Raw genomic sequence first — 43,674 nt, 5'->3', positions numbered from 1 at the left:
AAACCCCGGCCGCTGGCCGGGGCAACCTGTAACCCATGACGCGACTCATATGTAACCCATGACGCGACTCATCACAGCGGCGGTGGCGGAGGGATTTGAACCCCCGGACGGTTTTAGCCGTCTCTCGCTTTCAAGGCGAGTGCATTAGGCCGCTCTGCCACGCCACCGTCGATAAGGGTAGCGGCCGCTGGTTGAAGCTCTACACGAACTGCGTCGCACCTATCACAGCTGCCACAAGCGCCATTGCATCGAGTCTGCGGCCATGGCGCCGAGACTGCGGTGAGCGCTTGTTCAGCCGCCGTGGAGTAGCCCTGGGCGCAGTCTCGACTGCTTGGCAATGACTTTCTCCGCCGGCACGCCGGTAGCGTGGCCACCATGCGCGCCATCGTGGCTGAATCCCCCGAGCAACTGACGTGGCAAGAAGTACCCGACGTATCCGCCGGCCCCGGCGAAGTACTGGTCAAGGTCGCAGCGGCCGGCGTCAACCGCGCCGACGTGCTGCAGGCGTCCGGAAAATACCCGCCACCGCCAGGAGCCAGCGAGACCATCGGCATGGAGGTCTCCGGCGTCGTCGCCGACGTGGCGTCCGATGTGCCCGGATGGACTGTCGGACAAGAGGTTTGCGCCTTGCTGGCTGGTGGCGGGTACGCGGAGTACGCGGCCGTTCCGGCCAGCCAGCTGATGCCGATTCCCTCCGGTGTCGATGTGGCCGACGCCGCCGGGTTGCCCGAAGTGGCCTGCACGGTGTGGTCGAACCTGGTCCTCACCGCTCACCTCAGCGACGGGCAGGTCGTCCTGCTGCACGGTGGAGCCAGCGGCGTCGGAAGCCACGGAATCCAGGTGGCTCGAGCGTTGGGCGCTCGCGTTGCCGTCACGGCCGGATCGTCGGAGAAGCTGGAATTCTGCCGCGACCTCGGCGCCCAGATCACCATCAACTATCGCTACGAGGATTTCGTAGCTCGGCTCAGAGAAGAGACCGACGGGGCCGACGTGATCCTCGACATCATGGGCGCGGCGTATCTGGACCGCAATATCGACGCACTGGCCACCGACGGGCAGCTGATCGTCATCGGTATGCAGGGCGGGGTAAAGGGCGAGCTCAACCTCGGCAAGCTGCTCGTCAAACGGGCCCGGGTGATCGGCACGACGCTGCGCGCCCGGCCGGTGTCCGGGCCGAACAGCAAGAGTGAGGTCGTCGCGGCGGTGACATCGTCGGTGTGGCCGATGATTGCCGAGGGCAAAGTCCGGCCGATTATCGGCGAGCGCATGCCCATCCAGCAGGCCGCCGAGGCACATCAATTGCTGGTCTCCGGGAAGGTGTCCGGAAAGATTGTGCTCACCATCTGACGACGCAGAAACTGTCTGCTCGCTGCCCATTTCTGGCCTACGCTCGCGAGGTTAGGTGAGGAAGGCCTGCCGATGGACGAGGTGGCGTTTGGCCGTTACCGGTTGTTGTCACTGATCGGTGCGGGCGGCATGGGCCGGGTGTATCGGGCCCACGACACGATGATCGGCCGTGACGTCGCGGTCAAGGTGCTGCCCCCCGAGTTGGGTGCCGAACCGGGTTATCGGGCGCGCTTCAAGCGTGAGGCGCACACGGCGGCCCGGCTCAACGAGCCGCACATCATTCCGATCTATGACACCGGCGAGATTGACGGGCAGCTGTATCTGGTGATGCCGATTGTCAACGGCATCGATGTGCACGAGCTGTTGCAGCGCGAGGGCGCGATGAGCCCGCAGCGGACTGTGCATGTGATCGAACAGCTGGGTGCGGCGCTGGATGCCGCGCACGCGGTGGGGTTGGTGCATCGTGATGTCAAGCCGTCCAACGCACTGGTGGCCGCTCGCGATTTCGTGTACCTGATCGACTTCGGCATCGCCCACGACGGCGCGGCCACCAAGCTGACCAGCACCGGGATGATGGTCGGCACGCTGGCCTACATGGCGCCGGAGCGTTTCAGCGCCGGTGTGGCCGATGCCCGTTCGGATGTGTATGCGTTGGCGTGTGTGTTGCACGAATGCCTGACGGCGCAGCAGCCGTTTCCCGGTGACAGCCTTGAGCAGCAGATCGCCGCCCATCTGACGTTGGATCCGCCTCGACCTACTGAGCGCCGGCCCGACCTGCCCGCAGGATTGGATGAGGTCATCGCGCAGGGTATGGCCAAAAGTCCAGAGCAGCGCTATCAGAGCGGGCATGAGCTGGCCGACGCGGCCCGCCACGCGTTGTCCGGCGGCTCCTCGCCGATCCCGCTTTCGCGGATTGCCGCCACACGGCCCGCACCGGCTGCGCCACCGCCCGTCGCGTCGACGTTGACGTCCACTCGTCGCGTGGCGACGTCCGCGCCTGAGCCTGCCGGGCGCACGGCTGCGACGGGACGTCCGGGATGGTGGATCGCGGCGGTGGTCGTCGTCATCCTGGCCGTCGTCAGCGTCGCAGTCCTGACGACGCTTCTGCTGCGCCGACCCAGCGGATCCCAAACCTCAACTGCTGCACCGTCTTCGGAGCCGGCCGCACAGTCCGCGCCCGTGCAGCCCACACCTTCGTCGACTCTTACCACCCCACCGGTCCAAGCCTCGACACCGTATGTGAAGCTGCCAGGCATTGCCGGATGCATGGTCGCTACGGAAAACGTTGTCTGTCAAGGTAATTGGCCGCAGGCCCCAGTGACGCCGTGCGCGCAATGCCGAGAACCGATGCATATGGACCAAGCTCTGGTGGACACCAACGGCACCCTCACCTGGCGCGACGCGAACATCGGCAGTCCCAACAGCCCCGGCGGTCCTGGTTGGTTTGTCCTCAACGCTGGACAGCCCTACCACGGCTACGGCTGGACAGCGGAGTCTGATGGCGGTGGCCACGTCACCTTCAAGAACGACGCGACGGGCCACGGCATGACCATCACCGCGGTGACCACCGGCGACACCAGTCGCGGCGAGATCAAAGCGTTCCAGCGCGGCACTCCCGACGAACAGACGCAAAAGCACCTATTTCGGCACGAAATTGGGTGCTTTTGCGTCTGCTCGCCGTGCTAACCGAGCGAGGCCAGCGCGCGGACCAGCTGGTCGACCTCGGCCATCGTCGAGTAGTGCGCCAGTCCGACGGTCACCGCGCCGCCGACGTCGTTGACCCCCAGCACATCCAGCGCGCGGGAATGCTCGTCGGTGATCGCGAGGATTCCGTTGTCCGCCAGACGCTGGACCACCCGCTCGGCCGGCACTCCGTGCAGAGCGAAGCTGATCACCGGTATGCGGGTCTCGGGCCGGCCGATCAGCATCACCAACGGCAACGACCGCAACGACACCATCAGATAGTCGAAGATCCGGTTCAGGTAAGAAGCCGCAGATTGCATTGACACCGCAAGGCGTTCGCGTCTGCTGCCGCGAGCGGTCTCGTCGAGCGCGGCCAGATATTCGATGCTGGCGACAACGCCGGCTAACAGACCGAACTGGTGCCCGCCGACTTCCAGGCGCGCCGGGCCGGTGGCATGCGGATCGGTCGCGAGCGAGCTGAACGAGTCCACCAGAGCCGGATCGCGAAAGACCAACGCCCCGATCGGTGGACCGCCCCACGCGTTGGCGTTCACCGCCACCACGTCGACGTCGCTCTCCCTGACGTCCAGCAACCGATAAGGCGCGGCGGCGGAATGGTCGACCACCGCCAGCCCGCCGACGTCGTGGATCAGCTTGGTCATGACGCGCAGGTCGGTGACCGTGCCCAATGTTCCCGACGCGGACGTGACGGCCACCAGCCGGGTCGACTTGCCGATCAGGCTCTCCCACTGCCACGTCGGCAGATCACCGGTCTCGATGTCGATCTCGGCCCATTGCACCTTGGCCCCGTAGCGATGGGCCGCGCGCAGCCACGGCGCGATGTTTGCCTCATGGTCCAGGCGGCTGACAATCAACTCGTATCCGAGGCCGGCCCGCGACGATGACGCTTCGGCCAGCGACGCGAGCAGGATCGCGCGATCGGCACCCAATACGACACCCGCCGGGTCGGCGTTGAAGAGGTCGGCGACGGCCGTGCGTGCCGCATCCAGCACCGCCGCACTGCGCTGCGCCGACGGGTGCGCACCAACCATGCTGGCGCCGGACCGGCGAAACGCCGTCGAGACGGTGGTCGCAACCGAGTCGGGAATCAGCATCCCGGCCGGCGCGTCCAGGTGCACCCATCCGTCACCCAGCGACGGATGCAACCCACGCACCCGGGCGACGTCGTATGCCATGACAGCCACCTTAGAGCTTCCGCAATCCCGCGAAATTGTGACGGTAGCGGGCGTCCTAGACGGCGCAATCCGGTCCAGCCGGTCGGCTGTACGAAGAGGCCTCGCGAGCCAGGTCACCCGGCCAGCCATACTAGTCGAGTGGGGCTTGCCTTCGGAACGCTGATCGCGCTGTTCTTGCTAATCGCCCCCGGAGCCATCGTCGCCCGCATCGCACAGCTAACTTGGCCGACCGCCATCGCAGTTGCTCCGGCCCTCACCTACGGGGTGGTCGCGCTGGCCATCATTCCCTACGGTGCGGTGGGAATCCCCTGGAACGGGTGGACTGCGCTGGCCGCACTGGTCGCGGTGTGCGTACTGGTGACGGGTTTGCAGGTGTGGCTTGCCCGCTACCGCGACCGGGACGCCGAGGCCCGTGCGGTGGGCGGCCGGCCGGCGCTCATCGTGGCCGCGGGTGTGCTGCTGGGCGTTCTGCTGATCGCCTTTGCGGCCTGTCGCGGTCTGGTGCACTGGCAGTCCATTCCGAGCACCTGGGACGCGGTCTGGCATGCCAACACCGTGCGCTGGATTCTCGACACCGGTCAGGCGTCCTCGACCCACATGGGCGAGCTCCGCAACGTCGAAACGCACCGCGCGCTCTACTACCCGGCGGTCTTCCACGCATTGACCGCGGTGTTCTGTCAGCTGACCGGGGCCGCACCCACGACCGGTTACACCCTCAATTCGGTAGCCGCAGCGGTCTGGCTGTTCCCGGTCAGCGCCGCCATCCTGACTTGGCATGTGCTGCGGCCGCGCACCAGCGAACTCCGCGCTGCCGCGGCCGCGGCTACCGCGGCCGGGCTGTCGGCATCGTTCACCGCGGTGCCCTATGTCGAGTTCGGCGTCGCCGCGATGCCGAATCTGGCCGCCTACGGGATCGCGGTTCCGACGATGGTGCTGATCACCTCGACGTTGCGGCACCGCGACCGCATCCCGCTGGCCGTGCTGGCCTTGGTGGGGATCTTTTCGGTCCACATCACCGGCGGGGCGGTCGTCATGCTGTTGCTGGGTGCGCGCTGGCTCTTCGAAGAGCTATGGCATCCCGTCCGGGGCCGCATCGCCGACGTTCTGACGCTTGCCGGCGTCGGGGTGGTAGCCGGGTTGATCCTGTTGCCCCAGTTCATCAGCGTCACCCAGCAAGAAGACGTCATCGCCGGACATTCGTTCCCGACGTATTTGAGCAAGCGGCGCGGACTCTTCGACGCCGTCTTCCAGCACTCGCGCCATCTGAACGACTTTCCGGTGCAATACGCGATGATCGCGCTGGCCATCGTCGGTGCGCTGGTGCTGCTGCTCAAGAAGGTGTGGTGGCCGCTGGCGGTCTACCTGTTGCTGATCGTCGTGAACGTCGATGCGGGCACACCCCTGGGTGGGCCGATCGGCGTTATGGCCGGCGGCATCGGCGAGTTCTTCTACAAAGACCCGCGGCGCATCGCGGCGGCGACGACCCTGCTGTTGACGGCCGGAGCGGGTCTAGGCTTATTCGCAGCCGTCAAGGTGTTCGCGGCGTTGGGGAGACGACTGACCGACCGTTTCAGACCGGTGCCCGCACCGGCCTGGGCCGCCTCCACAGCCGTGCTGCTGATTGTGGCCATCCTGGTAAGTGCGTGGCACTACTTCCCGCGGCACCGCTTCTTGTTCGGCGACAAGTACGACTCGGTGATGATCAACCACCAAGACCTCGACGCCATGGCTTACCTTGCGACGCTGCCCGGGGCCCGCGACACCATCATCGGCAACTCCAACGTCGACGGCACGGCCTGGATGTATGCGGTCGCCGACCTGCACCCGCTATGGACCCACTACGACTTCCCGCAGCAGACGGGCCCGGGCTACTACCGCTACATCTTCTGGGTCCACGCCCGCGAGGGCACCAGCAATCCGAAAGTGGTCGAGGCGGTGCACGCGCTCAATATCCGCTACATCCTGACCAGCGAGCCGACGGTTCGCGGGTTCGCCGAGCCCGAAGGGATAAGGTCTCTGGAGAAATCGGAGTCGTGGGCGAAGCTCTACGACAACGGTGGGGCCCAGATCTGGGAATGGCGCGGGTATACCGCAGCGAAACACCCCTGAACGGCTTGCAAGAGGACGGTGAGTGGATTGAGAACTGGTGACGACGGCCCAGATGACAACGGCATCGAGATCATCGGCGGTGTCGACCCGCGGATCATGGCGGCCCGCGGTTCAGCCGACGACGACAACGACGAACGCTCGCTGACCGACCTGGTCGAGCAGCCGGCCAAGGTGATGCGTATCGGCACGATGATCAAGCAATTGCTCGAGGAAGTTCGCGCCGCGCCGCTCGACGAGGCCAGCCGCAACCGGCTGCGGGAAATCCACGCCACCAGCATCCGGGAACTCGAGGACGGGCTGGCGCCGGAACTGCGCGAGGAGCTCGACCGCCTCACCTTGCCGTTCAACGAAAACAGCGCCCCCTCGGATGCCGAATTGCGCATCGCCCAGGCCCAGCTGGTCGGCTGGCTGGAGGGGCTGTTCCACGGCATCCAGACCGCGTTGTTCGCCCAGCAGATGGCAGCCCGCGCGCAACTCGAGCAGATGCGCCAGGGCGCGCTGCCACCGGGTATCGGTAAGCCGGGCCATCCCGGCGGTCACGGCACCGGCCAATACCTCTGACATTTCAAGAGCATCAACCCCGTGTCTCCTGGCCCGTACATCGAAACCCGCAGTGCGTGGGTGGAGTTTCCCATCTTCGATGCCAAGTCGCGTTCCTTGAAGAAGGCCGTGCTCGGCAAGGCGGGCGGCACGATCGGGCGCAACAACTCCAACGTCGTCGTCATCGAGGCATTGCGGGACATCACCATGTCGCTGAATCTGGGCGACCGGGTTGGCCTGGTGGGACACAATGGGGCCGGCAAATCGACTCTGCTGCGGCTACTTTCGGGCATCTACGAACCGACCCGCGGCTCCGCAACGGTCCTCGGCCGGGTGGCTCCGGTGTTCGACCTGGGCGTCGGCATGGACCCGGAAATCTCCGGCTTCGAAAACATCATCATCCGGGGTTTGTTCTTGGGCCAGACCCGAAAGCAGATGCTGGCCAAGGTCGACGAGATCGCGGAGTTCACCGAGCTCGGCGAATACCTGTCGATGCCGCTGCGCACCTACTCCACCGGGATGCGGGTGCGCCTGGCGATGGGGGTGGTCACCAGCATCGATCCGGAGATCCTGTTGCTCGACGAAGGCATCGGCGCCGTGGACGCCGACTTCTTGAAGAAAGCCCAGTCCCGGCTGCAGCGACTGGTGGAACGGTCCGGAATCCTGGTATTCGCCAGCCATTCCAACGAGTTCCTGGCGCGGCTGTGCAAGACGGCGATGTGGATCGACCACGGCGTCATCAAGCTCACCGGCGGCATCGAGGACGTGGTGCGCGCCTACGAGGGCGAGGACGCAGCCCGGCACGTGCGCGAAGTACTGGCGGAGACCCAGTCCGACGCTGAAAAGCCGCTGGTACAAAAAGCTTCCGGGGATGAGTGACGCCGTCTTCGCCGTGGTGGTCACCCATCGGCGCCCCGACGAGCTGGCGAAGTCACTCGATGTGGTGACCAGCCAGACCCGGCTGCCCGACCATTTGATCGTGGTCGACAATGACGCGTCTGACGAGGTGCGTGATCTGGTTGCGCGCCAACCAATTTCCACCACTTATCTGGGATCGCACCGAAACCTGGGCGGAGCAGGCGGTTTCGCGCTCGGGATGCTGCACGCGCTGGCCCAGGGCGCCGACTGGGTGTGGCTGGCAGACGACGACGGGCGCCCCCAGGACGCCCGAGTGCTGGCGACCCTGCTGGCCTCCGCCGAGAAGTACGGGTTGGCCGAGGTGTCGCCGATGGTGTGCAACATGGACGATCCGGAGCGGCTGGCGTTTCCGTTGCGTCGCGGCCTGGTATGGCGCAGGCGCGCAAGCGAATTGCGCACCGAGCCCGGCCAGGATCTGCTGCGCGGGATCGCGTCGCTGTTCAACGGCGCCCTGTTCCGCGCGTCCACCCTGGAATCGATCGGCGTCCCAGACATCCGGCTGTTCATCCGCGGCGACGAGGTGGAGATGCATCGCCGGCTGGTGCGGTCCGGCCTCCCGTTCGGCACCTGCCTGGACGCGGTTTACCTGCACCCCTGCGGATCCGACGAGTTCAAGCCGATCCTGGGCGGCCGGATGCATACCCAATACCCCGACAACCCGACCAAGCGCTTCTTCACCTACCGCAATCGCGGCTACCTGATGTCGCAGCCGGGTCTGCGTAAGCTGCTGTTTCAGGAATGGGTGCGGTTTGGCTGGTTCTTCGTAGTGACCCGCCGTGACGCCAAGGGCCTGCTGGAATGGATTCGGTTGCACCGCTTGGGACGTCGCGAGAAGTTTGCACGGCCTGGAGGTTCGGCATGACGTTCATTGACGCGGCTGCCCAGTCCAAGACGTTCGCGCGGGCCCGAACCGACTTGGTCGAGGGTTTCCGCCGCCACGAACTTTGGCTGCACCTCGGCTGGCAGGACATCAAGCAGCGCTACCGCCGCTCGGTGCTGGGGCCGTTCTGGATCACCATTGCCACAGGTACCACAGCGGTGGCGATGGGCGGTTTGTATTCCAAGCTGTTTCACCTGGAACTGGCTGTACACCTGCCTTACGTCACCCTTGGGTTGATCATCTGGAACCTGATCAACGCCGCGATTCTCGAGGGCGCCGAAGTCTTCGTCGCCAACGAGGGATTGATCAAGCAATTGCCCACACCGCTGTCCGTGCACGTGTACCGGCTGGTGTGGCGGCAGATGATCCTGTTCGCGCACAACATCGTCATCTATCTGGTCATCGCGATTGTGTTCCCCAAACCGTGGTCATGGGCCGACTTGTCGGTGGTTCCGGCGCTGGCGTTGATCTTCCTCAACGCCGTCTGGGTGTCACTGTGCTTCGGCATTCTGGCGACCCGTTACCGCGACATCGGCCCGTTGCTGTTCTCCGTCGTGCAGTTGCTGTTTTTCATGACGCCGATCATCTGGAACGACGACACGCTGCGCCAGCAGGGGGCCGGACGCTGGTCGAGCATCGTCGAGCTCAACCCGCTGCTGCACTACCTCGATATCGTTCGGGCGCCGCTGCTGGGCGCCCACCAAGAGTTGCGGCACTGGGCGGTGGTCGTGGTGCTGACCGTCGTCGGGTGGGTATTGGCGGCCGTAGCGATGCGGCAATACCGTGCGCGGGTGCCGTACTGGGTGTAGCGAGCTGCGCGATAACGCCGCGAACCGTCGGCGGGATCGTCACATCTGCCCCCTTGAGTACCAGAAAAGCGAGGCATGGTGTGGCCTGCAAAGTAGTAGCACCGGCGATAGCACTTGCAGGGCCGGCCGGGCTTTGCCTGTGAATCCTGGGCGAAAATCCGCCCACCGATGCCCGCCCTAGATTCACAGCGAACGCCGCCGGTGCTTGTTCGGCTCCAAGAATCCTTTGAGAATCCGCCAAGAATCCTTCAAGGCCTCGCGCGGATGCTGAGCCGACGCATGAACACGCTCGATCACATGCGTCTCCACAAACGATTCCGAGAGGATCTACATGCTTCGTCATGCTGACCTGTCGATGCTCGCCGGTGGCTCACTGCCTGCCGCAGACACCGATTCAGAAATCGTGCTCACCCGTCCGATTCCGTTCCACTCGTTATGCGAGCAGCATCTGCTTCCGTTCTACGGCGTCGTGCACGTCGGCTATGTTCCGGACGAAACGCAGTTAGGGACGTCCGAGTTGGCCCGCATCGTCGAGGCATGTGCCCGCGGTATTCAGATCCAGCAGCGGATGACGAGCCGGATCGGCCTGTGGCTGCACCACCAGTTGGCGCCTAGAGGGGTAGGCGTCCTGGTGGAGGCAGTCCACATCTGCATGCCCCCCAGCCGCGTGTCGGCCGTCGGCACCCAGACGCTGACCACCGCCTACTACGGATCGTTCTTCGAGAACGCGCGTGCTCGACGCGAATTCCTCACGCTGACAAGTCGAGAGCAGACATCGACACAGGAAGAAAACCGATGAGTAAGACCGCCCTCGCCGACGTCGTGCAAATTGCGACGATGCACCGAGACGATGCGCCGCTGGGCCGCACGGCGCGATTCCATCTGCGCAAGCAGTTCGACAGCCTGCCCTGCTGCCATCGCTCCTGGACCAACCAAGGAAAGCGTTTCTTTCTGCACGGCTATGAGCGGACCTTCGAAATCGAGTTCGCTTGCGCGCAAACCGAACCCGGCACCGGCTTGGTGCTGGGCCCCGATGCCCTCGAGGAGGTCCGCGTGGCGCTGCGAAAGCAGTTCGACCACACCACCCTGATCGCCGCGGACGATCCCGAACGCGATCTTTTCGAACTGCTGGCCGACCGGGGTGTGATCGATCTGCGGATCATGGACAACACCGGCATGGAGCGCTCTGCGGCCTGGGTGTTCGACACCGCCGAGAGCATCGTCGTGCGGGCAACGCAAGGCCGCGTCTGGGTTTCACAGATAAAGGCGCGCGAGAGCCACAGTCACGGCGTAACCCTGACCGCACGGGCGGCAACGATCCCGAATTGAACAAGCCGGGCAGATTCCGCCTAACAAAGACACCGAACCGCGACACCGGACCGCCCCTTTGGAGGATCATGCGATTCGTGAGCGAGGTAATCGGCTGTGTCGGACCCCTGGTCGTAGCCACTCGCGGCGAAAGCGGCGCCGGCGAGGTCATGCTCACTGTGCAGGGGTCCCGGGAAACATACCTTGCGTGGTCCGACGAACCACTACCGAAAGGCACGCGGGTGCTGGTAGTTGAGGCTCGGGGCGCGAGGACGGTGGTTGTCGAACCTTGGAGCCATTGATGGAGCCACTGACCAAGCAAATCCCCTGAAACACAACAACACCCAAGGAGTTCCCTCATGCTCGGTTATAAAGTGCCCGCTCCGGACGAGGCGATGCTGATTTCCGGCGGCCGGGCCAAAGGCAACGCGCCCTTCCGCGTGGTAACCGGCCACGGCGCCTTTGTTATCCCGTTCTTCCGCAAGGTACGGTTCCTCACGTTGTCAATGTGTGAAGCCGAGGTTGCCGACAAGTGCGTCACACAGCAGGGCATCACGCTGAACGTCCGGGCGGTAATCGCCTTCAAGGTCGGCAGCGACAACGAAAGCATCGTCGCCGCGGCACAACGATTCCTGTCCGAACAAGACCAGATGTCGGTCCTCACCGGCCGGATCTTCGCCGGGCACCTGCGCTCCATCATCGGTTCGATGACCGTCGAACAAATCATCCGGGAACGCCAGAAGCTGGCCACCGAGGTGCTCGACGGCTCAAAGGAGGAAATGGCCAGGATCGGCCTGAGTGTCGATGCACTGCAGATCCAGTCCATCGACGATGGCGGTATCGGGTACATCAACGCGATGGCGGCGCCGCACAACGCCGCCATCCAGCAGCAGGCGCAGATCGCTCAGGCGCAAGCGAACCAGAAGGCCGCCGAAGCCGAACAGGAGTCGCAGCGAAAGCAGGCCGAATTCGCCCGTGAGACCGCTATCGTCAAGGCGCAGTACAAGGCCGAGGTCGACAAGGCTCAGGCGCAGGCCGCCCAGGCCGGTCCGCTGGCGGAAGCTCAGGCCCAGCGTGAAGTGCTGCAGATGCGCACTGAGTTGGCCGAACGTGCCGCCGAACTGCGCCAGCAGGAGCTGGTCGCCGAAGTCGTCAAGCCCGCCGAGGCCGAGGCTGAGCGGGTCCGGATCCTGGCTGTCGCCGACGCGGAGAAGATGAAGATCCAGGCTGAAGCGGCGGCGTCGCACAACCGGGTGGCGCTGGACAGGATGCTCATCGACCAGTTGCCCGACATCGTAGGCAAGGCCGCTGACGGGCTCGCCGGCGCAAATCTGACCGTGCTCAACGGCGCCGAGGGGCTCAGCCAGCTGGCCACCGGCCTCGTCTCGCAAGGAAAGGCCATCTTCGACGCGCTCCGCGGCGACGTGGTCGAGTACGACGACGAGGACGACACACCGCCCAGCGAGGTAACAAAACTCTCGGTCTGAGAGTGCGTAAAGCAAAAGTGCGACGCTTGCCGGAAATCGACGACGGCCACGCCCAGTGGTGTCACACTGAAGCGCCACGAGTTGGATTTCCGACAGCTGAGCGGGGGCAAACGGGTATCCACAGGCAATACGTCAATCTGGCGCGAAAGGTCGGCCGACGTGAGTAAGAAGGTCCAATCATCGGGGCTGGCCGGCTCGGCGCGCGATCACCTCGCCGCGGAGTTGGCTCGGCTGCGACAGCGCCACGATCGCCTGGAAACCGAGGTCAAGAACGACCGTGGCATGATCGGCGACCACGGTGACGCGGCCGAGGCGATCCAGCGCGCCGACGAGCTGGTGGTGCTGGCTGACCGGATCAACGAGCTCGACCGGCGCTTGCGAGCCGGACCGCCAGAACACTCGGACGCATCCGAAGCGCTACCCGGGGGGACCGAGGTGACGTTGCGGTTCGCCGACGGCGAAGTCGTCACCATGCACGTGATCTCGATTGTCGAGGAGACGCCGGCCGGCCGCGAAGGTGAGACTCTGACGGCGGGCAGTCCGTTGGGGCAGGCGCTGGCCGGATGTAAACCGGGAGACACGGTGACCTACTCGACTCCGCAGGGCCCAAACCAGGTCGAATTGATCGCGCTCAAACTGCCCACCTGAGCGCCGCCGGGTTGAGCCTGCGGTGCCCGTTAGACTCCCCCCAATGGTTGCCCCGATACCCGAGGCTGCACCGTCGCGCCAACAGCTGAGCCTGACCACGCAGGTGTGGCGTTTCGTCGTCACCGGTGCCATGTCGGCGGTGGTCGACTTCGGTCTCTACGTCACACTTCTCAAAGTGGCGGGTCTGCCGTACGACCCGTCGAAGGCGCTCAGCTGGTTCGCCGGGACCATCACGGCGTACCTGATCAACCGCCGATGGACGTTCCAGGCGTCTCCGAGCACCGCACGCTTTGTCGCGGTCATGGTGCTCTACGGCATCACCTTCGCGGTGCAGGTCGGGCTCAACCATCTGTGCCTGGCGCTGCTGCACTATCGGGGCTGGGCGATACCCGTCGCGTTCGTGATCGCCCAGGGCACCGCCACGGTGATCAACTTCATCGTGCAGCGAGCCGTAATCTTCCGGATCCGCTGACCCGGCCCGGCAAGCGGTACCCTCTTTGACGATGTTCAGCAAGCCCGAGGTAATCACGACTGCCACCAGGCCGGCCCGCCTGACCGGGTGGGGCCGCACGGCACCATCGGTGGCAGACGTGCTCCGCACCCCCGACCCGGAGGTCATCGCCAAAGCTGTGGCTCAGCTGGCCGGCGCCCGGGGGGCCCGCGGGGTCATAGCCCGCGGGCTGGGCCGGTCCTACGGTGACAATGCGCAAAACGGCGGCGGGCTGGTGATCGACATGACCGCGCTGAACGCGATCCATTCGATCAGCGCCGACACCAAGCTGGCCGACGTCGACGCCGGGGTCAACCTCGATCAGCTCATGAAAGTGGCACTGCCGTTGGGTCTGTGGGTACCGGTGTTGCCGGGAACCCGTCAGGTCACCATCGGCGGCGCGATCGCCTGTGACATCCACGGCAAGAACCATCACAGTGCGGGCAGCTTCGGCAACCACGTCCGCAGCATGGACCTGCTGACCGCCGACGGCGAGATCCGTCGCCTCACTCCCGATGGCCCAGAATCCGAACTGTTCTGGGCCACTGTCGGCGGCAACGGCCTGACCGGCATCATCCTGCGCGCGACCATCGAGATGACGCCGACGGAGACGGCGTATTTCATCGCCGACGGAGATGTCACCGCCGACCTCGACGAGACCATCGGACTGCACAGCGACGGCAGCGAAGCCAACTACACGTATTCCAGCGCCTGGTTCGACGCGATCAGCGCTCCGCCGAAACTGGGCCGCGCAGCGGTGTCGCGCGGGTCGATGGCCACGCTCGACCAGCTGCCGGAGAAGCTGCGCCGCAATCCGTTGAAATTCGATGCGCCGCAACTACTTACGTTGCCGGACGTGTTCCCCAACGGACTGGCCAACAAATACACGTTCGGGCCGATCGGTGAGCTGTGGTACCGCAAATCCGGCACCTATCGCGGCAAGATCCAGAACCTGACGCAGTTCTACCATCCGCTGGACATGTTCGGCGAATGGAACCGCGCCTACGGGCGGGCGGGTTTCCTGCAGTACCAGTTCGTGATTCCCACCGAGGCCGTCGACGAGTTCAAGAGGATCATCCGCGACATCCAGGCCAGCGGCCACTACTCATTTTTGAACGTGTTCAAGTTGTTCGGTCCGGGCAACCAGGCGCCGCTGAGCTTCCCGATCCCGGGCTGGAACATTTGCGTCGACTTCCCGATCAAGGCCGGGCTGGGCGAGTTCGTCAGCGAACTCGACCGCCGCGTACTGGAATTCGGCGGACGGCTCTACACCGCGAAGGACTCACGCACCACCGCCGAAACCTTTCACGCCATGTATCCGCGGATCGACGAATGGATTGCGGTGCGCCGCAAGGTCGATCCGCTGCGGGTGTTCGCCTCCGACATGGCCCGACGCTTGGAGCTGCTGTAGATGGTCCTCGACGCAGTGGGAAACCCGCAAACCGTGCTGCTGCTTGGCGGCACCTCGGAGATCGGCCTGGCCATCTGTGAGCGCTACCTGCAAAACGCTCCCGCGCGAATCGTGTTGGCCGCCATGCCCGACGACCCCGGCCGAGACGCCGCCGTCGCGCAGATGAAGGCCGCCGGCGCGCGGTCGGTCGAGCTGATCGACTTCGAAGCCACCGACACCGACAGCCATCCCAAGACGATCGAACAAGCCTGGGCAAATGGCGATGTCGACGTGGCCATCGTCGCGTTCGGGTTGCTCGGAGATGCCGAAGAGCTCTGGCAGAACCAGCGCAAGGCGGTACAGATCGCCGAAATCAACTACACCGCAGCAGTTTCGGTCGGCGTGCTGCTGGGCGAGAAGATGCGCGCCCAGGGTTTCGGCCAGATCATCGCGATGAGTACGGTGGCCGGTGAGCGGGTGCGACGGTCCAACTTCGTCTACGGCTCCACCAAGGCTGGTTTGGACGGGTTCTACCTGGGCTTGTCAGAAGCGTTGCGCGAGTATGGGGTCCGCGTGCTGGTGATCCGGCCGGGCCAGGTGCGGACCCGGATGAGCGCGCACATCAAGGAAGCTCCGCTGACCGTCGACAAGGAATACGTCGCCAACCTCGCGGTGACCGCGTCGGCAAAAGGTAAGGAACTGGTTTGGGCGCCAGCAGCATTCCGGTACGTGATGATGGTGTTGCGACACATCCCGCGGAGCATCTTCCGCAAGCTGCCAATCTGACCATGCGCAACGTGCTGGCCGTGCTCGGCCAGATGGTCCTGGCGGTCCTGGTTGGCGTCGTGGTCGCAACGGTCTCGCTGTTCGCCATCTCCGGCGTCCAATGGCCGGCGTTCCCGTCGTCGAACCAGTTGCACGCGCTGACGACCGTCGGCCAGGTCGGCTGCCTGGCCGGATTGATCGCGACCGGCTGGGTATGGCGGCGCGGCCGGTTTCGGTTGCCGGCGCAGCTGAGCGGGCTGCTGTTCGTCTCCGCGTTCACCGTCGTGACCCTGGGCATGCCTTTGGGGGCCACCAAGTTGTATCTGTTCGGCATCTCCGTCGACCAGCAATTCCGCACCGAATACCTGACCCGGCTCACGGACAGCGCCGCCCTGCAGGACATGACGTATCGCGGGCTGCCGCCGTTCTATCCGCCGGGCTGGTTCTGGATCGGCGGACGCGTCGCGGCACTCACCGGAACACCGGCCTGGGAGATGTTCAAGCCGTGGGCGATCACCTCGATCACCATCGCGGTCGCGGTGGCGCTGGTGCTGTGGTGGCGAATGATCCGCTTCGAATACGCGCTGATCGTGACCACCGCCACCGCGGCGGTGACGCTGGCCTACAGCTCGCCGGAGCCGTATGCCGCGATGATCGCGGTGCTGCTGCCGCCGGTGCTGGTGCTGACCTGGTCTGGCCTGCGCGCCGGCGCCCGTCAACCCGCCGAACGCGTGCAAGGCTGGGCGGCGGTGATCGGTGCAGGGTTATTCCTGGGCTTTACCGCCACGTGGTACACGCTGCTGTTCGGCTACACCGCGTTCACCATCGCGCTGATGGCGCTGGTGCTGGCAGTATCGCGCTGGCGAAGCGGCGGGCTGAAAGCCGCCCTGGACCCGCTGCGGCGGGTGGCCGTCGCCGCCGTCGTCGCCGCGGCCATCGGGTCCACAACCTGGCTGCCGTTCTTGTTGCGCGCAACCCACAGCCCAGTCAGCGACACCGGAAGCGCACAGCACTACCTGCCGGCCGACGGCGCCGAGCTGACCTTCCCGATGCTGCAGTTCTCGCTGCTGGGCGCGATTTGCATGCTGGGCACGCTGTGGTTGGTGGTGTGCGCCCGTTCGTCGGTGCGGGCGGGTGCGCTGGCGATCGCGGTGCTGGCCGTCTACCTGTGGTCGTTGTTGTCGATGCTCACCACGCTGGCCCGCACCACGCTGCTCTCGTTCCGGCTGCAGCCGTCGTTGACGGTGCTGCTGGTCACCGCCGGAGTATTCGGCTTTGTCGAAGCGGTCCAAGCCCTAAGCCGCCGGAGCCGCGCGGTCCTCCCGGTGGCCGGCGCGATTGGGCTGGCCGGCGCAATCGCCTTCAGCCAGGACATTCCCGACGTGCTGCGCCCCGACCTCACCATCGCCTATACCGACACCGACGGCTACGGCCAGCGCGGCGACCGGCGCCCGCCGAGCTCGGAGAAGTACTACCCGGCGATTGACGCCGCCATCCGGCGCGTCACCGGCAAACCGCCCGACCAGACCGTGGTGCTGACCGCCGACTACAGCTTCCTGTCCTACTACCCGTACTGGGGCTTCCAGGGGCTGACGTCGCACTACGCCAACCCGCTGGCGCAGTTCGACGAGCGCGCCGTCCAGATCAAACACTGGGCCAAGCTCAACACCGCCGACGAGTTCATCCACGCGCTGGACACGCTGCCGTGGCCGCCGCCCACCGTATTCCTGATGCGCCGCGGCGCGGGCCACACCTATACGCTGCGGCTGGCCGAGGACGTATATCCCAACCAGCCCAACGTCCGTCGCTACATCGTCGAGGTGCCGGCCGCGCTGTTCGCCGACCCGCGGTTCGCGGTGGAAAGCATCGGCCCATTCGTGCTGGCGATTCGCAAGCCCGCGGGTGGCGGCTGATGGCCACCGAGACCTCACCTGAAACGGTCGAAGAACTACGATCTACCTCCGTGAGCGACACGGGAGTGAATCACCGGATCGCTCGCTCCATTGCCGTGGTCGCCGGGCTGCTCGGCACCCTGCTGGCGATCGTCATCCCGGTGCTGCCGGTCAACCAGACCACCGCTCAACTGAACTGGCCGCAGAACGCCACTTTCAACAGCGTCGAGGCGCCGCTGATCGGCTATGTCGCCACGGAACTGAACGTCAGCGTCCCCTGCCAGGCCGCCGCCGGACTGGCCGGACCGCAGAACACGGGTAAGACGGTGCTGTTGTCGACCGTCCCCAAACAAGCCCCGAAGGCCGTCGACCGCGGTCTGCTCATCCAGCGCGCCAACGAAGAGCTGGTGCTGGTGGTACGCAATGTCGCGGTGGTCACCGCGCCACTGAGCCAGGTGCTCAGTCCGGCATGCCAGCGTCTGACCTTCACCGCCCACGCCGACCGGGTCACCGCCGAGTTCGTCGGCCTGACCCAGGGACCCAACGCCGAGAAGCCCGGCTCGCCGCTGCGCGGCGAACGCAGCGGCTACGACTTCCGGCCCCAGATCGTCGGCATATTCACCGACCTGTCCGGCCCGACGCCGCCCGGTCTGAGCTTCTCGGCGACCGTCGACACCCGCTACAGCAGCAGCCCCACGATGCTGAAGCTGATCGCCATGGCCCTCGGCGTGCTGATGACCGTCGCGGCGCTGGTCGCGCTGCACGTCCTCGACACCGCCGATGGCACCCGGCACCGGCGCTTCCTGCCCGCCCGCTGGTGGTCGATCGGCGGCCTGGACGCCCTGGTGATCGGCGTGCTGGTGTGGTGGCATTTCGTCGGCGCCAACACGTCCGACGACGGCTACATCCTGACCATGGCGCGGGTGTCGGAGCACGCCGGATACATGTCCAACTACTACCGCTGGTTCGGCACCCCCGAGGCGCCGTTCGGCTGGTACTACGACCTGCTCGCCCTGTGGGCGCACGTCAGCACCGCCAGCGTCTGGATGCGGCTGCCGGTCCTCGCGATGGCGCTGACCTGTTGGTGGGTGATCAGCCGCGAAGTCATGCCCCGACTGGGTCAGTCCGTCAAGCGAAGCCGGGCGGCGGCGTGGACCGCGGCCGGCATGTTCCTGGCGGTCTGGCTGCCGCTCGACAACGGCCTGCGGCCTGAGCCGATCATCGCCCTGGGCATCCTGCTGACCTGGTGCTCGGTCGAACGTGCGGTGGCGACGAGCCGGCTGTTGCCGGTGGCGGTCGCCTGCATCATCGGCGCGCTGACGCTGTTCTCCGGGCCGACGGGCATCGCGTCGATCGGTGCGCTGCTGGTCGCCATCGGACCGTTGCGGACCATCCTGCACCGCAGGTCCAAACGATTCGGACTGCTGCCGCTGGTGTCGCCCATCCTGGCCGCGGTCACCGTCACCGCCATCCTGATCTTCCGCGACCAGACCCTGGCGGGAGAGATGCAGGCCAGCATGCTCAAGCGTGCCGTCGGCCCCAGCCTCAGCTGGTTCGACGAACACATCCGCTACGAACGGCTTTTCATGGCCAGTCCCGACGGCTCGGTCGCGCGACGTTTCGCGGTGCTGGCGTTGGTGTTGGCGCTGGCGATCTCGGTCGCGATGTCGTTGCGCAAGGGCCGAATTCCGGGCACCGCCACCGGGCCGAGCCGCCGCATAGTCGGCATCACGATCATCTCGTTCCTGGCGATGATGTTCACCCCGACCAAATGGACACATCACTTCGGGGTGTTCGCCGGGCTGGCCGGATGCCTGGGAGCGCTGGCCGCGGTGGCGGTGACGGCCGAGTCTATGCATTCCCGACGCAATCGCACCGTGTTCGCCGCCGCCGTGCTGTTCTTGGTCGCGCTGTCGTTCGCCAGCGTCAACGGCTGGTGGTATGTGTCCAATTTCGGTGTGCCGTGGTCGAATTCGTTCCCGGATTGGCACTATGCCTTTGCCACCGTGCTATTGGGGCTAACGGTTGTGGTGCTGTTGCTGTCGGCGTGGTTCCACTTCGTCGCAACCTATAACGGGCCACCGCAGACCCGATACGGGGCGCGCGTGGCCGTAATCGTCCAGTCTCCGTTGGCAATTGCGACGTGGATCCTGGTGATCTTCGAAGTGGTGTCGTTGACCGCGGCGATGGCGACCCAGTACCCGGCGTGGTCGGTGGGCCGCTCCAATTTGCAGGCGCTCACCGGGAAATCCTGTGGCCTGGCCGAGGACGTGATGGTGGAGCAGGATCCCAATGCCGGTATGCTGCAGCCTGTTTCCAGCCCGGTTGCCGACGCCCTCGGAGCCGGCCTGTCGGAAGCCTTCACGCCCAACGGCATTCCCGCCGACGTCTCCGCCGACCCGGTGATGGAACGCCCGGGCGACCGCAGTTTCTTCAACGAAGACAGCAAGACCACCAACAGCGAGGCCGGTACAGAGGGTGGCACCAACCCCGCGCCGGGCATCAACGGCTCGCGCGCCCAGCTGCCGTATCACCTCGATCCAGCCCGCACGCCGGTGCTGGGCAGCTGGCGCGCGGGTATCCAGGTGCCCGCGATGCTGCGGTCGGGCTGGTACCGATTGCCCACCAACGATCAGCGCACCAAAGCCGGCCCGTTACTGGTGATTTCGGCGGCCGGCCGCTTCGACCCGCGCGAAATCCAGCTGCAATGGGCCACCGACGACGGCGCCGCCAACGGGCACGCGGGCGGGTCATTCCAATTCGGCGACGTCGGCGCCGTACCGGCCTGGCGTAATCTGCGACTGCCGCTATCGGTGATTCCGGGCAACGCCACCCAGGTCCGCCTGGTCGTCGACGACTCGGACCTGGCGCCGCAGCACTGGATCGCGCTGACACCGCCGCGGATTCCCCAGCTGCGCACACTGCAGGACGTCGTGGGCTCGCATGACCCGGTATTCCTGGACTGGCTGGTGGGTTTGGCATTCCCGTGCCAGCGGCCGTTCGGCCATCGAAACGGCGTCACCGAGACTCCGAAATGGCGCATCCTGCCGGACCGGTTCGGCGCCGAGGCCAACTCGCCGGTAATGGACAACAACGGCGGCGGCCCGCTGGGTATCACCGAGCTGCTGGTGAAGGCGACGACGGTGGCCACCTACCTCAGAGACGACTGGGTCCGGGACTGGGGCAGCTTGCAGCAGCTGACGCCGTACTATCCCAACGCCCAGCCGGCGCAGCTCGAGCTGGGAACGGTGACCCGCGGCGGACTGTGGAATCCCGCGCCGCTGCGAAAGACCTAGCGGTGGCGCGGTCGTCGCCGAGTGGTCCGCGAAAGTGCGATTGGCAACGTAACGCCCGAGTTGGGCCGTCGGTAGCTGCACTTTCGCGGGGCTCGGCTGCGCCGCGCTTGCGGTCGCCACTAACCGTGGCGGGCAGCTTCCTGCACCAGCTGCACACGGGACGCCAGCCCGAGTTTTGCGTAGACGTGCGTGAGATGGGTCTGCACGGTGCGCGGCGAGATGAACAGGCGCGTGGCGACATCCGCGTTGGTCAGTCCGTCGCTGACGAGCCGGACGACGTCGCGCTCTGTCGGGGTGAGCGATTCCCATCCGCTAGTAGGCCTCTTGCGTTGACCACGGCCGCGTTGCGCGTAGGCGATCGCCTCTTCGGTGGACAGGGCAGTTCCCTCGGCCCACGCCGCGTCAAAATCCTGCTCCTCCAGGGCATTTCGGATCGTTGTCAGGGCGGCGTCGTAGCCCGCTTGGTAGATCTTGAAGCGGACCTCTCCGGTGCGCTGCCGGTTCGCTTCAGCTGCCCCGAATAGGCGGGCTGCATGCTGGTGGTTGCCGGCGGCGGCTGCCAGGCGGCCCAGACACTCGACGACGTCGGGCAGGCGCCAATACCCGCCGGTCTGCACGGCGATCTCCAGCGCATCATGTGCGTCGCGGTCGGCGTGGTTCGAGCGCGACGGGCAAGTCATCGCGCCGGGCGCACTACCCGTCTGATCAACCGGCGGCTGCGCCGCGCGCTGCAGCACCGTCATCCCACCTGCGCGGTTCCCGGCTGTGGGGCCACCCGGGGATTGCACGCCCACCACATCCGGCATTGGGAAGACGGTGGGCCCACCGAGCTGGAAAACCTAATCTTGGTGTGCCCGTATCATCATCGGCTGCACCATCGCGGCCTGATCACCATCAGCGGACCCGCCGACGATCTCATCGTCACCGACAGCGACGGACGAACGCTCAGCGCCGCCTCGCTGGCCCGCCCACCCACTGGCCCACCGCCGGCGGTCCCACCGTGCCCCGGACCCACCGGGGAGCGCGCCGACTGGTGGTGGTACGACCCATTCCAGCCACCCCCACCGGCAACCAACTAGGCCGCGTCACTACTGGCACGATGTGGGCAGCTCAAACCGGTTGCGGCAGCGCGCAATTCGCCCGCACCACCGGGCCCGACCATGAGGCCGACCAGCTCACGATCCACGCTGCCGGCGCACACCAATTTGTGCAAAGCCGGGTCTTAGCGCTGACTGGATGTGCTTGCCATGCTTCGGGGTGCTCGTTAGCCGGTCGGTGATTTTGCCGTCCACCATCGCGTGGAACCGCGCGGAACGCCTCGGCATCAGTGTCCTCCGGTTGGGGTGGGTCTTCTTCGCCGCTATGACTGCGGGCTATGCAACGGCTAGTGGCCCCGCGGGCACTAAAACTTGAGCACGAGCATCCGTAAGCCTAGACTTACGGTTCGTGGCCACTTACCAAACGGGCGCTGCGTGGCTGGCCTTAGCCGACGGCACGCGACGGTCGATTGTGGAGCGGCTTGCCCACGGCCCGCTTGCCGTCGGCGAACTGGCTCGTGATCTGCCGGTCAGCCGGCCGGCTGTTTCGCAGCACCTCAAGGTGCTCAAGTCCGCCGGCCTGGTGCGCGACCGCGCCGCCGGAACGCGTCGCGTCTACCAGCTCGACCCGACCGGTCTGCAAGCCTTGCGCGCCGACCTGGACCGGTTCTGGACCCAAGCGCTGGCCACATACGCACAAAGCCTCAACGAGATCGGAGGAGATCCTGCATGACACAGCCAAGAACGCCCGACTTGCGTCACCGCATCGTCGTCAACGCACCGGTCGAGCGCGCGTTCGCCGTCTTCACCGAGCGGTTCGGCGACTTCAAACCGCGTGAGCACAACCTGCTCGCCGTCCCCATCGCCGAAACGATTTTCGAGCCACGGGTGGGCGGACACATCTACGACCGCGGCGTCGACGGGAGCGAGTGCCGATGGGCGCGCGTGCTGGTCTACGAGCCACCCACTCGCGTGGTGTTCACTTGGGACATTGGTCCGACCTGGCAGCTGCAAGACGATCCGTCCAAAGCCAGCGAAGTCGAGGTGCGCTTCATCGCCGAGTCCGGCCAACGCACCCGCGTCGAACTCGAACACCGCCATCTCGACCGCCACGGCAAGGGCTGGCAATCGGTCGCCGACGGCGTCGACGGGGACGCGGGCTGGCCGCTGTATCTGGACCGCTACGGTCGGCTGTTCAGCGTGGCGGCGCGGTCATGACGACAAACGGCGCAACCACCCTGATGGACATGGCCCACGCCGAGCGAACCGATCTCGCGGAGTTCCTGGCCACCCTGACGCCACCACAGTGGGACGCGCCCAGCCTGTGTACCAAGTGGAGCGTGAAAGACGTTGTCGCGCATGTGATCAGCTACGAGGAACTCGGCAAGCTTGGGCTGATCAAGCGATTCGCGAAGGGAAAAATACTGCGCGCCAATGAGGTTGGCGTCGACGAGTTCTCCGCCCTCAGCCCGCAGGAGTTGCTGGACTTCCTCCGGAGCCATCTCACCCCTCGCGGGCTCACCGCGGGCTTCGGCGGGATGATCGCGCTCGTCGACGGCACAGTCCACCACCAAGACATCCGCCGCGCGCTCGGTGAGCCGCGGACCATCCCCGCCGAGCGGCTGGTCCGAGTGCTCGGCCTGGTGCCCGGCAACCCCAGGCTGGGCGCCGGGCGTCGGATCAGAGGACTGTACCTGCGGGCCACCGATGTCGACTGGGAACACGGCAGCGGCGCCGAGGTATCCGGCCCCGGCGAGGCGCTGCTGATGGCGATGACCGGTCGCCCCGCGGCGCTCGACGACCTCACCGGCCCCGGCCTGCCCACGCTGGCCAGCCGGCTAAGTGGCTGAGCCCTCACTGATTTCGACGACGAACTCGCTACCACCGACGCGGATGCGGTCGCCGTCGGCGAGGTTGGCGCTGCCCCGGATGCGCTGGCCCCCCACCTCGACGCCGTTGGTCGAGCGCGAATCGTAAATCACGAAGCCGGCTCCCGTGTCGATGACTACCGCGTGATGGCGGCTGACGTCTTCGTCGTCGGCGATGACGATGTCGTTATCGTCGAGACGCCCTATCCGGGTGGTCGCGCCGCTCAGCCGGTACCGCCGACCGGCCCGGTCGCGCAGCCAGGCTTCGGCGGACTCGGCCCCGGCATCGGAGTCCTGGTAAGCACCTAGCCGGCGGGTGGTCGAGATCAACCGCTTTGCGGCCAACGGCTGCTGGCGCAGTATGCGCTCGTGCAAGGCGGTGACGGTGGGCCCCGGATCGATGCCGAGCCCGTCGGCCAAAGCGGTTTTGAGACGGCGATAAGCACCGAGCGCGTCCGACTGGCGCTCGGTGATGTAGTAGGCGGTGATGAGCTGCGCCCACAGCGGTTCGCGATAGGGATGCTCGGCGGTAAGCGCCTCGAGCTCGGCAATCACCGCGCCGGCGCGCCCGCAAGCGATCTCGGCGTCGGCGCGCGCGGTGTGCGCCGCCACCTTTTCTTCCAGCAGTGCGGTGCCGAATGCCTGCACGAAGGCGAAGTCGCGTAAGTCGTCAAGGACCGGTCCGCGCCACTCGCGCAGCGCCGCCGACAGATGGCTGCTGGCGTCCTCGAATCGTCCAGCGGCGGCGGCCTGGATACCGGCGGCCTTTTCGGTGGTGAAACGCCCGACGTCGCACTCGGTGTCGGCAATGCTGAGCTGGTAGCCCGGCGGTGCGCTAGCCAGCGCCTGGTACGGGTCGACGCCGGCGTCGCGCAGCAGCCGCCGCAGGTTGGACACGTGGGATTGAATGCTGGTCCGCGCAGCCGGTACCGGGTCGTCGTCCCACACCGCGTCGATCAACGCATCGACCGACACCGGACGGTTGCGGTTGATCACCAGCATCGCCAACACGGCTCGCTGCTTGGGCGCGCCCAGCGACAACCGGACGCCGTGGGTGGTCATCAGTAGCGGCCCCAGCACGCCGAACCCGAGTCCCGAGCTCTTCATTGCGCCGCCAGCCTCCTGGGTTGTCGAGGGCCTCAGCCGTAGGTCTCATTGTGACGGCATGCACGGCTGCAAGCGGGTGAATCCACGCGGAGGCAGTGAGCTTTGCGAGTGCCACACACGTACCGGGCCGACCGCTCTCGCGAAGCGATATCACCGGCGACATCGTTTCCCACCTCGCAACATGCTTCGCGGTGTGGTGCCTGAGTGACAGGTGTGATCGTGCGCTCAGTGCGAAACTCGGCACGTCGCGCCCTGCATCCTCACCGGCGAAAGCGGCGTCGCTTACCATCGACCCTCGTGCCCCCCGACGGTAATGAGCGATCGCAGCGCATCCCACGGCTGGTCGCCACCGTCGCCGGCATCGTGGGCTTGTTGTTGTGCGCCCTGGTTCCGTTGCTTCCGGTGAAGCAGACGACCTCGACCATCCGGTGGCCGCAGGGCAGCACCGCGGACGGCGGTATCGATCGGGTCACGCAGATCACCTCTCCGCTGGTCTCCGGGGCACCGCGGGCCCTGGACATCTCCATCCCTTGTGCGGCGATGGCCACCTTGCCCGCCGACGGGGGCCTGGTGCTGTCCACCCTGCCGTCCGGCGGCGTGGACGCCGGCAAGCACGGGCTGTTCGTCCGCGCCAGTAAAGATGTGATCGTCGTCGCTTTCCGGGACTCGGTAGCCGCGGTGGCACAACGCTCGGCTGTGGCCGCCGGCGCGTGCACTGTGCTGCACATCTGGGCCGACGCCGGCGCAGCGGGTGCGGATTTCGTCGGGATCCCCGGAGCCAGAGGGATCCTGGCCCCCGAGAAGAAGCCGCAAGTCGGCGGGATCTTCACCGAGATGAAGGTCGCGGCCCAGCCTGGGTTGTCGGCGCGCATCGACGTGGACACCAGATTCATCGTCGCGCCGACGGCGCTGAAGGCGATCCTGATGATCCTCGGCGCGCTGAGCGTCGTCGTCGCCATCGTGGCGATGGCCGCGCTGGACCGCCATAGCCGCGGCGACGACACGCTGCGCGACTGGCGCTCCCCGATCGCCTGGCTGTCCCGGTATCGCCCCCGCGCGCACGGGCCGTCGTGGTGGCGGATCGGCCCCACGATCTGGATCGCCGACGCGGTTGTGATTGCGACGCTGCTGCTCTGGCACGTCATCGGCGCAACTTCGTCCGACGATGGCTACAACCTGACCATCGCCCGCGTGGCGCCGCAGGCCGGATACGTCGCCAACTACTACCGGTATTTCGGCACCACCGAGGCGCCGTTCGACTGGTACCACTCGGTATTGGCCCAGCTGGCGTCGGTGAGCACCGCCGGCGTGTGGATGCGACTGCCCGCCACGCTGGCCGGGATCGCGTGCTGGCTGCTCATCAGCCGCTGCGTACTGCGGCGGCTGGGACCGGGCAAGGGCGGCATGGCCGCCAACCGGGCAGCCGTCTATACCGCGGGCGCGGTGTTCGTGGCCGCTTGGCTGCCGTTCAACAACGGCCTTCGACCGGAGCCGCTGATCGCCCTGGGCGTGCTGGTCACCTGGATGCTGGTGGAACGCTCGGTCGCGGCGCGACGGCTGGTTCCGGCGGCGGTCGCCATCATCGTCGCGATGCTTACGGTGACGCTGGCACCGCAGGGGCTGATCGCGCTGGCCGCGCTGCTGACCGGGGCCCGGGCCATCGCCGCGACGATCCGCCGCCGCCAGGCCACCGACGGGTTGCTGGCACCGCTGGCAGTACTGGCCGCGTCGTTGTCGCTGATCACCGTCGTGGTCTTCCGGGCGCAGACGCTGGCCACCGTCGCCGAGTCGGCTCGCATCAAATACAAGGTCGGGCCGACCATCGCCTGGTACCAGGACTGGCTGCGCTACTACTTCCTCACGGTCGAATCCAACCCCGACGGGTCGATGGCGCGGCGCTTCGCTGTGCTGGTGCTGCTGCTGTGCCTGTTCGGCATGTTATTCGTGCTGCTGAGGCGTGGCCGGGTGCCGGGGCTGGCCAGCGGCCCGGCTTGGCGGCTGATCGGAACCACCGCGGTCGGGTTGCTGTTGCTGACGTTCACGCCGACCAAGTGGGCAGTTCAATTCGGTGCCTTCGCCGGGCTGGCCGGGGCGCTGGGCGCGGTCACCGCATTCACCGTGGCGCGCATCGGCCTGCACAGCCGACGCAACCTGGCGTTGTACGTCACCGCGCTGCTGTTCGTGTTGGCATGGGCCACGTCGGGAGTCAACGGGTGGTTCTACGTCGGCAACTACGGAGTGCCGTGGTACGACATCCAGCCCGTCGTCGCCAGCCACCCGGTGACATCGATGTTCCTGACGTTGTCGATCATCACTGGGTTGCTCGCCGCCTGGTACCACTTCCGGATGGACTACGCCGGGCACACCGAGGTCCAGGACAACCGGCGCAACCGGGTGCTGGCCTCCACGCCCCTGCTGGTGGTGGCAGTGATCATGGTGCTGGGCGAAGTGGGCTCGCTGGCCAAGGGGGCGGCTTTCCGCTACCCGGTCTACACCACCGCCAAAGCCAACCTGGCTGCCCTGACTTCAGGGCTCACCAGTTGCGCGATGGCCGACGACGTGCTGACTGAACCCGACCCCAATGTTGGCCTGCTGCAGCCGGTTCCGGGTCAGCCGTTCGGACCGGACGGCCCGCTCGGCGGTGTCAACCCGATCGGCTTCAAACCCGAAGGGGTGGGCGACGACCTGAGGTCGTACCCGGTGGTGACCAAACCTGGGGTGGTGAATTCCACCGGGTCGCCCAACAAGCCCAACGCCACGATGAGTGACTCCGCGGGCACGGCCGGCGGGAAGGGCCCGATTGGAGTCAACGGGTCGCACGTAGCGCTACCGTTCGGACTCGACCCGGCCCGCACACCGGTGATGGGCAGTTACGGCGAGAACTCGCTGGCCGCCTCCGCGACCTCGGCGTGGTATCAGTTGCCGCCCCGAACCGGCGAAAGGCCGCTGGTGGTGGTTTCCGCCGCCGGTGCTATCTGGTCGTACAAAGAGGACGGCACCTTCACCTACGGGCAGCAGCTGAAATTGCAGTGGGGCGTCGCTCGCCCCGACGGCACCACCCAGCCGCTTGCGGAGGTGTATCCGATCGACATCGGGCCGGAGCCGGCGTGGCGCAATCTGCGGTTCCCGCTGACCTGGGCGCCCCCGGAGGCCAACGCGGCACGCATCGTCGCTTACGACCCAAACCTGAGTTCCGAGCAGTGGTTCGCGTTCACACCGCCGCGGGTCCCGGTGCTGCAGACCCTGCAGGAGTTGATCGGATCGCGCACACCTGTGCTGATGGACATCGCGACCGCCGCGAACTTCCCGTGCCAGCGGCCGTTCTCCGAACACCTTGGCGTTGCCGAACTTCCGGGATATCGGATTCTGCCCGATCACAAACAAACCGCGTCGTCGTCCAACGGGTGGGAGGCCAGTGAGACCGGCGGTCCCTTTCTTTTGACCCAGGCAATGTTGCGGACCTCGACAATCTCGACGTATCTGCGCGGCGACTGGTATCGCGACTGGGGATCGGTCGAGCAGTATTACCCTCTGGTGCCCAGTGACCAGGCGCCGGCTGCCGTCGTCGAACAGGGTGTGATGACCGTGAACGGCTGGAGCCGGCAAGGACCGATTCGGGCACTACCGTGAGCGTCATCGAGCAGGAAGAACAAGCTGTCGGCCGTACGCGCGACGACGTCCGCGTCACCCGGTGGGTTGCCACGATCGCCGGACTGATCGGCTTCGTGTTGTCGATCGCGACACCGCTGCTGCCGGTCGTGCAGACCACCGCGACGCTGAACTGGCCACAGAATGGCCAACTCAATAACGTGACAGCGCCACTCATTTCCCTGAGCCCGGTCGACGTGACGGCCACCGTGCCATGCGCCGTGGTCCGAGACCTGCCACCCGAGGGCGGCGTGGTGCTGAGCACTGCGCCCAAGAAGGGCAAGGACGCCGCACTCAACGCGCTGTTCGTCGTCGTTAGCAGCAAGCGCGTCGATGTCACCGACCGCAACGTAGTGATTGCCAGCGCGTCGCGGGATCAGGCCGCGGGCGCCGCAGGTGTCCCCGGCTGTTCCAGCATCGAGATCACGTCCACTCGTGCCGGCACTTTCGCCACATTCGTCGGGTTGACCGACCCGGCGGGTAAGCCGCTCGGCGGCGGTTTCGCCGACCCCAACCTGCGCCCGCAGATCGTCGGGCTGTTCACCGACCTCACCGGTCCCGCGCCGCCGGGGCTGAAGTTCTCGGCGACCATTGACGCTCGATTCTCCACCACCCCGACGACACTGAAACTTCTGGCGATGGTGGGCGCCATTCTGTCCACCATCATTGCGCTGGTCGCGCTCTGGCGGCTGGACCAGCTGGACGGTCGCCGGATGCACCGGCTGATCCCGACTCGCTGGAAGAAATTCACCCTCGTCGACACCACGGTGATCTTCGGGTTCGTGCTGTGGCACGTGATCGGGGCGAACTCCTCCGACGACGGCTACATCCTGGGCATGGCCCGAGTCGCCGACCACGCCGGCTACATGTCCAATTACTTCCGCTGGTTCGGCAGCCCGGAAGATCCCTTCGGCTGGTATTACAACCTGCTGGCGTTGATGACCCACGTCAGCGACGGCAGCTTGTGGATGCGGTTGCCGGACCTCGTCGCCGGGCTGGTGTGCTGGCTGCTGCTCTCGCGTGAGGTGTTGCCCCGGCTGGGGCCAGCGGTAACCGCCAGCACGGCAGCCAACTGGGCGGCCGGCCTGGTACTGCTCACCGCGTGGATGCCGTTCAACAACGGCCTTCGTCCCGAGCCGATCATTGCGGTCGGTTCGCTGATCACCTATGTGCTCATCGAGCGCTCAATGTGCGCCTCTCGGTTGACGCCGGCGGCACTGGCGGTGGTGACCGCCGCGTTCACCCTGGGGGTGCAGCCCACGGGCTTGATCGCGGTGGCCGCGTTGGTTGCCGGTGGCCGTCCGATCCTGCGAATTTTGGTCCGCCGCCATCGCGTTGTCGGTACCTGGCCGCTGGTGGCCCCGATGCTGGCTGCAGGGTTCGTCATCTTCACCGTCGTGTTCGCTGACCAGACCCTGTCAACGGTGTTGGAAGCAACCAGGATTCGCACCGCGATTGGGCCCAGCCAGGCCTGGTACACCGAGAATCTGCGCTACTACTACCTGATCCTGCCCACGGTCGACGGTTCGTTGTCGCGCCGGTTTGGGTTCTTGATCACCGCGCTCTGCCTGTTCACAGCGGTGTTCATCATGTTGCGGCGCAAGCGGGTTCCCGGCGTGGCCCGCGGGCCGGCGTGGCGGCTGATGGGTGTCATCTTCGGCACCATGTTCTTCTTGATGTTCACCCCCACCAAGTGGGTGCACCACTTCGGGCTGTTCGCCGCGGTGGGCGCGGCGATGGCCGCACTGACTACCGTGCTGGTCTCACCCAAGGTGCTGCGCTGGTCGCGCAACCGCATGGCGTTCCTGGCGGCGGTTTTGTTCGTGCTAGCGCTCTGCTTCGCCACCACCAACGGTTGGTGGTACGTCTCGAGCTACGGCGTGCCGTTCAACAGCTCCATGCCGAAAATCGGCGGAATCTCAATCAGCGCAATCTTTTTCGCGCTATTCGCGATTACCGCGGTGTACGCGGCCTGGCTACACTTCGCCGATACCAGCCATGGCGAGGGCCGGCTAGCCCGGGCGATGACGGCGGCGCCTGTCCCCCTCGCGGCAGGTTTCATGGCGCTGGTGTTCGTCGCATCGATGGTGGCCGGCATCGTTCGGCAGTATCCCACCTACTCCAATGCCTGGGACAACCTGCGCGAGTTCAGCGGCGGTTGCGGGCTGGCCGACGACGTGCTCGTCGAGCCGGACAGCAACGCCGGCTTTATGGCGCCGCTACCAGACAATTACGGCCCTTGGGGCCCATTGGGCCCATTAGGGGGGACCAGCCCAACAGGATTCAGCCCCAACGGCGCACCGGAACGCACTCTGGCCGAAGCGGTCCGGGAGACGGCGGTACCGCAGCCCGGGACCGACTACGACTGGTACGGGCCAACCAAGCTGACGGCCCCGGGAATCAACGGATCCCTACTCCCGTTGCCCTACGGTCTCAACCCCGACCAGGTTCCGGTGGCCGGTAGCTACACCACCGGCCCGCAGCAGCAGAGCCGCCTGACCTCGGCCTGGTACCAGCTGCCGAAGCCCGACGCCGGACACCCGCTGGTAGTGGTGACCGCCGCGGGCACGATCGCCGGCAACAGCATCCTGCACCACCACACCTCCGGGCAGACCGTCGTACTCGAATACGGCAGGCCCGGTCCCGGCGGTGACCTGCTGCCGGCTGGGCGACTGGTGCCCTACGACTTGTACGGCGAACAGCCGAAGGCGTGGCGTAACCTGCGCTTCGCCCGTTCCCAGATGCCCGCCGACGCGGTCGCGGTCCGGGTGGTGGCCGAGGACCTGTCCCTGACGCCGGAGGACTGGATCGCGGTGACCCCGCCGCGGGTGCCGGAGCTGCGTTCCCTGCAGGAGTATGTCGGGTCGTCGCAGCCGGTGCTGATGGACTGGGCGGTCGGGCTGGCCTTCCCATGCCAGCAGCCGATGCTGCATGCCAACGGCGTCACCGACATCCCCAAATTCCGCATCACGCCGGACTACAACGCCAAGAAACAGGACACCGACACCTGGCAGGACGGCGTCAACGGCGGCCTGCTCGGTATCACCGATCTGCTGCTGCGGGCCCACGTCATGTCGACCTACCTGTCGCGGGACTGGGGCCGCGACTGGGGCTCGTTGCGCAAATTCGACACCCTGGTGGATGCGGGACCGGCCCAGCTTCAGTTGGGCACCGCGACCCGTAGCGGGTTGTGGTCGCCGGGCAAGATCCGGATCAAACCGTAAGAATTGAATTTCTTCAGCTAACTAACGAAATTGAATTCAAAGAATTTGTGCTGGACCGGGTTTTAGTTTTGCGTATACGGTCAATACTCCGGATCCGCAAATCAATCAAAACAATGGTGGGTAAATGCGCACATGTACAACAATGGCGAAATCCGCCGCGGCAATCACACTGGTCACTTCCTCGGCTTTTGCGACCGGCATCGCCGTCGCCTCGGCTGATCAGGGCGGCACAATTGTTGCTCTGGATTCGACTCTGCGAAATTGTGACTTCAGCGCCGTGAGCACCCCGCCCCTTGGCCAAGAGCCCGCTTTGGCCACCGGCTCGGTCCGTATTCACAAGAGTGGGTCCACAGCTGTCGCCGAGGTTTATCTGTCGGATTCGCCGATGCCGGGCACCCATTTCGACGTCGGGCTGATTCAGGAACCCCGGCCCTCATCGGCAGGCTGTGGCCCCGGGGCTCCGGGTACCGCTTTCGCGGGCCTGGATACCGACGCGGCCGGCGTCGGAAGGACGACTGTTCAAGACACCCTCCGGTCGGGCACGACGGGCGTGTGGGTGATCGTCGAACGACCCAGTCCGCATTCTCAAGATCCGGGTGAGTACTACACGTCCGAGTTCTTGGTGCCCACCTAAAGGCTTGTAACACCACGCTTTTGTAATACCGTCGCGGTGTGAGCGACTACGACTTGGAGGCCGTGGACCGGCTGCCCTTCTCGACCCCGGAAAAAGCGCAGCGGTACCAAACGGACAACTATCGCGGAGCCGTCGGCCTCAATTGGTACCTCACCGATCCCAGCCTGCAATTCCTGATGTCGTATTACCTGCGGCCCGACGAATTCGCCTTTGCGGAGCCGCATTTGACGCGTATCGGCGAGTTGATGGGTGGTCCGGTGGCGCGGTGGGCAGAGGAAACCGACCGCAACCCGCCGCGGCTGGAGCGTTACGACCGGTGGGGCCACGACGTCAGCCGGGTGGTCATGCCCGCATCGTTCACGGCATCGAAACGCGCCGTCCTGGACGCGCAGCGGACGTTGCGTGCTGAAGCGCGCAGCGCGGGGCTGAGTTCGTCGCTGCCGATGTTCGCGTCCAACTACCTGCTCAACCAGGCCGATATCGGGATGGGCTGCGCGCTGGGCACCGGCGGCGGCATGGTGCAGTCGCTGGTGGCCGCCTATGCGCCCGCCGACGTACGCGAACACGTGCTGGCCAGGTTCGACTCCGGCGAATGGGCCGGCGAGACCGCGCAGTTGCTCACCGAGCGCACCGGGGGCTCCGACCTGGGAGCGCTGGAGACGACGGCTCGACGGTCCGGAGACGCGTGGCTGCTGAACGGCTTCAAGTGGTTCGCGTCGAATTGCGCCGGCGAGGCGTTCGTCGTGCTGGCCAAACCCGAGGGCGCGCCGGATTCGACCCGCGGGGTCGCCAACTTCCTGGTGCTGCGCACGCGCCGCGACGGCTCCCGCAACGGGGTGCGGGTGCGGCGACTGAAGGACAAGCTCGGCACCCGCTCGGTCGCCTCGGGCGAGGTCGAGTTCGTCGACGCCGAGGCGTTTCTGCTGTCGGAGCAGCCTTCCGGAGATTCCGGCCCGTCGGACGGCAAGGGACTTGGCCGCATGATGGAGCTGACCAACGCCGCGCGGCTCGGCATCGCCCTGTTCGGGCTGGCCAATGCGCGTCGGGCGCTGGTCGAATCGCTGTGCTACGCCCGGCAGCGGCAGGCGTTCGGCGGCCCGCTGATCGACAAGCCGCTGATGCGCCGCAAGCTCGCCGAGCTGATCGTCGACATCGAGGCCGCGCAGGCGCTGGTGTTCGACGGCATCGGGGCAACCAACCACCGCCAGCCCCGAAGCCTGCGGCAGCGCATCGCGGTGCCGGTCACCAAGCTCAAGGTCTGCCGGCTCGGGATCACCGCGGCCTCGGACGCGATCGAGATCCACGGCGGCAACGGCTACATCGAAACCTGGCCGGTGGCAAGGCTTTTGCGCGACGCGCAGGTGAACACCATCTGGGAGGGTCCGGACAACATCCTGTGCCTGGACGTGCGGCGCGGCATCGAGCAGACGCAGGCGCACGAGACGCTATTAGCTCGCATGCGCGACGCGGCTTCGGTTTCCGACGACGACCAGACCACACAATTGGTCGCGTCGCGGATCGACGATCTCGAGGCGGCGACGACGGCCTGGTCCAAGCTCGACCGGCCGGTGGCCGAGGCGCGGCTGTTCCCGCTGGCGGTGTTCATGGGCGACGTGTACGCCGCCGCCTTGCTCACCGAACAGGCCGCGTGGGAGCGGGACACCCGCGGCGCCGACCGCAAGGGGCTCGTCGCACGGCTGTACGCGCAGCGGTATCTGGCCGATCGCGGGCCTTTGCGCGGCATCGACGCCGAGACCGACGAGGCGCTGGAGCGTTTCGGCGAGCTGGTCGACGGCGCGTTCACGCCCTGAGTGTGAGTCCGGCGACGCTCAATCGGCGTGTCGCTCGCCAAGCGAATTAGACCGGGATCAGGCCGTGCTTACGGGCGACACGGAACCACAATTGCTTATCCCGCAACAGGCGCATCGACTTTCGCAGCAGCAGCCGGGTCTCGTGCGGATCGATGACCGCGTCGATGAACCCGCGTTCGGCAGCCGTCCACGGGATTGCCATGTTGAGGTTGTAGCCCTCGATGAAGTCCTTCTTGATCGCCTGCGCCTCCGGCGTCGTCGGGTCCGGGAACCGCTTCATCAGCAGCTGCGCGGCGCCCTCGGCGCCGATCACGGCGATGCGCGCGGTCGGCCACGCGAAGTTGAAGTCCGCGGTCAGCTGCCGGGAGCCCATCACGGCGTAGGCGCCGCCGTAGGACTTGCGGACCGTGATGGTCACCTTCGGCACGTCAGCCTCGACGACGGAGTACAGGAACCGCCCGCCGCGCTTGATGATGCCCCTCTTCTCCTCCTCGGCGCCGGGCAGGAAGCCGGGCGTGTCGACGACGAACACCAGCGGGATGTTGAAAGCGTCGCAGAACCGGATGAACCGCGCCGCCTTGTCCGATGCCTCGTTGTCGATCGCGCCGGACAGCACCATCGGCTGGTTTGCGATTACGCCCACAGGATGCCCGTCGACCCGGGCGTATCCGGTGATGATGGCCGGCCCGTGCTGCGCGGCGACGTCCAAGAAGTCGCCGTCGTCGAAGATCCGCAGCAGGATCTCGTGCATGTCGTAAGCCGCGTTGTCGGAGTCCGGCACGATCGCGTCGAGCTCCAGATCGGTTGGGGTGACCTCGGGTTCCAGCCCGGGGTTGACGATCGGCGGCTTGTCGAAGCAGTTGGACGGCAGGAACGACAGGTAGTCACGCACGTACTGGAACGCCTCGGCCTCGGTGTTCACCACCTGATGAATGTTGCCGTAGCCGGCCTGCGCGTCAGAGCCGCCGAGCTCGTCGAGGGTGACGTCTTCGCCGGTGACTTCCCGGATCACGTCCGGTCCGGTGACGAAGAAATAACCCTGGTCGCGCACGGATACCAGCAGGTCGTCTTGGATTGGCGAATACACCGCTCCTCCGGCGCATTTGCCGAAGATGAGGGAGATCTGCGGCACCAACCCGGACAGCGCCTCGTGCCGCCGGCCCAGCTCTGCGTACCAGGCCAGCGACGTGACCGCGTCCTGAATCCGCGCGCCACCTGAGTCCTGGATGCCGATGATCGGGCAGCCCACCATGGCGCACCACTCCATCAAGCGAGCGACCTTGCGGCCGAACATCTCACCGACCGTGCCCTGAAACACCGTCTGGTCGTGTGAGAACACCCCGACCGGGCGCCCGTCGATCATGGCGTGCCCGGTCACGCACCCGTCGCCGTAGAGGGCGTTCGGGTCGTTCGGGGTTTTGGCCAGTGCCCCCACCTCGAGGAAGGTGCCCGGATCGACCAGCGCGTGGATGCGAGCTCGGGCGCTCGGGATGCCCTTCTTGTCGCGCTTGGCGGCGGCCTTCTCGCCGCCGGGCTCTTTGGCCAGCTCCAGTCGGGCGCGCAGCTCGGCCAGCTTCTCGGCGGTGGTGTGCAGGACGGGAGTTGGTTCTGCCGCTAAATCCGTCACTACTTGCCCTACCTCACCTGTTCTGACTTGACCGCCTGCCGCTCGATGTCGCCGAGCGCACGACTCATGTGCGCGCCCACCTTGGCGATGATCGGCTCGTCGATGGCCTGAATGTGCTCGCCACCGATGGGCACGACCTCGAGGTCGGCGACGTACTCGCCCCAGCCGCCGTCCGGCTGGCGAACGGCGTACCGCGGCTCAAACATGATCGCGTCGTCATGGTAGCGATCGGCCATGTAGAGGGTGACATGGCCGTCGTACGGCTGGATCTGGGCGGTGTCGATCGCCCGGTTGTCCAGGTACGACGTGCGCTGATGCTCGATGATCCCGGCCGGGATCTGCACGCCGCTCTCGCGGACGGCGTCCAGCACGAACCGGACCTGGCCCTCGTCGTCGAGCTGCTCGAGCTGCTCGTACGGGATCTCCGGAATGGTGACGTTGAACGTCTTCTCGGCGAACCGGGCATAGCGGTCCCAGCGCTTGCGGATCTCCTCCTTGGTCTGCGGAATCTCCTCGCCCGCACGCACCGCGTCGATCAGCCCAACCCAGCGGACGTCCTTGCCGAGCCCCTTGAGCCCGATCGCGCACGCGTAGGCCAGCACGCCGCCCAGCGACCAGCCGGCCAGAATGTAGGGCCCGTCGCCCTGCATCTCGATCAGCTTCGGAACGTAGGCCGCTGCACGCTCTTCGATCGTGCCTTCCACCCGCTCGAAGCCGTACATCGGCGTATCCGCCGGCAGCCGGTTGAGCAGCGGCTCGTAGACCACGGTCGACCCGCCCGCCGGATGGAACACGAACACCGGCACCTTCGAGCTGCCCTCCGGGCGGCCCCGCAAAGTACGGACGAAACCGTCGATCTGGCCGGCCTCGAGGTATCCGCGCACCTTGTCGGCCAGCTCCTCGATGTTCGACGAGCTCAGCACGTCCTCGACCGTGATTGGCCCTTCGGCGCGCTCCGAGAGTCGCTGTGCCATCTTGGCGGCGCTGTCCTGATCCAGCTGCGGCAGCGTGTTGAAGATGCCGCCGGGTGACTTGCCGGTGACGATCGCCCAGGTGGCGAAGGTGACGCGCTCAGCGGCGTCGCGTGGCGGCACGTCGGAGTTGAGCGCGGCGGCGACGGCCTGCTGGTTCAGCGCCTCCGCGGCGGCCGCCAGGTTCGGCTGCGCGCCGTTCCCCCCGGCACCGGATGTGCCCGACGGGCCAGACGGGTCGGTCGGCGGGGGCGGGATGGCCCCTTCCACGGCAGGCGGTGACTGCCCCGCCGGCTCAGCCGGTTCCGCGGGCTGGGTCGCAGGCTCGGCCTGCGGATCGGGTGCGGGCGCCAGCACCGTCGAAGGCGTTGCACCGCTGAGCAATTCGGCCTGCGCCCGGGCGATCTCCTCCGCCGTCTGACTGCGCTGGTACTCGTGCAGCTGCTCCACCTCGTCGCGGTGTTCGATCGCGTACTCGATCAGCTTCTCGACGTTGTAGAGGTTCGCGTCGCGCACCGCCTGCAACTGGATGGGCGGCAGGTCGAAGTCGTACTCGACGCGGTTCTTGATGCGCACGGCCATCAGCGAGTCCAGGCCCAGCTCGATCAGGGGCACCTCCCACGGCAGGTCCTCGGGCTCGTAGCCCATCGCCGCCGCGACGATGCTGCCCAGCCGGTCGGCGATGGTCTCGCCGGAATCCGGCGACCACTTGACGAAGTCGGTGGGCAGGTAGCGGCTGGTCAGGCTGTCCGACAGGGTCTCGGCGTCTTCGTCCTCTGCGGCCGCTTCCGGCGCGACCGGCGCAGGACCGGCCGCGGCCGCAACTGCGGTGCCGGCGCCCACCGCCGTCGGCAACACCGCCTCGGATCCGGCGCGGGCCACTAATGCGTCGTACACCAGCGTGAACGATTCGTCGATTCGCGCATGGACCTGGACCGAGGCGCCGCCGGGATGCCGGGTCATCGTGGTGACCAGGCGGGCACCCTCGCCGGGCACCGCCCGCTGCTCGGACGCCGTCAACTGAGAGTCCGGAAGCACTTGTGCGGCAGCGGCTCTCACCAACGCAGCCAGGTCCGTCTTGCCGTCCCGGGGCGCGTACTCCCAGACGTGCCGGCCGTCCGGCAACGCGACATGGTTACCCGGCATCACCACCGAGGCGTCGCCGGAGAAGTGCGCGGGCAGCCAGTGTTCCTTGCGCTTGAACCGGGTCGGCGGAATGTTCGCGTAATCCTGCGGACCGGAAGCCCGCGTGAATAGCGTCCAGATGTCCAGGTCATGGCCGTACACGTAGAGCTGGGCCATTGTCGACGTGATCGACTCGACTTCGTCCTGCTTGCGGGCCAGCGTCGGGATCAGCTGGGCGTCAGGAAGACCGGCGGCAGCCGTCGTCAAACCCACCTGCATCAACGCCACCGGGTTGGGAGCGAGTTCCAGGAACGTGGTGTGCCCGCTGTCCACGGCGTTGCGGATGCCGTGGGTGAAGTAGACGGAATGCCGCAGGCCCTTCTTCCAGTACTCGACGTCGTGGATCGGCTCGCTGCCCGGCTTGATATAGCGGCCCTCGTGCACCGTCGAGAAGTAGCCGCACGTCAGCGGCATGGGGTGGATGCCCTGCAGCTCCGCCGTGAACTCGCCGAGCAGCGGATCCATTTGCGCGGTGTGGCTGGCGCCCTTGGTCTGGAACTTGCGGGCGAAGCGGCCTTCCGCTTCACAGCGGGCGATGATCGCGTCCACCTGGTCGGGCGGGCCGCCGATCACGGTCTGGGTCGGAGCTGCATAGACGCAGACCTCCAGATCGGGGAAGTCGGCGAACACGGTCTTGATCTCGTCGGCGGAGTATTCCACCAGGGCCATCAGCCGGATGTACTCGCCGAACAGCATCGCCTCGCCCTCGCCCATCAGCCGGGCGCGCGGGACGATGATCCGCACGGTGTCGCGCAGCGAGAGCCCGCCGGCGAAGTAGGCGGCGCCCGGCTCACCCAGCGACTGGCCGATCACCGCGGCCGGGTTGGCGCCGTGCGCCTTGAGCAGCTCACCGAGCGCGATCTGGATGGCGAAGATCACCAATTGGACGGCCTCGATGGGGTATTCGACGGTGTCGCCGGTGTAGTCCACCGCGTCGTCGAGGATCATCTCGAGAATCGAGATGCCGCGCTCGTCCTGGATCAGGGCGTCGATCTTGTCAATCCACTCTGCAAAGACCGCGTTGCGCAGGTACAGGCTCTTGCCCATCTTGCGGTGCTGGGCACCGAAGCCGGCAAGCACCCACACCGGGCCGTTGGTCACCGGCCCGTCCGTGCTGAACACGTTCGGCGCCTGCTTGCCCGCGGCAACCGCGCGCAGACCCTTGATCGCCTCGTCGTGGTCGTGGGCCAGCACGACGGCGCGGGAGCGGCCGTGGTTGCGCCGCGACAGCGACCGGCCGATCGACTCCAGCGACGATGCGCGGCCTTCGGGGCTTTCCATCCAGTCCGCCAACTCGGCGGCGGCGGCCTTCTTGCGCGACGTGAGAAACGCCGACACGGCCAGCGGAACGAGAGGAGCCGTAACCTCTTGCGCGGCAAGCTCTTCCAGAGCGGCTTCCTTGAGCCGCAGCGCCTCTTCGGTTAGGCCCGGAAGTTCGGGTTCGGGTTCTTCCGCGTCCGGCGTGTCGGTGAGGATGTTGCCGAAGTCGTCGAACCGAAGCGCATGGCCTTCCAGACTGGCCGTCTGGGCGGCGGCTTCGGTCTGAACCGGCTGGGCAGGCTCGGCCTCGGGTTCCCGCTCGATCACGTCACGCGGCAAAACCTCCCGCACCACCATGTGCGCGTTGGCCCCACCGAAGCCGAAGCTGGACACCCCGGCCAGGGCGTAGCCGCCGTAGCGGGGCCAGTCGGTGGCCTGGTCGATTACCTTCAGGTGCATCGCGTCGAAGTCGATGTACGGGCTGGGCCCGGCGAAGTTGATGGACGGCGGCAGCTTGTCGTGCTGCAGGGCCAGCACCACCTTGGCGATGCTGGCCGCGCCGGCGGCCGATTCCAGGTGGCCGACGTTGGTCTTGACCGCGCCCAGCAGCACCGGCCGGTCGGCGGGGCGCCCCTTGCCGACGACGCGGCCCAGCGCCTCGGCCTCCCTCGGGTCGCCGAGGATGGTCCCGGTGCCGTGCGCTTCGACATAGTCGACGGTGCGCGGGTCGATGCCGGCGTCCTTATAGGCCCGGCGCAGCACCTCGGCCTGCGCATCCTGGTTGGGGGCGATCAGACCGTTGGACCGGCCGTCGTGATTGACTGCGCTGCCCGCGATGACGGCCAGGATCTGGTCACCGTCGCGCCGCGCGTCGTCGACCCTCTTGAGGACCACCATGCCGCCGCCCTCGGAGCGGGTGTAGCCGTCGGCGTCCGACGAGAACGACTTGATCCGGCCGTCCGGCGCCAGGACCGCGCCGATCTCGTCGAACCCGAGCGTCACCATCGGGGTGATCAGGGCATTGACACCGCCCGCCACCACCACGTCGGCCTCGCCGTTGCGCAGTGCCTGCACGCCCTGATGCATCGCCACCAACGAACTCGAGCACGCGGTATCGATGGTGACCGACGGGCCGCGGAAGTCGTAGAAGTAGGACACCCGGTTGGCGATGATCGAGCTGCTGGTGCCGGTGATCGCGTAGGGGTGCGCGACGGTGGGGTCCGAGACGGCCAGGAAGCTGTAGTCGTTGGTGGAGCTGCCGACGTACACACCGACGGGCTTGCCGCGCAGGCTGGACGCCGGAATGCGGGCGTGCTCGAGCGCCTCCCAGGTCAGCTCCAGCGCCATCCGCTGCTGCGGGTCGATGTTGTCGGCTTCGGTCTTCGCCACCGCGAAAAACTCCGAGTCGAAGCCCTTGATGTCCTTCAGGTAGCCGCCGCGGGTGCGTGCGGTGGCGACGCGCGCCGCCAGCCGCGGCTCTTCGAGGAATTCCGACCACCGGCCCTCGGGCAGATCGGTGATCGCGTCGCGGCCCTCCATCAGGGCCTGCCAGGTTTCGTCGGCGGTGTTCATGTCGCCGGGGAACCGCGTGGACAGCCCGACGATGGCGATGTCGACGCGTTCGGCCGCGCCGGCCCGCGACCAATCCACATTGTCGTCGTCAGCCGAGGTCTCCGATTCCGGCTCGCCCTCGACGATCCGGGTGGCCAGCGCCTCGATGGTCGGATGCTGGAAAGCCACCGCGACAGACAGCGTGACGCCGGTCAGGTCCTCGATGTCGGCCGCCATCGCCACGGCGTCGCGCGACGACAGACCCAGCTCCACCATCGGCACCGACTCGTCGATCGAGTCCGGTGACTTGCCGACGGCCTTGCCCACCCAGTTGCGCAGCCACTGCCGCATCTCGGGGACCGTGAGTTCGGCCTTTTTGCCGGGCGCGTTCGCCGTATCGGTGCTGTCGGTGTGCTCCGCAGAATCGTCGATCTCAGACATGGGTACCTTTTTGGTTGCTCAGGATTCGGTGGCGAAGACCGTCGGGGACGCGATGCCGCTGCGCAGGCTGCCATCGAGGTAGGCGGTGCGGCATGCGCGACGGCCGATCTTGCCGCTGGACGTACGCGGGATGGTCCCGGCCTGCACCAGCAGCACGTCACGCACGGTCACCCCGTGCCCGACGGCGATGGCCGCCCGGACGTCGTCGGCGATGGGCTGGTAGTCGAGCTTGTGCGTACCTGCCGCCCGCTCCGCGACGATCACCAACTGCTCGGAGGTGTCTTCGGGATCGAACTTCAGGCCGGCGTGCGGGTCGTCGAACACGCTCTGCGGCAGCTGGTTGGCCGGCACCGAGAAGGCAGCGACGTAGCCGACACGCAACGCCTTGTTCGATTCCTGCGCCGTGAACTCGAGGTCCTGCGGGTAGTGGTTGCGGCCGTCGATGATGACGAGGTCCTTGATCCGGCCCGCTATATAGAGGTGTCCCCTGAAGTAGGTGCCGTAGTCGCCGGTGCGGACCCACAGCCCGTCGTCAGCGGCGCCCTCGGCGTGCGACTCGCTGATCCGCGACTTGAGGATGTTGCGGAAGGTGTGGTTGGTCTCTTCTTCCTTGTTCCAGTAGCCGGTGCCCAGGTTCTTCCCGTGCAGCCAGATCTCGCCGATCTGCCCGTCCGGCAGCTCGCTGGCGGAGTCGGGGTCGACGATGACGGCCCACTCGTCGACGCCGATCACGCCGGCGGAAACCTGCGCGACGGCATTCGGCGCATCCGCGGCCACCTCGACGAAACGCTGGTTGTTCAGCTCCTCGCGGTCGACGTGGATGACCGTCGGCGGCTCGTCCATCGGGGTCGTCGAGACGAACAGCGTCGCCTCGGCCAGGCCGTAGGACGGTTTGACCGCCGTCTCCGGCAAGCCGTAGGGCCGGAAGGCTTCGTAGAACTTGCGCATCGACGCGGGCGACACCGGCTCGCTGCCGTTCAAGATCCCCTTGACGTTGCTCAGGTCCAGTGGCGGCTCGTCGTCGCGGGGCACCCCGCGGTTCGCGGCATGTTCGAACGCGAAGTTCGGCGCGGCCGAGAAGGTGCCGCCGGTCTCGCCTGGCTTTCGGGCGAGTTCGCGAATCCAGCGGCCGGGCCGGCGCACGAACGCGGCGGGGGTCATGAAGGTGAAGCTGTAGCCGAACACCGGCGAAAGCAGCGCGGTGATCAGACCCATGTCGTGGAAGAACGGCAGCCAGCTCACACCACGGTCACCTTCGGTGCCTTCCAGCGCGTTCAGCACCTGCAGCACGTTGGTGGGCAAGTTCAAGTGGGTGATCTGCACGCCGGTCGGGGTGCGGGTCGAACCCGAGGTGTACTGCAGGTACGCGGTGGTGCCCTCGGTGGCTTCCGGTTCCTGCCAGGTGACGGCTACCTCGTTGGGCACCGCGTCGACGGCGATCACACGCGGCCGTTCCTTGGCCGAACGGGCGCGGATGAACTTGCGGACGCCCTCCGCGGAGTCGGTGGTGGTCAGGATCGTCGATGGGGTGCAATCGTCGAGCACCGCGTGCAAACGGCCTACGTGACCCGGCTCCGCCGGGTCGAACAGGGGCACCGCGATCCGGCCGGAATACAGCGCGCCGAAGAAGGCGACCAGGTAGTCCAAGTTCTGCGGGCACAGGATGGCAATGCGGTCACCGGGCTGGGTCACCTGCTGCAGCCGAGCGCCGACGGCACGGTTGCGGGCGCTGAAGTCCGACCACGAGATGTCGCGTTCGACACCCTCGCGTTCGGTGGAGTAGTCCAGGAACCGGTACGCCAGCTTGCCGCCGCGAAGCTTGGCCCACCGCTCGACATGCTTGACCAGGTTGGTGTTGTCCGGGAACCTGATCTTCCCATTCACGATGAATGGGTTGTGGTACACCATGCGGCTCTCCTGTCACATACTCATTTAGGTCGGCTTCGCCGACGTATCCGTTCTGGTCGGCTTCGCCGACGTATCCGTTCTGGTCGGCTTCGCCGACGGTGTCTTTCCAAGTCTTTCCTAGGCCGGCTTTACCGGCGTTCTGCACGCGTGCCGACCCTCGCACCGCGCATGCGTGCGCGGCGCCGAGTCGGTGCCAGCTGCGACCCGATCGGGTCAACCACAATGCTCTGATCGCTCTTAGTTTTCTCTTAATGTTAAGGGGAGGCGCGCGGCATACCAAATCACAAGGTACCTCTGTTCGCGCCCACCATCGGCGCTCTAAAGCGTGTCGAACGACGCGGCTTCTCCCGCCCCGAACGCTTCGGGCGGTTCAGCCATGTTTGGGGTGCGGCGCGTTCTCGATGAGTCCGTGCGCCCAGTTCAACGTCCAGTCGGTTGCCGGGGCGCCGTCCACGTTCCAGAACTGCGTGGTGGCATACATCGCATGGATCGGCTGAGCGCCGTTGCCGGCCAGCGTGTTCAGCGTGTTCGGCAGATTGGAGATGCTGAATGCCTCGGCCGGGGCGGCGCAGATGAGATCGCCCGGGGCGCAGATCTCATTGGTCTTGTCGTTGAGCGAGCCGAAGCCATCGGGCCGCGCGCCG

29 protein-coding genes, 1 tRNA gene and 2 pseudogenes (1 of these 32 running past the window's edge) are annotated in these 43,674 nt (G+C 66.5%); 24 read left to right on the top strand and 8 right to left on the bottom strand.

From position 1 onward, the window contains the following. Positions 1–80 precede the first annotated feature (80 nt). Positions 81–167, bottom strand: a tRNA-Ser gene (locus A9W99_RS20170). A gap of 208 nt (positions 168–375) precedes the next feature. On the opposite strand from A9W99_RS20170, the gene A9W99_RS20165 reads away from it, so the two are divergent. Both A9W99_RS20165 and A9W99_RS20160 read left to right on the top strand, forming a co-directional pair. Next, positions 376–1,347, top strand: coding sequence for an NAD(P)H-quinone oxidoreductase (locus A9W99_RS20165; RefSeq protein ID WP_067382258.1), 972 nt, complete (start codon positions 376–378; stop codon positions 1,345–1,347). Positions 1,348–1,419: 72 nt separating this feature from the next. Further along, entirely contained in the window at positions 1,420–3,033 is a 1,614-nt protein-coding gene (locus tag A9W99_RS20160) for a serine/threonine-protein kinase (RefSeq protein ID WP_067382240.1), read from the top strand. Here the strand turns inward: A9W99_RS20160 and A9W99_RS20155 are convergent. Then, entirely contained in the window at positions 3,030–4,226 is a 1,197-nt protein-coding gene (locus A9W99_RS20155) for a cysteine desulfurase-like protein (RefSeq protein WP_067382237.1), read from the bottom strand. The genes A9W99_RS20160 and A9W99_RS20155 overlap by 4 nt on opposite strands. A 138-nt stretch (positions 4,227–4,364) precedes the next feature. Between A9W99_RS20155 and A9W99_RS20150 the strand changes: the two genes are divergently transcribed. The 14 genes from A9W99_RS20150 to A9W99_RS20085 all read left to right on the top strand — a co-directional run bounded on the left by A9W99_RS20150 (position 4,365) and on the right by A9W99_RS20085 (position 20,758). Next, complete coding sequence (locus A9W99_RS20150) at positions 4,365–6,335, top strand: DUF6541 family protein (RefSeq protein WP_067382235.1); 1,971 nt, start codon at positions 4,365–4,367, stop codon at positions 6,333–6,335. Positions 6,336–6,431: 96 nt separating this feature from the next. Next, positions 6,432–6,896, top strand: coding sequence for a bacterial proteasome activator family protein (locus tag A9W99_RS20145; protein WP_067382257.1), 465 nt, complete (start codon positions 6,432–6,434; stop codon positions 6,894–6,896). A 21-nt stretch (positions 6,897–6,917) separates the two neighbouring features. Continuing rightward, entirely contained in the window at positions 6,918–7,754 is an 837-nt protein-coding gene (locus tag A9W99_RS20140) for an ABC transporter ATP-binding protein (protein WP_067382233.1), read from the top strand. After that, on the top strand, positions 7,747–8,655 hold the full coding sequence (locus A9W99_RS20135) for a glycosyltransferase (RefSeq protein ID WP_067382231.1): 909 nt from the start codon (positions 7,747–7,749) through the stop codon (positions 8,653–8,655). The genes A9W99_RS20140 and A9W99_RS20135 overlap by 8 nt, the downstream gene beginning before the upstream one ends. Next, entirely contained in the window at positions 8,652–9,482 is an 831-nt protein-coding gene (locus A9W99_RS20130; RefSeq protein WP_067382223.1) for an ABC transporter permease, read from the top strand. Before A9W99_RS20135 ends, A9W99_RS20130 begins: the two co-directional genes overlap by 4 nt. Before the next feature lie 331 nt (positions 9,483–9,813). After that, the gene (locus A9W99_RS20125) at positions 9,814–10,281 is read left to right on the top strand and encodes a GTP cyclohydrolase I (protein WP_082930120.1); all 468 of its coding nucleotides are present in this window, start codon (positions 9,814–9,816) and stop codon (positions 10,279–10,281) included. Further along, positions 10,278–10,811 (top strand): 6-carboxytetrahydropterin synthase, encoded by a 534-nt coding sequence (locus tag A9W99_RS20120; protein ID WP_082930119.1) that lies wholly within the window; start codon positions 10,278–10,280, stop codon positions 10,809–10,811. Before A9W99_RS20125 ends, A9W99_RS20120 begins: the two co-directional genes overlap by 4 nt. A 338-nt stretch (positions 10,812–11,149) precedes the next feature. Further along, positions 11,150–12,277 carry a flotillin family protein gene (locus tag A9W99_RS20115; RefSeq protein ID WP_067382217.1) on the top strand — a complete coding sequence of 376 codons (1,128 nt, stop codon included), beginning with the start codon at positions 11,150–11,152 and terminating at the stop codon, positions 12,275–12,277. A gap of 159 nt (positions 12,278–12,436) precedes the next feature. Then, the gene (locus A9W99_RS20110; RefSeq protein ID WP_067382215.1) at positions 12,437–12,925 is read left to right on the top strand and encodes a GreA/GreB family elongation factor; all 489 of its coding nucleotides are present in this window, start codon (positions 12,437–12,439) and stop codon (positions 12,923–12,925) included. 43 nt (positions 12,926–12,968) lie between these two features. Further along, a complete protein-coding gene (locus tag A9W99_RS20105; RefSeq protein ID WP_067382212.1) occupies positions 12,969–13,397 on the top strand; it encodes a GtrA family protein in 429 nt (142 codons plus the stop codon). Between the two features lie 31 nt (positions 13,398–13,428). After that, the gene (locus A9W99_RS20100; protein WP_067382209.1) at positions 13,429–14,826 is read left to right on the top strand and encodes an FAD-binding oxidoreductase; all 1,398 of its coding nucleotides are present in this window, start codon (positions 13,429–13,431) and stop codon (positions 14,824–14,826) included. Further along, a complete protein-coding gene (locus tag A9W99_RS20095) occupies positions 14,827–15,591 on the top strand; it encodes a decaprenylphospho-beta-D-erythro-pentofuranosid-2-ulose 2-reductase (RefSeq protein ID WP_067382205.1) in 765 nt (254 codons plus the stop codon). A gap of 2 nt (positions 15,592–15,593) precedes the next feature. Then, positions 15,594–17,483: a galactan 5-O-arabinofuranosyltransferase gene (locus A9W99_RS20090; protein ID WP_067382202.1), complete on the top strand. Its 1,890-nt coding sequence runs from the start codon at positions 15,594–15,596 to the stop codon at positions 17,481–17,483. Then, positions 17,483–20,758: an arabinosyltransferase domain-containing protein gene (locus A9W99_RS20085; RefSeq protein WP_067382199.1), complete on the top strand. Its 3,276-nt coding sequence runs from the start codon at positions 17,483–17,485 to the stop codon at positions 20,756–20,758. Before A9W99_RS20090 ends, A9W99_RS20085 begins: the two co-directional genes overlap by 1 nt. Positions 20,759–20,877: 119 nt before the next feature. Here A9W99_RS20085 and A9W99_RS20080 read toward each other — a convergent pair. Then, positions 20,878–21,417 (bottom strand): annotated as a pseudogene (locus A9W99_RS20080) (response regulator transcription factor); the annotation flags it as partial. On the opposite strand from A9W99_RS20080, the pseudogene A9W99_RS20075 reads away from it, so the two are divergent. The 4 genes and pseudogenes from A9W99_RS20075 to A9W99_RS20060 all read left to right on the top strand — a co-directional run. After that, positions 21,398–21,837, top strand: a pseudogene (locus A9W99_RS20075) (HNH endonuclease); the annotation flags it as partial. The pseudogenes A9W99_RS20080 and A9W99_RS20075 overlap by 20 nt on opposite strands. 367 nt (positions 21,838–22,204) lie before the next feature. Beyond that, the gene (locus A9W99_RS20070; RefSeq protein WP_067382192.1) at positions 22,205–22,528 is read left to right on the top strand and encodes a helix-turn-helix transcriptional regulator; all 324 of its coding nucleotides are present in this window, start codon (positions 22,205–22,207) and stop codon (positions 22,526–22,528) included. Beyond that, on the top strand, positions 22,525–23,013 hold the full coding sequence (locus A9W99_RS20065) for an SRPBCC family protein (RefSeq protein ID WP_067382189.1): 489 nt from the start codon (positions 22,525–22,527) through the stop codon (positions 23,011–23,013). Before A9W99_RS20070 ends, A9W99_RS20065 begins: the two co-directional genes overlap by 4 nt. After that, positions 23,010–23,645, top strand: coding sequence for a maleylpyruvate isomerase family mycothiol-dependent enzyme (locus A9W99_RS20060; protein ID WP_067382185.1), 636 nt, complete (start codon positions 23,010–23,012; stop codon positions 23,643–23,645). The genes A9W99_RS20065 and A9W99_RS20060 overlap by 4 nt, the downstream gene beginning before the upstream one ends. On the opposite strand, the gene A9W99_RS20055 is transcribed toward A9W99_RS20060, so the two are convergent. Beyond that, entirely contained in the window at positions 23,634–24,770 is a 1,137-nt protein-coding gene (locus A9W99_RS20055; protein ID WP_067382182.1) for a BTAD domain-containing putative transcriptional regulator, read from the bottom strand. The genes A9W99_RS20060 and A9W99_RS20055 overlap by 12 nt on opposite strands. A 297-nt stretch (positions 24,771–25,067) precedes the next feature. Here A9W99_RS20055 and A9W99_RS20050 point away from each other — a divergent pair, with 297 nt between their 5' ends. The 4 genes from A9W99_RS20050 to A9W99_RS20035 all read left to right on the top strand — a co-directional run bounded on the left by A9W99_RS20050 (position 25,068) and on the right by A9W99_RS20035 (position 34,087). Next, positions 25,068–28,400 carry an arabinosyltransferase domain-containing protein gene (locus A9W99_RS20050; RefSeq protein ID WP_067382178.1) on the top strand — a complete coding sequence of 1,111 codons (3,333 nt, stop codon included), beginning with the start codon at positions 25,068–25,070 and terminating at the stop codon, positions 28,398–28,400. Continuing rightward, on the top strand, positions 28,397–31,642 hold the full coding sequence (locus tag A9W99_RS20045) for an arabinosyltransferase domain-containing protein (protein ID WP_082930116.1): 3,246 nt from the start codon (positions 28,397–28,399) through the stop codon (positions 31,640–31,642). The genes A9W99_RS20050 and A9W99_RS20045 overlap by 4 nt, the downstream gene beginning before the upstream one ends. Before the next feature lie 277 nt (positions 31,643–31,919). After that, positions 31,920–32,276 carry a hypothetical protein gene (locus A9W99_RS20040; RefSeq protein WP_253870099.1) on the top strand — a complete coding sequence of 119 codons (357 nt, stop codon included), beginning with the start codon at positions 31,920–31,922 and terminating at the stop codon, positions 32,274–32,276. Positions 32,277–32,314: 38 nt separating this feature from the next. Beyond that, positions 32,315–34,087: an acyl-CoA dehydrogenase family protein gene (locus A9W99_RS20035; RefSeq protein WP_067382172.1), complete on the top strand. Its 1,773-nt coding sequence runs from the start codon at positions 32,315–32,317 to the stop codon at positions 34,085–34,087. Between the two features lie 46 nt (positions 34,088–34,133). On the opposite strand, the gene A9W99_RS20030 is transcribed toward A9W99_RS20035, so the two are convergent. The 4 genes from A9W99_RS20030 to A9W99_RS20015 form a co-directional block, all read right to left on the bottom strand. Further along, positions 34,134–35,714: an acyl-CoA carboxylase subunit beta gene (locus tag A9W99_RS20030; RefSeq protein ID WP_067382169.1), complete on the bottom strand. Its 1,581-nt coding sequence runs from the start codon at positions 35,712–35,714 to the stop codon at positions 34,134–34,136. An 8-nt stretch (positions 35,715–35,722) separates the two neighbouring features. Next, the gene (gene pks13, locus A9W99_RS20025; protein WP_067382166.1) at positions 35,723–41,122 is read right to left on the bottom strand and encodes a polyketide synthase Pks13; all 5,400 of its coding nucleotides are present in this window, start codon (positions 41,120–41,122) and stop codon (positions 35,723–35,725) included. 18 nt (positions 41,123–41,140) lie between these two features. Beyond that, the gene (fadD32, locus tag A9W99_RS20020; protein WP_067382163.1) at positions 41,141–43,030 is read right to left on the bottom strand and encodes a long-chain-fatty-acid--AMP ligase FadD32; all 1,890 of its coding nucleotides are present in this window, start codon (positions 43,028–43,030) and stop codon (positions 41,141–41,143) included. 370 nt (positions 43,031–43,400) lie between these two features. After that, positions 43,401–43,674 carry the 3' end of a cutinase family protein gene (locus A9W99_RS20015; protein ID WP_067382160.1) on the bottom strand. It continues 749 nt past the right edge of the window, so only the last 274 of its 1,023 coding nucleotides appear in the window; its start codon lies beyond the right edge, outside the window; it ends in the stop codon at positions 43,401–43,403.

Source organism: Mycobacterium sp. 1164966.3 (assembly GCF_001665395.1).
Taxonomy (GTDB): Bacteria; Actinomycetota; Actinomycetes; order Mycobacteriales; family Mycobacteriaceae; genus Mycobacterium.
This window is presented reverse-complemented; position numbering and strand designations above follow the sequence as displayed.

Coding starts and splice junctions, on each gene's coding strand:
- A9W99_RS20165 (WP_067382258.1), top strand. CDS start 376: ATGCGCGCCATCGTGGCTGAATCCCCCGAGCAACTGACGTGGCAAGAA.
- A9W99_RS20160 (WP_067382240.1), top strand. CDS start 1,420: ATGGACGAGGTGGCGTTTGGCCGTTACCGGTTGTTGTCACTGATCGGT.
- A9W99_RS20155 (WP_067382237.1), bottom strand. CDS start 4,226: ATGGCATACGACGTCGCCCGGGTGCGTGGGTTGCATCCGTCGCTGGGT.
- A9W99_RS20145 (WP_067382257.1), top strand. CDS start 6,432: ATGGCGGCCCGCGGTTCAGCCGACGACGACAACGACGAACGCTCGCTG.
- A9W99_RS20135 (WP_067382231.1), top strand. CDS start 7,747: ATGAGTGACGCCGTCTTCGCCGTGGTGGTCACCCATCGGCGCCCCGAC.
- A9W99_RS20130 (WP_067382223.1), top strand. CDS start 8,652: ATGACGTTCATTGACGCGGCTGCCCAGTCCAAGACGTTCGCGCGGGCC.
- A9W99_RS20125 (WP_082930120.1), top strand. CDS start 9,814: ATGCTTCGTCATGCTGACCTGTCGATGCTCGCCGGTGGCTCACTGCCT.
- A9W99_RS20120 (WP_082930119.1), top strand. CDS start 10,278: ATGAGTAAGACCGCCCTCGCCGACGTCGTGCAAATTGCGACGATGCAC.
- A9W99_RS20115 (WP_067382217.1), top strand. CDS start 11,150: ATGCTCGGTTATAAAGTGCCCGCTCCGGACGAGGCGATGCTGATTTCC.
- A9W99_RS20105 (WP_067382212.1), top strand. CDS start 12,969: ATGGTTGCCCCGATACCCGAGGCTGCACCGTCGCGCCAACAGCTGAGC.
- A9W99_RS20100 (WP_067382209.1), top strand. CDS start 13,429: ATGTTCAGCAAGCCCGAGGTAATCACGACTGCCACCAGGCCGGCCCGC.
- A9W99_RS20095 (WP_067382205.1), top strand. CDS start 14,827: ATGGTCCTCGACGCAGTGGGAAACCCGCAAACCGTGCTGCTGCTTGGC.
- A9W99_RS20090 (WP_067382202.1), top strand. CDS start 15,594: ATGCGCAACGTGCTGGCCGTGCTCGGCCAGATGGTCCTGGCGGTCCTG.
- A9W99_RS20085 (WP_067382199.1), top strand. CDS start 17,483: ATGGCCACCGAGACCTCACCTGAAACGGTCGAAGAACTACGATCTACC.
- A9W99_RS20065 (WP_067382189.1), top strand. CDS start 22,525: ATGACACAGCCAAGAACGCCCGACTTGCGTCACCGCATCGTCGTCAAC.
- A9W99_RS20060 (WP_067382185.1), top strand. CDS start 23,010: ATGACGACAAACGGCGCAACCACCCTGATGGACATGGCCCACGCCGAG.
- A9W99_RS20055 (WP_067382182.1), bottom strand. CDS start 24,770: ATGAAGAGCTCGGGACTCGGGTTCGGCGTGCTGGGGCCGCTACTGATG.
- pks13 (WP_067382166.1), bottom strand. CDS start 41,122: ATGTCTGAGATCGACGATTCTGCGGAGCACACCGACAGCACCGATACG.
- fadD32 (WP_067382163.1), bottom strand. CDS start 43,030: ATGGTGTACCACAACCCATTCATCGTGAATGGGAAGATCAGGTTCCCG.